Below are 53,844 nucleotides of genomic sequence, written 5' to 3'. Positions count from 1 at the left end.
AGGCAGGCTCGTCGGGGAAGTGCTCGGGAATGCCCTTGTGCGGCCACTCGGCGCACACCGCCTGGCGATAGCTCATCAACCCGGTTGGGCGGCCGTTCCATAAAGGGGATGAGGTGCTCAGCGCCAACAGCAGCGGAAGCCAGCCCAGTACCCGGTTCATCACCTGGATGCGGTCAATCTCCAGCGGCACTACCACATGCACGCGCATGCCGCAGACCAGGCTGCGGTGGGCGATCATCCGCTGGTCTTCGAAGAGGGGCTGGTAGTGCGGGTCATCCGACGGCACCTGCACATGCCAGTCAGCGAAGGGGTGGGAGCCCGCAGAGAGTGGCGCGAGCTGATGCTCCTTGGCGATGGCGGCCAGGCGGGTGCGCCGTTCCAGCAGACAGGCGCGGGCCTCATTGATTTCCAGCAGGGTCGGTTGGGCCATGTCCAGGCACACGACACTCTGGAACATTTCCTGGCTGAAGCCTTCCCTGAACGCGTCCCGTGCCGCCTCGAGAAATCCATCCGGCAGTTGCGTTGGCAGGTTGCGGCTGCGGGTGTCGACCAGGAAGAAGCTTTCCTCGACGCCGAACGCGGGTGCAGAAGGATCGTTGGGCATGCGGGCCGCCTCGAACTTGCCTTATGGCAAGTGACGTACCCGCTGAGGAAGGTTTCAAGGACCGCTTGTCTGTAAAGGCTCTGCAACGGGGTTGTCACTGTGTTGGAGGAAGCTTTCCGATGAATAGCCGCCCAATGACATTTACGTGGCGAGTTTCCCTGCTAGGTTTTTCAGTCCGGCCACTCGATTGGTGGGGAGGACTGAGAATGAATAATTTGATGCTTCGCCAGGTTGAGGACACCTTGAACAAAATGAGCGTCACCTTTCAGTTCGAGTGCTTGTGGGAGCCCGATGGCAGTTACTCCATCACCCTGCGCAACCAGCATCTCGCCATCCCCCGGACCAAGGTGGCCGGCATCAGCCAGCGCGATCTGCGGGACGAGTCCAGCACCCAGCGCCTGGGCCTGGAATTGATGGACCGGCTCCTGGACGACTGATGAAGCGCGCATCCCGTTCGCCGAGGCTGCAGGTCCTGCACCAGCCTTCCGGCAAGAACCCCAGGTCGATTGAGCGTGCCGCCATCTTCATGGTGATCGGCATGTTCATGTTGGGCGTCTACGGCCAGTACGCCGGCCAGGGGCCGGGCAGTGTGGTGATTCGGAGCAAACCGGCCAAGACACCGGTGTTCGAGTTCCAGCGCCTGAGCGCCAACCCAGCCGAACGAACGGCATTGTCCAGCCAGCGACCGCAGGAAAGCCGTACCGGCCAGGAACAGCAGTTGTAGGGGCGAATTCATTCGCCATGTCTGCGTTAGCTGTTGCGAGAGATTTACCATCGGGCCAAGAGCCTTGTAGGAGCTGGCTTGCCAGCGAAACGGGGCCATTCGCTGGCAAGCCAGCTCCTACGGGCAATGCAGGCATAGCCAATACATGCGCCGGCCGAAGGGCAGCCCTCGGGTTTTCGGGGACGCTGCGCATCCCTTGGCGATTATTTGCCCCTACAAAGAGAAGGCCCAGGACGGCCTCAGAACCGCTCGGCCTGCCCCAGGTAGCGCCATTGCCCGACCGGCACCTTGCCCATGGGCACGCCGCCGATGCGGATGCGCTTCATGCCGACGACCTTCAGGCCAACGGCGCTGCAATAAGCGGCGATCAGGCCCGGTTTGGGGTTCTTCAGGGCGAAGCGCAGGTGGGTTTCGTTCTGCCAGCTGGCCTTCACCGGTGGCAGGTCCTGGCCTTTGACCTTGATGCCCCGCTTCAGGCGGTCGAGGCCTTTGTCCAGCATCGTGCCGGTGACTTCGACGACGTATTCCTGCTCCAGCTTGCTCGCGTCTTCGTTGAGCTTGCGCAGGGCTCGCCAGTCTTGGGTCATCACCAGTAGCCCGCTGGCGCCCGGTTGTAGTGGCAGGGTGGTGGTCAGGCGAGCGAAGTGGCTACGCAGCAGGCGCACAGTGGTGCGGTCTTCCGGCCAGCGGCTTTCAGGGTTGAGCGCGCGTTGGGCGGCTTCGAAGGACAGGCCGGCGGGCTGATTCAGCAGGAGCGTCACTGGCTCCTGGGGATCGGGCGTGGCGCCAGGGAGTAGAGCGACTGTCTGGCCTTCAACCTTGAACTGCGGCTGTTCGACCACCTCGCCATCGACCGTCACCCAGCCACCCTCGATATAGAGCTCGGCCTCCCGGCGCGAACAGCCGGTGAGTTCGATAACGCATTTGGACAAGCGGACGGGGTCGGTCATGGGAGCAGCCAGTGGGAAGGAAAGGGCGCAATGGTAAACCCATTGGGCCGGCTCGGCACGGGCGGCGGCTTTTCCTGTGGGGGCGAATGAAATCGCCCCCACAGGAAGCGTTCGTCCTTGTCAGGGTTTCTGGCCCGGCCAACCCGCCTGGTGCAGCGACTTGGTCAGGGTTTCGACGTCCAGTCCCGGCACCCGATGGCCGTTACCTTCGGTGGTGGGCGAGGCCAGCATCGCGTTGATGATGGCTTCTTCCACGGCTTCAGCGGCGGCGAGGAACAACTCACTGATGTGGTCATTGTTGACCATGCGCAGGTTGTCGCAGGTCGGCGCACCCTTGGCCTCGTAGGCGGGTGCCGGCAGGTGCTGGTTGCCGGTGGAGAAGGCCACGAAGATGTCGCCGCTGTGATCTTCCGTACCGCCACCGGTGCGGGCCAGGCCGATGCTGGCGCGCTGGGCGAGGCGCGTGCACTGGTGCGGCAGCAATGGCGCGTCAGTGGCCAGGCAGACGACGATCGAGCCCATGCCGGGGTGTGGCAGGCGGGCCTTGAGGAAGGGTGAGTCCACCTGCTCCATGTAGCGGCCCACCGGGTAGCCATCGACGCGCAGCTCCGGGCGGACACCGTGGTTGGCCTGGACGATGGCGCCGACCGTCCAGCCGCCTTGCTCGGCGCTCAACTGGCGCGAGGCGGTGCCGATGCCACCCTTGAACTCATGGCAGATCATGCCGCTACCGCCGCCCACCGCGCCTTCGGTCACCGGGCCATCGACGGCATTGTCCAGGGCCTGGGCCACATGCTCGATACGCACGTGAAAGCCGTTGATGTCGTTGAGCAGGCCATCGAAGGTTTCCAGCACCACCGGCATGTTCCAGTACAGCCGGCCATCCTGGGGTTGCTCCTCGCGGTCCAGGGCAATCAGTGCGTCCCGCACGGTGCCCACGCTGTGGGTATTGGTGAAGGCAATCGGGCTGGTCAGCAGGCCGGCCTCGCGAATCCACTCAAGGCCGGTGGCATCGCCGTTGCCATTGAGGATGTGGACGCCGGCGAAACAGGGCTGCAGGTTGGTCGACCCCAGGCGTGGTTCGATCACTGTGACGCCGGTCTGGATATCACGCCCTTCGGCCGTGCGGCCGCGTATATCGCAATGGCCGACCCGTACGCCGGGTACGTCGGTGATGGCATTGAGGGGGCCAGGTTGCAGTTGGCCGAACTGGAGTCCGAGGTCGCGGGCACGTGGTTTCATCGTTTTACTCATGACAGTTGGTTGCAAGAAGGTTTGAAGGTCGGGTCACTGGCCACTCTTCACCTTGCTCCAGACGCGTGTGCGCACGCGCTCGGCTTTCTTGGGCAGTGGTTCCAGAGTGAACAGCCTGGCCATGGCCTCGGCTGGCGGATAAACGCTGGGGTCGTTGCGGGTGGCTTCGGCGACTATCGGCGTGGCGTTGCGATTGCCGTTGGGGTAGCGGAGAAAGTCAGAAATCGGTGCGATGACTTCCGGGCGCATCAGGTAGTCGATGAACGCCAGGCCTTGATCGGGGTGCGGCGATTGCTTGAGCAGTACCAGGGTGTCGAACCACACGGGCGCGCCTTCGGTCGGCAGGCTGTATTCGATCTTCACACCGTTCGCAGCCTGTTCGGCGTTGGTCCTGGCTTCCAGCATGCCGCCGGACCAGCCCAGGGCTACGCAGATATTGCCGTTGGCCAGGTCGCTGATGAACTTCGATGAGTTGAAGTAGGCGATATGGGGGCGCAGCTTGAGCAGCAAGGCCTCGGCTTTCTTGTAGTCGTCGGGGTTGGTGCTGTTGGGCGGCAGCCCCAGGTAGTGCAGGACGATGGGCAGTACTTCGGAAGGCGAATCGAGCATCGCCACGCCACATTGGCTCAGCTTGGCCAGGTTCTCCTCCTTGAACAGCAGGTCCCAGGAGTTCACCGGGGCCTGGTCACCCAGCACGGCGCGTACCTTGTCGACGTTGTAGCCGATGCCGTTGGTACCCCAGAGGTAAGGCACGGCGTAGCGATTGCCGGGATCGTTGACGGCCAGCTTGGCCAGCAGGTCCTGATCCATGTGCTTGAAGTTGGGGAGCCGGGACGGGTCCAGGGGCTCCAGTACGCCTGCCTGAATGAGGGTTGGCAGACTGAAGTTGCTGGCCACCACCACGTCGTAGCCGCTGCCACCGGTGAGCAATTTGCCTTCCAGCATCTCGGCACTGTCGAAGGTGTCGTACACGGGCTGTATACCGGTGTCGCGCTTGAAGTCCGCCAGGGTGGTCTGGCCGATGTAGTCGTACCAGTTGTATACGTGGACGGTGGGCGCGTCGGCTGCGGCGGTCGACAGCCACGCCGACAGGCAGGCACCGAATCCGAGGTTGAGGTACGAGCGGTGACGAAGCATGATGCGGCACTCCTGGCCCCTGGCAGGCCCTTGGTGGTCGAGGGTTCCGAGGCTAGAGGTCTGAGGCGGTGCTGGACATTCCCATCACGGGTTATGCGAAAGGGGTAGAGCGTGGAAGCCTTGTTGAGAGAACTGCCGGTGCACCAGGGGCTGGCGCGCATGTTCGGTTGTCTGGGGCAGGAAGACTTCTGGCGCAGCCTGGTGGATACGCTGCGGCTGCTGGTTCCCGTGGACAACGCGCTGGTGGCACTGATGCGTCCGGGCCGCGTGCCGCAGCTGCTGGCCGACTTCGAGTTCCGCGGCGGGTTGGACGAGCGCGAGGACCTGGCTGATTACTGCGCGGGTCGCTACTTGCTCGATCCCTTCTACCTGGCTGCGTGCAACGGCATTGCCGATGGCCTGCACCGCCTGGAATCCGTTGCACCTGACCAGTTCCTGCAAAGCGAGTACTACCTGAGCTACTTCCGCGCCGTGGTCGGTGGCGGCGAGCTGCAGTTCATCTGCAATCTGGACGATGCCGTGCTCAGCCTCTCGCTGGGACGCGAGCAAGCCTTTGCCGATCACGAGCACGGGCGCTTGCTCTGCGTGCGTGACTGGGTGCTCGCGGCCATGCGCAGGCACGTGCAGATCATGCCTCCGGAAGGGCCGGCGAACGAAGTGATGGCCAGCGACCTGGCCACCATCCTGGGTCGATTCGACGCGCGCCTGACCGAGCGCGAGACGGATACCGCGCGGTTGATTCTCCAGGGCTTTTCCAGCAAGGCCATTGCGCAGCGCATGGGTATCTCGCCGGAAACCGTGAAGGTGCACAGGCGCAACCTCTACAACAAGCTCAATGTCAGCGGCCACGCCGAGTTGTTCGCGTTACTGCTGCATCCGCGTTGAGGCCTGTGCTGGGAGGGGGCGATCACACGCTTTGACCGTAGTCGCATAGGCTTCTTGGCTCAAGAATCACCTGGCCAGGAAGCGGGAGGTGAGGAAGGCTATGTCTGCGTTAAGTGTCGAAGGTCCTGGAATCCCTTGTAGGCGCTAGCTTGCTAGCGAACGCGGACTTCTTCTGGCTGAACCTGCAGCGTCGCAATGATCTGTGGGAAGCACTTGACTCGCCTGACCGCCGGGCCAGGATCGAACGCGCAAAGCCTCTTCCTCATCAGGCAGCCTGATCTGTCCGGTGACGATGACCTGATTCCCCGACGCTTGGAAGATCCGCAATCCCTTTACTGGGAGGATATTTCGGGCGGTCTGGGCTTTACTTGGCAATCGTCCCCATCACAGGCTTGGAGGCCGACATGATTCCCGCAAAAGGACTTCTACTGGCGCTCAGCGCCACCAGCCCACTGGCCATGGCCGATTCCGGTCCATCCTTCGACTGCGCCAAGGCCCAGGGCGTCGAGCAGCAGGTTTGCAAGAGTGCCGACCTGAGCGTTCTGGACCGCCAGCTTTCGGATGTCTACAAGAAAACCCTGGCCGCGACCGACGCGGCGACCCAGAAGCGACTGCGTGCCGAACAGCGCGGCTGGCTGAAGGGGCGCGATGAGTGCTGGAAGGCAGACGATCAGAACCAGTGCCTGACCCTGAGCTACCAGACGCGTCTGGTGGAGCTGCAGATCCAGTCCGGCTCGGTGATGGCGCCCAAGGCCGTGGAGTTCATCTGCGGGGATAACAGCAAACCCTTCACCGCTGCGTTTTATAACAACCTCGAGCCGGCTGCAGCGGTCTTCACCTACGGCAGCGACCAGACCATTGCCATCAGCCAACGCGCCGCCAGCGGTGCCCACTACAGCAACGACGGCATGGATTTCTGGGAGCACCAGGGTGAAGCCAAGGTGACCTGGTATGGCACCGGGATGTCCTGCAAGGCGGTGCGCTGAGCGCCAGGTGCCCCCTGCGGGGACTCAGGCCTGCGGCGCCTTGCCGAGGCCTTCTTTTGCCAGCTTGTCCACGGCTCGTTGCAGGCGCTCCAAGTCGGTGCGTAGGTGGTTCAGGGCTTCGCGGCGGTCGTGCAGAACTTCCTTCACATAGCAGTGGCCGGTCAGTCCACGCAGCAGCAGGGCTGCGGCCAACCCGATATTCCAGATACCCATCACACCACCGCGCTGGAAGCCGTGCCGGGCCAATATCAGGCCACCGACGATGGAGCCGGCCCGCTCAAGGCCATGCACGTTCTGTTCGTACGCGGGGCCGTTGATCTGCCATTGGTTGTCCATCATGCGAATCCTCCCGTGTGGATTTGAAACTTGACCGGTCAATGGCCTGGTACGTTCAGTTGCCGCGATGGCCGGTCAGTTTCGAGACTGGTCTTTTCCGGACTTGTTGTTGGGGCTCATCAGGTACACGGTGAGGATGAAGCGCGCCGGTACCAGGGATAGCAGCCCGAGCATGCCGAAGACCGCAATCAGGGTGACACCACCGGGTGCTGAGGTGACCTCGGTGAACGCTGCCAAGCCGACGGCCAGCAGGAACATCACCACCCCGAACCATTGCAGGCCTTGGGCCCAGCGGAAGATCGGCGATTGGCGGACTTCACGCAGATGCCGGTTGGATTCATTTTCTTCAGCCATGCTCGTGTCCTCGGCAACTCGATTGACGACTGGGCGGTAGGAATCCTCGTCTGATCCAGAATGCACGGGGCGTAGCAAGGCAGGCGGATGGTGGACGAACGGTGTGCTATACCGTTCGCATGCGGCTGTACCGAGAGCCAATACCTGCCGGTCTGGCCGTTTGTGCGCTGACATCTGTCTGATGAGCATCAAGCGCTTTCCAGCACTATCTGACCCGAATAAGTTGCTTTGGGTGGGGCATTGATCCAGCTGCCCCCATTAGAGCCGATGAACTGTGTAGGTCACTTCAATCCAATGGTAAGGGAGTACCAAAATGGCCACTGTGGAGTTTGATTTCAAATCGCATCACTCATGGACGATGGGGCCCGCTTGCGGAACTGCTTTCACGCCGTCGATAAACCCCGCGCCGGCTACCACAGCCTGCATCTACATCATTCACAACACCGGCGAAAACTCGACATACGTGGGTTATGCCGATAACGCCAACGATAGGTGGAAATCGCGTGCCGAGGTATTCCATATCATGGGAATCCCGAAGAACTACGCGAAGCATATTCTCTGCGCGTATTGCCTTCCCTGTGTGTATGGCGGGCCGTCCATGTATCTGCAAGGGTTCAACAACTGCGAGCATTTGTTGATTCGTGCGGTCGTGAATGGTCTGTTGGGGGTTACTACGAATACCAACACGCAACTTGCAAGCGTGCCTTTCGCAAACCCTACCGCGACGAAAGTCAGGGTGCGCCTGCCGACCGATCCGTGGGGGAGTCTGGAAAGTGACAAGGAGATTTCCCTGACAGGTGTGTTTGGCTACTAGGTTTGCGCAACAAGTCGTCGAGCGCTGGCATTTTCCGGACAGAGCCCAGTTTTCGCTGCGGAGATTGCGACCGTGCCGCGGCAGGTCGTTATCGACTCAAGGCGAATGCACAACAAGCATAAATCTGCTTTCCTTCTCCCCAGAACCTCACAGGCGCGGGGCCTGGACCCGACTAGACGGCCCCTGAGAACACGACCATGCCCTTTATCGATGACCTGGCCTTTGTGCTCGCCTTCCTCGCCGTGATTGCCTGCGGGTTGATGGGCGGGCTGTTCTTCGCTTTCTCCAACTTTGTGATGCAGGCGCTGGCGCGCATTTCGCCGGAAGCTGGCATCGCCGCCATGCAGGCCATCAACGAGACGGTGCTCAACCGAGTCTTCCTCGCCACCTTCTTGGGTACGACTGCTGCCTGCGCGCTGCTCACGCTCTACACCTTCGTGCATTGGGAAGTGCCCGGTACCTTGTTCCTGCTCGTCGGCAGCCTGATGTACCTGCTGGGTAATTTCGGCGTCACGTTGGTGTGCAACGTCCCGCGCAACAATGCCCTGGCAAAGCTGAACGCGGGCAGCCCCGATGCCGTCGCCCCGTGGCGCGACTATGTGGAGCACTGGACGCGCTGGAACCATGTTCGAGCCGGGAGCGCCCTGGCGGCCTCGGCACTGCTGATGGTAGGGCTGTTCCTGATGCTGGCGATGGATTAGGCCTTGCCCGAAGTCGTCCCTCGCTTGTTCTGATCCACCGGTTCCACGAGCCGGTTTCGCCCAGAGCCTGTGCCTTGGCGGCAATGCCGTGAACGAAGGCCCGGTCTCGCTTGATAGGCCGACTGCTCGCGTCGTCAAACAGATCTCGCCCGTTTGCGGTGCCTCGGTATTTCTGCTGGGATGCCACCTTATTTCTGTAGTTGAGGAACACCCCATGGCCTCCTTTGAGCAACTCTTTGCCATCGGTGAACGCTTCGACGCGTTCGTCGGCCGCGGTCTGCCGGCAGAAATCGCCGCCGTGCAGACGGTGCAGCGCAAACTGGCCGAACCCGGCGCGCTCAGTGAAATCACCCGGCAGCGTCTGCACGCCGTGCAAGGCCGCTACCACCTGCTGGTGGTAGGTGAGATGTGGTGCCCGGACTGCCAGATAAACGTCACGGTCATGGATTTCCTGCAACGCCTGCAGCCGCGCGTCGATCTGGCGGTGATCTCCAAGGGGCGCGCGGAGGACGATTTGCAGGAGCGCCTTGGTCTGGAACGCATTCTGATCCCCCTCGTGGCGGTGCTGGACGAACGTTTCACGCTGGTTGGCCGTTTCATTGAACGGCCGCAGGATGTGATCGCCGGTGGCGATGCCATGAAGCCGGACTATCGGGCCGGGAAGTACCTGGAAAGTACGGTGCTGGATCTCCTCGCGATATTCGAGTCGGCTGAGGGGCGCGCGGGCAATTAGCCCAGGGCAACGCCAACCGTGCCACGCGAACAAAAGCCGCCCCGGCTTTCAGGCCGGGGCGGCTTTTATGAGGCTCGCGATGCACTGGGCGAGCGGTGCATCAATCGGCGATCACATTCAGTGCGACGTCGATGTTGCCGTGGGTGGCTTTGGAGTACGGGCAGATCTCGTGGGCTTCCTTGGCGATTGCCTCGGCGACGTCGTGCGGTACGCCCGGGAAACGGACGTTGAATCGCGCTTGGATGAAATAGGCGTTACCGGTCATGCCCAGGTCCACTTCGATCTCGACGGCCAGATCCTTTGGCAGCACCACTTTCCGCTGCTGGGCCACGAGTCCGATCGCGGCGATGTAGCAGGCCGACCACGCACCGGCGAACAGTTGCTCGGCAGTGGGGTGGGGCAGGGTTGCGTCGAACTGGAGTTCCGAGTTCGCGACGCCGCCACGGGGGGCCGAGAGTTTGATGTCGAGGCGGCCGTGGTCATTACGCGACGCGCCTTCGCGGTGGGCTACGGTGGTGTGGGTCTTGCCCGTGAAAAGGACTTTTTCGATCTTGGTGGTCATGGGGAGTTCCTCATTGCTTGGTGTGCTTGAGCGGTTGCCGGGTGGCGGTTTTGTTTGGTATCGCATGCGATTAAAGCGGATGCGATGGAGAAATGTTTGCGCACAAACAAAATGCCGTCAATAGGGGGGATGCCTGCTTCTGGACGAACGGTTGCCCTTGCGTCACTGCGTCAGTTGGGCCGGGGTGTTCGCTGACCGCCCGTTTCGGGGCACCAGGACGAAGGCACTCGGCGAAAAGCCCGCCATAATGGCGCCCCGTTCGTTAATCCACCTGAACAGGCTGTCCACCGATGTCATTCGCCGAGCTGTTTTTACTGGGCATTCCCGCCGTCCTGCTGACGGGCATTTCCAAAGGGGGATTCGGCGGCGCTCTGGGGGGCATTGCGGTGCCGCTGCTGGCCCTGATGATGCCGCCCACCCAGGCGGCGGCGATCATGCTGCCGATTCTCTGCATGGCGGATATCACCGGCCTGCGCCGCTTCTACGGCAAATGGGACCTGCGCAATCTGAAGATCATGCTCCCTGGCGCATTGCTGGGTGTGCTGGTGGGCACCCTGAGCTTCGGTCTGCTCAGCGAGCGGCTCATCGGTCTGATGATCGGCGGCATCGCCATCGCCTTCTTCCTGCTCAACGTGCTGAACGCCGCGGCGGCCCAGGCGCCCAGCACACCAAAGGTGGCCAAGGGCACATTGCTCTCGGGCATCGCGGGCTTCACCAGTTTCGTCGCCCATGCGGGTGGGCCGCCGATCATGATGTATCTGCTGCCTCAGCAGATGGACAAGGTGCGCTACGTCGCCACGGTGAATTGCTTCTTTCTGCTGACCAATGCCATCAAGCTGGTGCCCTATGCGCTGCTTGGGCAGTTCACCACCACCAGCCTGACCGCAAGTCTGGCCCTGGCGCCCATCGTCGTGGTCGGGGTGTGGCTGGGTATCTGGCTGCAGGGGCGGGTGAATCACACCTGGTTCTATCGCATCGCCTGGGCGGGGTTGCTGGTGACAGGCATCCAGCTGTTCGTACAGAACTGGTAGACGGTTGCATGGTGCAGGGGTAGCGTTCCGCTTTTTTCCAGGGAAGAACGGAGTCTTGCCTCATGAGTGATTACCTCCATCTGAACAAGGTCAATTGGGACGAGCGTGCCCCGCTGCATGCCGCGTCCCGTGACTATGCCGCCGAGACCTTTGTCAGCGATCCGGGCTACCTGTCGGATGTGGTGTGCTTCGACCTGCCGCGACTGGGCGATATCGCCGGCCAGAACGGCGTGCACCTGCAGTGCCATATCGGCACCGACACGCTGTCCCTTGCCCGCTTGGGCGCACGGATGAGCGGCCTCGATTTCTCCCCAGCCGCCCTTGAGCAGGCGCGCTTGCTGGCGCGTCGCTGCGGGAAGGAAATCAGCTTCGTCGAATCCGACGTCTACGCTGCCGACCAGGTGCTGCCGACGGGTACGTTCGATCTCGTCTACACCGGCATCGGCGCGATCAACTGGCTGCCGCGCATCGACGAGTGGGCGCGTGTGGTGTCTGCCTTGCTCAAACGGGACGGTCGGTTGTTCATGCGTGAGGGGCACCCGATGCTCTGTGCGGTAAACGAGGCGCGGGAAGACGGTCTGGTCATCGAGTACCCCTATTTCGAAAGGGCCGAGCCCATGGAATGGGACGACGACAGCACCTACGTGGAAACCGAGGCCAGACTGACCGCGACCCGGTCCTATGAATGGAACCATGGCCTGGGCGAGGTGGTTACAGCGCTGCTGCGGCATGGCCTGCAGCTCACCGCCCTGGAAGAGCACGACAGCATTCCCTGGGAAGCACTGCCCGGCCGAATGGTGCGGGACGACGCGGGCGAGTGGCGGCTGGACCGGGGCCGCTGGCGATTGCCACTGAGCTATACCCTGCAGGCGGTGAAGCGAGGGTAGGGCAGGCCTGCCGTTGAATTCGCATCCACAAGAAAATCAGGCAAAAAAAGGCCGCCACGGTGCGGTCAACTTACGGGGGGAGGTGGCGACCGTGGCGACTTCAATTGTCCTCTGCAAGGGGACAGTTTTACGGTAGTCGATGTCAGGAAAACGTGCGTCGGTATTCCGTCGGAGTCCTGCGGCAGATGTACCGCCAGTCATCAGGCTCTCCGTTGGCGCGGAACATCGCACCCCAGGCCTGCCCTGAGCCGGTTCAGCCCAGGAGTTGGCGCAGCTCCTCGGACATCGGCATCGGCTTGAAGGCGCTGACTCTGGCCCGGCCGGTGTTACCCAGGGGGACCCAGATTCGCGAGAAGACCAGGGCGGCGGGCATGCGAAGGGCCTGGCCGATCACCTCGCGATAATCGCCCTGCTGCCAGCCTGCCTTCAGCATTAGCCAGTGGCTGCGGGTATGCAGCAGCGGCAGGCGTTGGCTGAGGATGTGGGCGCGCTCCAGCCAGGGGTAGGCGCGTTGCGGATCTTGGGCGGCGAGGGCGTCGCAGGCCTGTTGGACGGCCTGTTCGATGGCGATGTGAAGTTCGGTTTTCATGGGGTGTGCCTGCAGGGGGAAGTGACAGCAGTGAACACCCTGTAGTTACTTCAGGGTCAAGGGGTATTCAGCGGGACGGCAGGACGGCGTGAACTGCGCTCCGTGGCGGCATGCAATCGTAGGATGGGTGGAGGCCACGATACCCATCAAATTGCAGCCGATATGGGGGCACGGCCTGGTTCAATCCGCAGTCGTTCGTTCCTCACGCCCGTGGCGCATGACTCACCGTCAGCCTCTCACGCTGAGGCCCGTCCAGTTCGTTCCAGCACACGACGGAGCCCGCGTGCTCCGTATCCACGTGGTGATCCGCCGGCCCGTGACCGCGCGAGAATCCCCTCGAACGCCCCCTGATACCGCCCGCCCTTCGGGCGAGGGGCGGCTAGTGCTGTTCTCCGGCGCGCTTGAGCAGCTTCTTGCAGCGCTCGGACAGGTGTACGACGCGCAGGTGTTTGCCGGCCTTGGCATAACGTTCGCGCAGGGTCCTTAGCGCGGCGATGGCTGAGTAGTCGACGAAGCTGAGATGGCGGCAGTCCAGGGTCACCTGGTGCGGGTCGCCAGCGGGGTCGAACTGGTTGAGGAAGGGGGTGGTGGACGCGAAGAACAGTGTGCCGTGCAGCCGGTAGAGCTTGCTGCCGTCGGCTTCGTCGTGGCTGTCGGCATAGAGTTCACGGGCGTGGTGCCAGGCGAAGTTCAAGGCGGCGATGACGATGCCGCACAGAACGGCGGTGGCCAGGTCGGTGAAGACGGTAATGACGGTCACCGCGCCGATTACCAGCACGTCGTTCAGCGGCACCTTGCCCGCCACTCGCAGCGAGCCCCAGGCGAAGGTCTGCTGGGCCACCACGAACATCACGCCCACCAGCGCTGCCAGCGGGATGCGCTCGATCAGCGGCGAGAGGAACAGCACGAACAGCAGGATCATCACCCCGGCGACCACCCCCGAGAGCCGGCCACGGCCGCCTGAACTGAGGTTGATCACCGTCTGGCCGATCATGGCGCAACCGCCCATGCCACCGAACGCGCCGGAGACGATGTTGGCCGCACCCAGGGCCACGCATTCGCGGTCCGGGTAGCCGCGGCTTTCGGTGATCTCGTCGGTGAGGTTCAGGGTCAGCAGGGTTTCCAGCAGGCCCACCAGAGCCATCAGCACGGCGTAAGGCGCGATGACCTTGAGGGTTTCCAGGTTCCAGGGCACTTGCGGCAGAGCCAGCGTGGGCAGGCCGCCGGCAATGTGCGCCATGTCGCCGAGGGTGCGGGTCGGCAGGCCGAGCAAGTAGACCAGAAGGCCGACGCCGAGGATCGCCACCAGCGCGGGCGGCACGGCACGGGTCAGGCGCGGCAGCAGGTAGACGATGGCCATGGTCAGTGCCACCAGCCCCAGCATCAGGTACAGCGGGATGCCGCCAAGCCAGTCTTCACCCGTCTTGAAATGCTCCAGCTGGGCCAGCGCGATGATGATCGCCAGGCCATTCACGAAGCCGAGCATCACCGGGTACGGCACCATGCGTACCAGCTTGCCGAGGCGCAATACCCCGAACGCGATCATGATCACCCCGCCTAGCAAAACAGTGGCCAGCAGGTACTGCACGCCGTGTTCCACTACCAGCGCAACGATCACCACCGCCATCGACCCTGCCGCGCCGGACACCATCCCGGGTCGACCGCCGAACAGGGCGGTCAGGGTGCAAATGATGAAGGCGCCGTACAGGCCCATCAGCGGGTTGAGGTGGGCGACCAGGGCGAAGGCGATGCATTCGGGAACGAGGGCGAACGACGTGGTGAGTCCGGCCAGGATATCGGCGCGCAGACGGGTTGGTTTCATGGTGTACCTGAGCGGTGGACCGGCGGGTGCGGTCGCGAGGGATGGCAAAAAATGGGAGGCGAATAGTACGGAAACAGGGGCCATCCGACCAGCGATCAGGTACTCGGGGCGTTCTCTCAGTGTGGTATTGAGTGGGTGATTTTCCGATATTATCGTATGCGATTTATGGCCTGCTCCTTCGGGGCAATGGCCACCGTCCCAGGGAGCAGCACATGAAACCCAGCAGCAAGGCGGCATCCGCAAAACCCGCACCACTCTCCGATTTCCTGTGCTTTGCGGTCTATTCCGCGAACCTTGCTTTCGGAAAGGCTTACAAACCCGTTCTCGAGCAGCTTGGGCTCACCTACACGCAGTTCATCACCATCGTAGCGCTGTGGGAGCAAGACAATCAGACCGTTGGCGGACTGGGTGAAAAGCTGTTTCTCGAATCGAACACGCTCACGCCCATCCTGAAGAAGCTGGAGGCGATGGGGCTCGTTCAGCGGCAGCGAGATCCTGAGGACGAACGTCAAGTGCGACTCAGTTTGACGAGTCAGGGTCGGGCACTGCGTGAGAAAGGCCTGGAAGGGAGCCTCAGCCAGGCGACCGGCCTGGAGCCGGAAGCGTTCGAGCAGATCCAGAAGGCCATCGTGGCGCTGCGCGACAATCTCATCAAAAGCGTCAAGTAAGCCTGTGCCCGCGCACGGGACTGCTCACCATCGCCGTCGGATTCTCCAAGGACGAACCGGCACGTTGCTTGACGTCCACTTCAGGTCCGAAGCGGATAGGGCTCGCCGAATGTGCGATGAATAGCGCCCGGCAGTTGCCAGAACGGCCCAGACAACCAAGCGTGCCATGGAGTCCGGGCCGGTACTCCTTTGGTGCTCAGCGTCCGCCGGCACCGCTGCGCGAGCGCTCGGAGTTTTCCACCAGTACGGCCTCGGCCAACCGGTTGAGGCGTTGCCACAGAGCGGGGGAAACCTCCATGCCGTTCTCCAGGGCCTGCTCACCGGCCAGTGCGAAATCCGCCTGGGAGACGTATCGGTCGTACCGGGCAGTGGTGGGCTCGGTCAGGCGCTGCGGGTCGCCCGGGATACCAAGCGTCAGGCTCAGTGACTGCCGTTGCGCCAGGGGCGCGTCAGCCGCGAGTTGGTATGTCTGGTAGGCCGGGTTTTCATCGCCAGCGCCGATCCGCGCCACGTGCCGCTGGACCGGCCCGTGGCCATTATCCCAGGAGGCTTGGGCCCACAGGCCCTGCCGCGCGCACGCTGCCAGCAGGCCAAGGACGAACTTGCGGTTGTGGCAGTGAAGGACGTCGACGCGCACCAGTCCCTGCTCCAGGGCCTGGACGCTGGCCAGTTCCAGTAGCGCCGGCAAGCAGTTGAGGGCGCTGCGGCCATGACACTCGACGGTGAGCGTGGCCGGTCCTTCGGCGATGAGTTCGGCCATTGGACGTTCGCGGTCGGCTACCAGATCCAGCGCGCGCTCCAGTTCGCCCAGGCCATCTTCGCCGTGCAGGTGCAGCCAGCCCACCAGGGCCGCGGCGTCTTCGTAGGTGCCCAGGGCATAGCCCATGCCCTCGAACACGCGCTTGAGCAGGGCCTTGAGCTCATTGGCGGAAATCAACATCAAGCGTTCTCCTGGGTAGGGGCGAGCGGCAGGAACCAGTCATCGTCGAAGGGCTGGCCGATGTCCTCCAGCAGCGGTGCGCCTTGGAACATGGTGTTGCGCACCCACAGGCGCGAACGCGGGTCGAACTTGCTCACCCCGAAGAACGACAACTTGCAGCGCAGCAGGTGCATGGGCAGCACGTCACGGTCCAGCAGGTTGGCGCGGATTTCGCCGTAATGGGTGCGGGCCATGGTCTGGATACGGCGGACGATGCCGCGTTGCTCCGGATGACGGAGCAGGAAATGGGCGACCTTGTGGGCGGGGTTCTGCCTCAGGTACTCGGAGAGGCTCTGGTGGCACTGCTGCACCAGGTAGCCGATGCCGAGGGGCATCTGCTTGTCCCGACCTTCGTCGAGGCTGCAACTGCCGAGTCGCGGCTCCTGCTTTTCTTCGGAGCGGTACCAGAAGGTTTCCTGGGCACCCTCCGCGCTGAAGTCGATTGCCAGGGCCCAGTCGTAACTCGTCTCGATCAGTTCTTTCAGCCGGCTGGCGGGCATTTCCGGGTTCAGTTCCAGTTGCTCGGGCAAGGCGAGACGGTCTTCCAGTTCGTCTACCCGCTCCGGGTGCAGTTCCAGGAGGATGCAGTTGATCAGCTCCTGCCCTTGCAGGCTGGCGCGCTTAAGGGCCCAGTCCTGCAGGGACTGCCAGGCTTGCAGCGGTTGCAGGTCGAGCCCGGCGCGCAGGGCGAGCAGGTCGGCCAGGACGCGCTGGTTGTGGCCGGTCTGCCATTCGTCTTCGGTAAAGGTTTGCTCGAGATGGCGGATGGCACGCTCAAGCAGTTGCGGCAGGCGGGCCAGTTGCGCGGCCGTTGGGGCACCAGCGAGGATGCGCGCCAGCGCCAGTTCGCGCATTTCGATCCAGCGGCTGATCAGTTGCGGGTGGTTGATGAGGTAGGGCGCCATGCCAAGGCCGGTTGAATTGCCGATGCCGAAGTAGCGCTTGAGGGCCGGGGCGAAGGGCACGGCGGTTTCCGGTGAGCGGCGCTGGGCAATGTGTTCGGCCTGCTGCAGGCTGAAGTTGCGCAGCATGAAACAGGTGAACATTTCAGCGGCGAAGGGGCGGGCGAAATCCGGGTGCTTGCGGCTGACTTTCTCCCAGTCGGCCATGCCCAGCTTGCCGCTGCCGTAGACGGCGGTGGTGCGGTACAGGTAGCCAACCCGGGCGATCTGCGCCACATCGGGCTGGCGCCCCTGGCTCAGGGCTTCCACCACGCTGTCGAAGTTGCGCACGCTGCGGTTGGCGCGGGACAGCACCATCACCTTGGCGTCGAGCCGGCCCGCTTCCTGCAGCGGCACGTTCTGGCGCAGATAGTCGACATAGGCCCCGTCCACCTCGCCTTCGCAGAGCGCCATGGTCAGATCCCATTCGCTGGCGATGACCCGGTCGTTGCGCTTTTCCGGCGCCAGGTATTGGGAGAACAGCACGAAGCTGAACAGGTCGCTGCGCGTACGGATGCGGTAGATGACCGTGCCGTAGCCGTCGGCATCCAGTTCGAAGCGCGGTGCGTCGATCTTCCACTGTTCGCGCATGATCCGGCGGACCAGGCTGCGCATGAAGCTCAGGCGGCTCTGGTGCAGGCTGCCGAGCCGCTCCAGGTCCATGACCAGGTGGGCAGGGCGCATGTACGGAGTCGCGGCCTCGGGCAGGCCGGATTCCATGATCGAAGGGGTGCTCATTCTGGGGCCCTCAACTGGCGTTCACCGTGCACCGTTGCCTGCTGGCTTTCGGGCGGCGGCTTGTTATTGATCTGTCGCCGATGGTGGGACAGCAGGCCCCGCGGAGCAATTCAGATCGCCCTATCGTTTGATAAGGAACCCTTATTCAAATGACCTCGTCGATCAGTCGGGTTATCGCCATTCCTCCGGGTCCAGTTCGTTGTCGCGCAGGATGAACTCGAACAGGGCCTGGGCGGCCACCGGCAGGGAGCGGTTGGCCTGGCGCACGATGCCGATGTCGCGGGTCACCAGCGGGTCGGCCAGGGGAATGAAGCGCAACTGGCCGGGCTCGGCCGGGAAGGCGAAGCGGGGCAGGGTGGTGATGCCCATGCCGGCCTCGATCATGGCCAACAGGGAAATCATGTTGGAGATATAGAACTGCGAGTCGCTCACCAGCTCTTCGGCACGGGTGCCGGCCAGCAGGCGCGAGGTGCCGTTGGCGATCAAGCGCTCGCCGCGCAGTTGCTGCCAGCCGAGCTGCGCTTTGCCGGCCAGCGGGTGGTTCTGGTGGCAGACCACGCCGATGCTGTCTTCCCAGATGGGAATGAAGCGGATGTCGCTCTCCGCTTCCCAGAGGCTGGAGATGCCGAAGTCCACCTGTTGGTTCTCCACCATGTTCAGCACCGCCTCGGAGTTGTCGTCGAACAGGCTGACGTGCAGGTCGGTGGCATCACCAATGAAGCGCGTGAGGATATCCGGCAGCAGGCGGCTGGCGATGGAGGGCACTGAGGCGATGCGCAGGTGCCCGGACTTGTACTGGGCGATCAGGCTCATGTCGCGGACCACGCGGTCGTGGTGTTCGATCAGCTCCTTGGCATAAGCCAGGAACTGCACGCCGAAGGGGGTCAGCTCGGGCTTGGTGACCCGCGCATTACGCTTCTCGAACACGGCCTGGCCCAGCTTGGCCTCCAGGTCGCGGATGGACAGCGAAATTGCCGGCTGGGTGCGGTGCGCCCGTTCAGCCGCGGCGTGGAAACCCTGCAGTTCGGCAACCCAGACGAAATGGCGTAGCTGGACGATCTTCAGGTCTGGGAGCACGGTAAGTTTTCCTTATCAATCAATATTTACAACTAATTTTAGTTTATCTGAGGCGGCACCTACCATGCGCTCAAAGCGAGAACGGAGGTGCACATGCCCAGTAAGATCTTCAACAACTACATCGGTGGCGCCTGGGTCGAGGGTGCGTCGGTTGTTGCCAACCGCAGCCCGGCCAACGTCGAAGACGTGATAGGCCACTACACCCAGGCCGATGCCCCTCAGGTGGATCAGGCGATTGCCGCCGCCACCGCCGCCCAGGCCATCTGGGCCCGCAGTGGCCTGGAAGAGCGCTACCAAGTGCTCATGGCCATCGGCAACGAACTCATTGCCCGCAAGGCGGAGCTCGGTGAGCAGCTGTCGCGGGAAGAGGGCAAGACCCTGGCCGAGGGTGTCGGTGAGGTCTATCGCTCCGGGCAGTTCTTCCACTACTACGCTGCTGAAGTCCTGCGGCAGATGGGCGAGACGGCCGATTCGGTGCGGCCCGGCGTGGAGATCGAAGTCCGTCGCGAGCCGGTCGGCGTAGTCGCCATCATCACCCCCTGGAACTTCCCGATGGCCACCGCCGCCTGGAAGATCGCCCCGGCCCTGGCCTTTGGCAACGCCGTGGTGTTCAAACCGGCCAATGCCGTGCCGGCGAGCGCCTGGGCGCTGACTGAGATCATTTCCCGGCAGGCCCTTCCAGCGGGCACCTTCAATCTGGTGATGGGCAGCGGTACCGAGGTCGGCGAGCGCCTGATCCACTCCAGCGATATCCATGCACTGAGCTTCACCGGCTCGGTTGAAACAGGACGCCGGGTCGCCGCCGCAACGGCCGCCAACTTCGTCCGTTGCCAATTGGAAATGGGCAGCAAGAACGCCCTGGTGGTGCTCGACGACGCGGACCTGGCGCTGGCGGTGGAATGCGCGGTGAATGGCGCCTTCTTCGGCACCGGACAGAAGTGCACGGCGTCGTCCCGCCTGATCGTCACCGAGGGCATTCACGACCGCTTCGTCGAGGCGCTGATCGAGCGAATCAAACAGCTCGAGGTCGGCCACCCGCTGCGCGAGGGTGTGCAGATCGGCCCGGTGATCGACGAACGCCAGCTCGCGCAGAACCTGCGCTACATCGAAGACGCCAAGGCCGAAGGCGCGCGCCTGGTCTGCGGCGGCGAGCGCATCGCCGAGGAGCACGAGGGCTTCTACATGCGCCCGGCGCTCTTCGTCGACAGCCGCAACGACATGCGTATCAACCGCGACGAGGTCTTCGGGCCCATCGCTTGCGTCATCAAGGCGAAGGACTACGAAGAGGCCCTGGCCATCCTCAACGACACGCGCTTCGGCCTGACCGCCGGGATCATGACCCAGTCGCTGAAACACGCCAGCGACTTCAAGCGCCGGGCCAATACCGGCTGCGTGATGGTCAACCTGCCCACCGCCGGCACCGACTATCACGTGCCTTTCGGTGGTCGCAAGGATTCCAGTTTCGGCCCGCGCGAGCAGGGGCAGTACGCCCGCGACTTCTACACGGTGGTCAAGACCGTCTACGTGCGTCCCTGAGGGAGAAAGCGCCATGCAAGAGCTTCTGATGATCGACGGCCTGCAGTACTCCAACTGGAGCCCTGAGCTGTTCCGGCAGATGCAGGAAGGTGGCCTGAGTGCCGTCCACGCCACCATCGCCTACCACGAAACCGCCCGCGAGACGCTGTCGCGCATCGGCGAATGGAACCGCCGCTTCGAGGCCTTTCCCGAGCTGATCCGCCCCGTGCGCCAGGCCTCGGACATCCGCCTGGCACAGCAGGAAGGACGGGTGGGGATCTTCTTCGGCTTCCAGAACTGCTCGCCCATCGAGGACGACATCGACTTGGTGGAAGTCTTCCGCCAGCTCGGCGTCTTCATCATGCAACTGACCTACAACAACCAGAGCCTGCTGGCTTCCGGCTGCTACGAGCGCGAGGACAATGGCATCAGCCGCTTCGGCCGCCAGGTGATCGAAGAGATGAACCGCGTCGGCATGCTCATCGACATGTCCCACAGCGCCGAGCGCAGCACCCTGGAAGCCATCGAGCTGTCGAGCCGGCCGGTGATCATCTCCCACGCCAACCCCACCAGCTTCCATGCGGCCAAGCGCAATAAGTCCGATGCGGTGCTGCGCGGTATCGCCGAGTCCGGCGGGCTGCTCGGTTTCAGCACCTATCCCTTCCACTTGCGCGGCGGTTCGGCCTGCCAGCTCGACGAGTTCTGCGACATGGTCGCGCGCACCGCGGACCTGATGGGCATCGACCACATCGGCATCGGTACCGACCTCTGCCAGCAGCAGCCGCTGCAAGTCCTGGAGTGGATGCGCAATGGCCGCTGGAGCAAGGCCAAGGACTACGGCGAAGGCTCGGCGGACAACGCCGACTGGCCGGCCCCGTTGCACTGGTTCCGTGATAGCCGCGACTTCCCCGTCATCGCCCAGGGCCTGCGCCAGCGCGGCTTTGCCGAGGACGAGGTGCGCAAAATCATGGGCCTGAACTGGCTGAACCTGCTGGAACGCGGCACCGCGCCGCAGAACTGATCTACCCACCCCGTGAGGACGCCATGAACAAAAACAAGAACAGAGCCTCGTCCAACTCCCGCCGTGGAGCTGGCCTGTGCCCACCCGCACACCACCATCACCCGCTGCCTTCAGGGGGCGCGCGCGACATGTGCCCCTTGCGTTGACCAAACGACCCTCGTCGTTTCGAACCCCTGGTCATTCGCCCCGCGCGTGCCGCATGCCGGCGGGGCCTAAGCTACAACCTGGAGGCATCATGAAAGTGTTCCCGACCCAGACCATAGGCAGCACGCCGATGAAGCACCCGGCACTGCAAGGCATCGACTGGCCGCTGTTCGTCATCAGCGGTGGCTTCCTGCTCAGTTTCCTGGTGGCGGCGCTGGTGGACATCGACGCCGTCTCGGCGTTGGTCAACACGCTGTTCGCCTGGTCGACGAAAGTCTTCGGACTCTACTGGCAGGTACTGATGTTGGCGACCTTCCTGGTCAGCCTTGGCATCTGCTTCAGCAAGTGCGGCCGAGTGCGCCTGGGTGGCGTCGACCGGAAGCCGGAAACCAGCACCTTCAACTGGATCGCCGTGATCATGTGCGCACTGCTGGCCGGTGGTGGCGCCTTCTGGGCAGCCGCTGAGCCGCTGATGCACTTCGCCAGCCCGCCGCCGCTGTTCCCCGGCGTGCAGCCAAACACCGAGCAGGCCGGCCATTTGGCCCTGGCCCAGTCCTTCGTGCACTGGGGCTTCCTCGCCTGGGCGGTGCTCGGCAGCCTGCTGGCGATCGTGCTGATGCACCTGCACTACGACAAGGGCCTGCCGCTGGCGCCGCGTACGCTGCTGTATCCGCTGCTGGGCGAGCGTGCACTCAAGGGACCCATCGGCAACCTCGCCGATGCCGCTTCGATCATCGCGGTCGTCGCCGGCACCATCGGCCCGATCGGCTTCCTCGGCCTGCAGATCAGCAATGCGCTGCAAGCCGTCTGGGGACTGCCCAATGACCTGTTGACCCAGTCCATCACCATCATCCTGGTGACGGCCATGTACACCACCTCCTGCCTGGTGGGTCTGAACGGCATCCGTTTCGTCAGCGAGATCAACGTCTGGCTGATGATCGGCCTGGCACTGTTCATGATCGTGGCCGGTCCGACCCTGTTCATCCTCTCGGGCTTCCCCGTGGCGTTCGGCATGCAACTGGAGAACTTCCTGCCGATGACCCTGTACCGCGCCGATCCGAAGTGGCTCGACTGGTGGACGGTGTTCTACTGGGGCTGGTTCATCGGCTACGCACCCATGATGGGCCTGTACGTGGCCAAAATTTCCCGGGGCCGCAGCATTCGCCAGATCATCATGACCCTGTCGATCATCGCGCCGCTGGTCACCATGTTCTGGTTCACCGTGGTCGGCGGCACCGGCATCGGCCTGGAGCTGCAGAACCCCGGCACCGTCACCGCCCACGGCACCCAGCCCGAGGCCATGTTGCTGGGCGTGACCCAGAGCCTGCCGCTGGCGGGGCTGGTGTCGGCGCTGTTCCTGTTCCTCAGCTTCATTTCGGTGGCCACCAACGGCGATGCAATGGCCTACACCGTGGCCATGGCGATGTCCGGCAACGACTCGCCGAAGAAGTGGCTGCGCGCCTTCTGGTGCATCGGCATGGGGCTGGCTGCCGTGGTGCTGATCACCATCGGCTCGGGTGGGGTCACGGCGTTGCAGTCCTTCATCGTCATCACCGCCGTGCCGGTGTCCCTGCTGATTCTCCCCGCACTCTGGAACGCCCCACAGATAGCCCGCCGCCTGGCGCGGGAGCAGCAGGTCTAGTCCCTTGGGAGGGCTTGTCCCTCCCTTTTTTCCCTGGAGAGTTCAATGAAACAGGCAGTCAGCACCCGTTTGTACCCGTCCAAGGCCCCGCTGGAGTGGGCCGTGATCGGTAACGGGACCTTGTACACGGCGCAGATCCCCATCGATGTCGAAGGGCAGGTGGTGGAAGGGGGCATCGAAGCGCAGGCGCGGCAGACCCTGGACAACCTCAAACACACCCTGGATTGCGCCGGGCTGGGCCTGGACGCGGTGACCCAGGTGCTCATCTACGTCACTGACCGCAGCTACCTGGCCACGGTGAACGCGGTCTACGCCGAATACTTCGCCGCCCCCTACCCGAACCGCGCTGCCGTGGTCGTGGCGGGCCTTGCTCGCGAGGAGATGCTGGTGGAACTGGTGGTTTACGCGGCGGCCTGATCGGGCCCCGTCCTGGCCCTTGCCGGCGATCCCGCAAGGGCCGGTCTATCGCTCGCCGACTCGTCCGGTAGCGACTTTACCTATGCGCGGTGCAAGCGCTTTTCCGCCACAAGCGGGCCGGCGCTTGCGCCACTTCCGGCCGCCTGGCCAGATTTGCTTTGGAGGGTGAGATGGAAGGGCTGTTGCACCCGGAAATCTGGGTGGCCTTCTTCACCCTGACCGCCCTGGAGATCGTCCTCGGCATCGACAACATCATCATGAACGCCATCCTCGTGGCCCGCATGCCACTGCACCTGCAGGCGCGCACCCGCTTCTTCGGCCTGGCGCTGGCGATGATCACCCTCATGCATATCGCACGCGGGCGCCACCACCCAATAGGTGATTGAGTGGGGGATGCCTTGCGGTTCAGGCTTTGTCACGAGGTCAGCCACGGCGATGAAGCATGGCCGATAGCAACTCGTTGCAACGGCGTGGCTGCTAATTTCACAAGCAGCGGAAAAGGCTGGCACAGCTTCAATGGACACGCGGCGAGGTACGTTGCCAGCATCCCGACGGCTTGATAGCAGAGGAGACGCAGCATGGACCGATTCACAGGCGGTTGCCTTTGCGGCAACGTCCGAATTGTGGCCGCGGGGCCTCCATACCGGGTCGGCCTTTGTCACTGCCTCGACTGTCGCAAGCATCACGGGGCCCTGTTTCACGCTTCTGCGGTGTTCCCTCAGGACGCAGTGACGATCGATGGCGAAACGCGCGACTACGCCGGTCGGCATTTCTGTCCTCGCTGCGGCTCATCCGTTTTCGCCCGCACCGCAGATGAGATCGAAGTGAACCTGGGCGCCCTGGATGCCCCTGACCAACTGAGGCCAACTTACGAAATCTGGACCGTCCGTCGCGAGTCCTGGTTGCCGCCGTTCCCAATCACGAGGCACTACGAGCGCGATCGTGATCCCACGAGTCGCTTCGAAGTGTAGGGGGCACGAACGCCGCAAGCGCGCCGTTACAAGGTGGCCGGGGCGTATGCCCTGATCGAGACATCGAAGCCGATGCACGAGGACGCTGCCTTCGATTGGGAGAGGCGTCGCGAAGGGCAATCGCAGAGACGGTTGCGGCACTGCCTGACAGCCCGGACTGTGCGAAGCTGTTTGCGCTGCTATTCGAGGTAGCCTTGGTGGATGGTGCCTGAGCGCCTGTGAGTCGAGAGATGAGAACGTCATTCGAGAGTGTGTTGAAGAGTAAGAACCTGGCACATCTGGATAAGGCCAGCCGTGCCGGGTTGACGACGGCGGTCCGCCGCGTGTCCTTCGTTCTGCGCGAGCATTTTTCGATGATGGCGTTTACCGGCGCCGTGGATGCCCTGGTTACCGCCAACCTGATGAGTTCAACGCCCGTGTTCGAGGTGCAGGTGGTCGGGGGTGAGAGCAACCTGGTGCTGAGCGACCTCGGGATTGCCATTGCCGCCGATTGCCCCCTGGCTGAGCTGGATGAAAAGCACCAGGACATCATCGTGGTGTGTGGCGGTTTCCGTGTCCGCCTCGAGAGCGACCCCTTGCTGCGAGCGAAACTGCGCCACGCTGACGCCGCGGGTTCAGTGCTTGGAGGACTCTGGAATGGCTGTTACTTCCTTGCCGAGGCGGGGTTGCTGGATGGCCATGACTGCGCATTCCACCCTGACGGTCGGGCAATGATGGCCGAACTCTTTCCCAAGGTGAGAGTGACCACCCATTCCCACGTACTCGACCGCAAGCGGATCAGTTGCGCTGGCGCGAACAGCTCGTTGGGCATGATGCTGGAGGTGGTCGGGCACAGCGCTGGTCAGGAACTGCTGAATGCTGTGGAGGAGGTGCTGGGTTGCGACAAGATGCGGGAAGTCGTCGATGTGTCCGTGGTGTCGATCGACTTCGACCCGACCCTGCCGCGAACGCTCAAGCTCGCGTTGGAGTTGATGCACAGCAATATCGAAGACCCCATAGAAATCGATGAGATTGCCCGTCATGCGGGCATCTCCAGGCGACACCTGGAGCGCCTCTTCCGGCGCTACGTCAAGGCAACCCCGCCGCGGTACTACCTGGAGTTGCGCCTCACTCACGCACGCCAGTTGTTGCAGCACACCAACAAATCCCTCATTGAAATAGCGGTCGCCAGTGGATTCGCCACGCTCCCGCATTTCCATCGCTGCTTCCGCGAAAAATTCGATATCGCCCCCGGGCAGTTTCGCAGCCGTACCCAGTTCAAAGTCGGATAAGTAAAGCGCCGGTTGCTCGCTGAGGGATGGGGCTTGTATAGCGCCCATCCCGCCAGCTCCATACTTAGCCGCGCTGCAGGGGTGGGGTTCGCGGCGGGATCAGCCGTTTGGTCCCCGTCGACTCGAACGCCGAAGCGAAACCAAGCAGCGCCGAGTCATCGTACGCACGACCGGCAAACGTCAGCCCAACGGGCATGCCGATGTCGTGCATCACGCCCATCGGCACGGTTACCGTGGGGACGCCCAGGTGGCGGATGGCAAGATTGCCGTTGGCAACCCAGATACCGTTACTCCAGGCGATATCCGCAGACTCGGGATTCACATCGGCATCCGCCGGGCCCACGTCGGCCACCGTCGGGAACAGCACAGCGTCGAGACCCAGGCGATCCATCCAGTCTTCTAGGTCGATGCGGCGAGTCTGCTCCAGTCCGCGCAGGCCATCCGGCAACGTGGGGATCTGGTCCCATGGCTTGATGCCGCGCTGGGCCATTCGCACGTATTCGTCCATGCCTGCGGCCAGGTCGCCTTCGCGGTTTGGCAGCGTGCCCGGATCGTGCGGGAAGATCTTCGGACCGTCGACGTCGGCAAGACGGTGCAGCTTGGGATCGCCGTTGGCCCGCAGGAAGTCATCGAAGCCCCAGGCCGACAGGTCCCACAGTTCGTCATGCAGGAATTCCTTGGATACCAGGCCGCGGTTGAACACGGTCGGTGCGCCCGGCCGGTCGCCCTCGCAGTTGGACACCAGCGGGAAGTCGACTTCGACCACTTCGGCACCGGCGGCTTCCAGGGCCTTGCGCGCCTCTTCCCAGAGCGCGATCACGGACGGGCGGGTGTTTATGCGTTGCCCGGTCGGGCCGCCGATGCCCGGCGCTTCGCTGGTGCCGGCGTCCGGGTCCTTGTTGATGAACATGCGCGGAACACCGAAGCGCTTGCCCGCCAGGGCTTCGGCCTGCTTGGCGAGCTCCAGGTAGGAGGCGGGACGTACCGAATCAACGCTCGGGATCGGCACCCAGGGCTGCAGGCGCCACAGGTCGCCACGCTTGTCCGGGTCCTCCGCCACTACGACGTCCAGCACCTCAAGCAGGTCGGCCATGGTTCTGGCATAGGGCACGACAACATCCATCGTCGGCGTCAACGGCCAGTTGCCGCGCACCGAGATCACCCCGCGCGAAGGCGTATAGGCGCACAGGCCATTGTTCGATGCAGGCCCGCGCCCACTCGACCAGGTTTCTTCAGCAACGCCGAATGCCGCGAAACTGGCCGCGGTTGCGGTGCCCGCACCGTTGGACGAACCCGACGCGAAGGGCGCGGTGAGGTAGTTCGCGTTGTAAGGGCTTTCCGCGCGGCCATAGACCCCGCGCTGCATACCGCCGTTCGCCATGGGCGGCATGTTGGTCTTGCCCAGGCAGATCGCTCCCGCAGCGCGAAGTCGTTCGATGGTGAACGCATCGCGATAGGCGATCAGATCCTTGAATGCCGGACTGCCGGAGGCCGCAGTCAGCCCCTTCACCAGGTAGCTGTCTTTGGCGGTGTAGGGAATGCCATCAAGCGGCCCCAGCGTTTCGCCCCGGGCCCGACGGGCGTCGGACGCCTCGGCTTCCTTTAGCGCATCGGGGTTGCGAACCACCACCGCGTTGAGGGCCGTGGGGGTGTCGGGGCCATCATAGGCATCGATCCTGGCGAGATAGGCCTGGACCAGCTCAACCGCAGTCGTCCGACCGGATTCGAGCGCGGCACGTAATTCGGCAATTGAAACCTCGGTTACCTCGATCATGCTGTCACCACCGACTGCGGGTGGGGCCTGTGGTGATTGCCATCACGCGGCATCTCGGGTTCAGGGGCATCAACCCTCTCAAAATCGGCTTTCATATCGGTCCTCGTTTCGCTGCATTACGCGACAGGGGCTGGACTCACAATCCAGGCTAGCAAAGTTCTAGTGGGCACTATTTTGCACCAACGCAGGGCGGAGTACTCGGTGTAAAGGCTCACCCAACTATGTCGCTACCGGCCGAAGGCGGATGTCAATTCCACCTCGCGGGTACGATCTAAACGCAGCAGCAGAAGCGCCAACGGACTGGCAACCACAATCCCCATGCGAGGCAAAATACTAAATTCATTTTGTTCCGCTGGCGCACCTAAACCCTGGGTGGCCCGTTAAAATGACGGACTTATAAAAAAGGAATGGACGGGTGCGTCAAACCGTGAAAATCCAACCGCTTCCGCCGCTTAACAGCCTGCTTGCCTTTGAATCCGCTGCGCGTCACCTGAGCTTTACGATCGCAGCCAAAGAGCTGAACGTCACGCAGGGCGCGATCAGCCGTCAGGTTCGTCTGCTCGAAGAGTATCTTGGCAAGGCGTTGTTCATCCGAACGACTCGCAGCATGAGCCTGACTCCAACCGGGAGTCAGTACTACGAAACGGTGCGGGAATGCATGCAGCACCTGGCCCGTTCGACCGGCGAGATTCGTCAATGGCGAGGAGATCAGCAGGTAACCGTTGCTACCAGTACCGCTATGGCATCGCTCTGGCTACTGCCCAAGGTCGCAGAATTCCAGAGCCAGCACGAAGACATCGACCTGCGCATCATTGCTCATGACCATGTGAAGGACTATTCCAGGCTCGATAGCGACCTGGCGCTCTACTACTGCGGTACACCTCCCAAAGGAATGGAGGTCACTCCGCTGTTTTCGGAAGAGATTTTCCTCGTATGCAGCCCGGGTTATCTGGCGAAGCACCCGCAACTGCGATTCATTGATGGGCTTTCGTCCTGCACCTGGCTATGGCTCGAAGACTCGCAGCGGGACTGGATTGGATGGCCGGAATGGTTCAAGCGTCTGGGGTATGAGCTTTTGACGCCGAAACACCGAGTCAATATCAACAGCTACAGCATGCTTATCCAGTCGGCGATTAGTGGACAAGGTGTCGCTCTGGCGTGGGGCAACCTGGTGGACGAACCGCTAAGCACGGGCGTTCTGGTCAGGCCGAATGACATCATCCTTCAGACAGACGCTAAATTCTGCTTGCTTGAATCTCCGAGCGAACGCGGCCCACGTCAGAGTGTGCGGTTATTTCGGGATTGGCTGATGGCTTTGCCATCAGTGCGGCGCGAGTGAAGCGCAGAACGACCGAAGCCGGCAGCTTGTGGCCGTCGGCTTCGATGCTTTCAGGTGGCTCTACCCAGCCAGTGTCAGCCGGCCTTTTGCGCAGTCAAACTGAGATCAAGGGCCCCGCCCGGCACTGGTCCGCCAATATGCGAGACACCCTCCCGGGAAAAATCCTGCGTGGGATTGCGACTGCCAGGGGGTAACTCAGGCAGGACGCCAGCCATCTCCTGACGCAGGCTGCGTAGCAGGGTGTAGCTGAGTAGCAGGATGAATGCAGCAATTGGCAGCCCCGCGGCGATGCTGGCCATCTGAATGGCCTTGAGCCCGCCGGCCAATAGCAAGCCGGTAGCGATGGCGCCTTCCATGACGCACCAAAGCAGTCGGATGCTTTGAGGTGGATTGGCGCTGCCCAGCGAATTCAGTGTGCATAGCACCTGGGTGCCGGAGTCGGCAGAGGTGATGAAGTAGGTTGCCAGCAGGATGCACACCAGAATGCTGAGGGACTTGCCAATCATGCCGCCGTCGATTTTCTCCAGCAGGGTGAACATGGCCGCCGTGGTTTCTTCTTTGGTGGCCAGAAGTACGGTTCCACCCTCGAACTTTGCCTGCTCCCCTTGTAGCTCACCACTCGCCACGCGTTCTTCATGAAGTTGGCGATCGGCCTGTTCGCTCTTCAAGGCAGCGCCACCGAAGACCGACATCCAGACGATGGTGACCAGGGTGGGAACCACCAAGGCGCCAGCGATCAGCTCGCGAATGGTGCGGCCCTTGGAGATTCGAGCGATGAAAAGACCCACGAATGGACCCCAGGTCATCCACCACGGCCAGTAGAAGGCGGTCCACCAGTTCTGCCAGCCGCTATCTTTCTGGGTATCACTCCAGAAGCTCAGGCCCACGATGTTCTGGGCATAGTCACCGGTGCTCTCGAGCATCAGGTTGAGGATGTAGCGGGTGGGACCCAGAAAAAGGACCAGCGCAACAAGAACCACGGAAAGCAGCATGTTCCATTCAGACAGGCGCTTCATCCCCCGGGAGACACCCGCCATGACCGACAGGGTGGTCACGATGCTGATCAGCACGATCAGGGTTATCTGCACACCCAGGCTGATAGGCAGGTCGAACACTTGGCTGAGTCCTGTGTTCATTTGCACCACACCCAGGCCGAGGGACTGCGAAACGCCGAACGCGGTGATGACCACGGCGAGTATGTCCACTACATGGCCGATTGGTCCGTAGATGCGGTCACCGATCAGCGGGTAGAGGATGGACCGCATGGTCAGCGGCAGCCCCTTTCGATAGGCGAAGTAGGCGAGCCCAAGGCCGACAACCGTGAATATTGCCCACGGGTGCAGGCCCCAATGGAAGAGGGTTATACGCATCGACGTGGTGGCGGCTTCATCGGTCAATCCCGTCGCGAACGGATTGCCGGCGTAATGCCACATGGGTTCGGCGACAGACCAGAAGATCAGGCCGATTCCCATCCCGCCACTGAACAGCATGGCAATCCAGGACCCGAAGCTGAATTCGGGCGCATCTTCATCGCGTCCCAGCTTGATCTGGCCGTAGCGACTGAACATCAGGTAGATCAGCAGCCCAAGCACGCCACTGACCAACGCCAGGTAGAACCATTTGAAGTTCTGCAGGATGAAGTCGGAGGTGGACTGGAAGACAGCGCTCGCACTTTCGGCAAAGAGGGCACAAAAAAGCACGAAGGTAATGACGGCGACCAATGAAGTGACCGTCACTGTGGGATTTAGGCCCTTCAACAGGCCTGATTCTGCACGCATTGTTATCCCCTCTTGTTCTTGTTCAAGGGTTTGAGGATTTGACTGACTTGGGCTGGCGCATCCATCGCCAATGGGTCAGGCGTACCCATTGATCACCATGGGCCGTTCGGCCACTGGTGTGCCGACAAAATGGGTCAAGGTAGAACTTGCGACAACTCATTTCTCATCATCAATTCATTACCAAAGCGCATTAATGTGTTGGCACTAAAGTTCAATTAGCGTGGATTTCGAGCTGCTCTCTGGTTCTCGGGAAATAGAAAATAATTAATGATAAAAACTAATAAATATTGCTGAATAAAATCGTTTGTCGGCGTTTCTCTCTCTGTCGAAACTCGGCGCCAAGCACCAGGCCGAGCTAGCCGTGCATACCGTCCTTGCGAACAGAACAAGAGAGAGAAGAACAATGACTGCATCCCAGATCATCCCCACTCATGCCCTGGAAGCTGTCCTGGCTCCCATCCATGAAGCCCATGGACTGACGAACGAGTTTTATACCGACCACCGTTACTTCGAACTGGAGCGCGACCTGGTGCTCGGGCGCAACTGGGCCTGCATTGGCTTTGCAAGCGATCTGCCGAAGAACAGCTATGTCAAACCGGTGGACTTCATGGGCCTGCCGCTGCTGCTGATGCGCAACCGCGAAGGCCTGGTTCAGGTATTTCACAACGTCTGCAGCCATCGCGGCGTGAAGTTGGTACAGGAGGCCGGCGAGGTCCAGGGCGTGATTCGTTGCCCCTATCACTCCTGGACCTATGACCTGAACGGTGGCTTGAAGGGAACGCCGCATGTGGGCGGCATCAATCAGCATAAGGACGACCGTTTTGCCTGCGAGAAACATGGCTTGAAGGCTCTGCGCAGTACGGTCTGGATGGATATGGTCTTCGTCAATCTGTCTGGCGATGCTCAGGCCCTGGAAGAGCAACTCAAGCCGCTGACCGAGCGCTGGACGCAGTTCCTCGGTGCTGATGGCATGGGGCTGATGCGACGCGAAGCCAACAGCGGCGCCATGAGCATCGAGGTCAACTGCAACTGGAAGCTGGCGGTAGAGAACTACTGCGAGGCGTATCACCTGCCGTGGGTACACCCGAGTCTGAACAGCTATTCCCGTCTCGAAGATCACTACAACATCATGTTCGATCAGTTCGCCGGCCAGGGTAGCCACGCCTACAACCTCTCCGATGTTGCTGGCACGCACCTGCCGATCTTCCCGTCCTGGCCCAAGGACCGCCTGCGCACCGCCGAGTACGTCGCCTTCTTTCCCAACGTCCTGCTGGGCATACAGGCCGACCATGCCTTCGCGATGATGCTGGAGCCGATTGCACCGGGTAAGACCGTCGAGCACCTGCGTCTCTTCTATGTGGGCGATGAGGCACTGGATGGCCATTTCGAAGCGGCGCGCAATGCTGTCATGCAGTCCTGGCGTGTGGTGTTCGCCGAAGACATCGCATCGGTAGAGGGCATGCAGAAAGGTCGAAACTCCCCCGGCTACAACGGTGGCGCGTTCTCGCCGGAGATGGATCTGCCGACCCACTACTTCCACAAGTGGGCTGCGCGCCAGCTGCTTGATTGCGCACAGAACGCTTGAGGTGGCCGCCATGCATTCGATCGCCTCACATTGGCTGAACTTCATCGACGGTCAGTGGACCGACAATGAGCAGCGCATCGCCGTGAACAATCCCGGGACGACCGGATTGGTGGCCACTGTCGCCCAAGCGAGTATTGGCGACGCGGAGCGCGCTATCCAGGCAGCGCGTCGCTGTGCGGACAGCGGCGAGCTGACCCGCGCGCGGCCTGCCCAACGAGTTGCCTGGATGCTGGAAATCGCCGCACAGATCCGCGCAGTGGCCGAGGAGGGCGCCTGGGTGCTTTGCCAGGAGAACGGCAAGAGCCTACGTGATGCCCGCGACGAGTTCGTCGAGGCGGCGCGTTATTTCGAGTACTACGCCGGTATGGCAGACAAGATCGAGGGGACGTCGATTCCCCTCGGCAATGGTTACATGGACTTCACTGTCTACGATCCGATGGGTGTGTCGCTGCAGATCGTGCCGTGGAACTTCCCGGTTTCCATTTGTGCCAGGTCGCTGGCGCCGGCCTTGGCTGCAGGCAACGCGGTAGTGATCAAGTCGCCGGAGCTTTCCCCATTGGGGCTCTGCGTCCTGCTACACGCCATCGATCGTGCCGGACTTCCGCGTGGCGCGGTCAACCTCATCTGCGGCCGCGGCCGGGAAGTAGGGGCCTACATGGCCGGGCACGGCGATGTCGACCAGATCGTCTTCACCGGTTCTGTCCCCACGGGCCAGAGCATTCTGCGTGTGGCGGCAGAGCACGCCATACCTAGCGTCATGGAGCTGGGTGGCAAGTCCGCTGCGCTGGTGTTCCCCGATGCTGATCGCGAGCAACTGCTCGCCAGCGTCAAGAGCGGCATCTTTTTCAACGCAGGCCAGGTCTGCTCGGCCATGTCGCGGCTGCTCGTACACCGCTCCGTGTACGACGAGGTAGTCACCGAGGTGGCCGCCATGGCCGAAGGCTTGAGCGTCGGCCTCGGTCAGGACAATCCAGATCTGACGCCGGTGATTTCCGCCGGCCAGCTCGAAGGCATCGAGGCCATGTGCCGACGTGCCGTGGAACAGGGCGCAGTGCTCGCAACCGGCGGCGCGGCAATCAGCGGAATGCGCGGGCACTACATGGCGCCTACGGTGTTCCGCGACGTTACCCCGGATATGGAAATTGCCCGTGACGAAGTGTTCGGGCCGGTACTCGCGGTAATTCCCTTCGATACCGAGGAGGAGGCCATCGCCATCGCCAATGGCACCGAGTTCGGATTGGTCGCCGGTGTCTTCACCCAGGATCTCAACCGGGCCTTGCGTTGTGCGCGTCGCCTGCGTGCCGGACAGGTATTCATCAACGAATGGTATGCCGGCGGGATCGAGACGCCATTCGGCGGAGTGGGACTTTCCGGCTTCGGCCGGGAGAAAGGCCAGGAGGCCCTCTACAGCTACGTACGGACCAAGAACCTGGCCTTGCGCATCAAGGGCGAATGAAGGGGGATATGCGGCGATGAAAAAATGGCTCTGCATTATCTGTGGCCTGATCTATGACGAGGCTCAGGGCTGGCCGGACGACGGCATCGCCCCCGGTACCCGCTGGGAGGACGTCCCCGAGGACTGGCTCTGCCCCGACTGCAAGGTGGGCAAGTCCGACTTCGAAATGATCGAAATCAGCGAGCCCGTGGCCGCGGTGGCGACCCCATCGGCCGTGATTAAGCCCCTTGCCGCAGTTGTACCGGCCCAGCCGGTGGTCATCATTGGCAGCGGGCATGCCGGTTACGGCCTGGCCCAGGAGCTGCGCAAGGCCAACCCGCAACTGGACATTCGTGTGCTCACCCAGGAAACCGGGCACATCTACTCCAAGCCGGCGCTGTCCATCGCTTTGGCGCAAGGGCGCAGCGCCGAGGCGCTTGCGACGGAAAGCCCCTTGGCGCTGGAGCGGCGACTGGGTATCCGTATCTACAGCCACTGCCGGGTCGAGCGAATCGATACCCAGGCGCGCCGTTTGCACACCAGCCTTGGCGAAATGGAGTATGGAAAGCTCGTGCTGGCCAGCGGGGCCTCGCCGGTGCGGTTGCCTATAGAGGGCTGTGCCGACGCGCTGCTAAGCGTGAACAACCTCCAGGACTACCAGAGGTTCCGTGCAAGGCTGGCAGGCGTGCGTCGCGTTGCGATCCTCGGCGATGGGCTCATCGGCTGCGAGTTCGCCAATGACCTGGCGAGCAGCGGTTACCAGGTGCGCGTGATTGGCCTGGGGGCCTGGCCGATGGAGCGCTTGTTACCGGAATCCGCCGGGCTGCAGTTGCAGGAAGCGTTGTCCGCACTGGGTGTGCAATGGAATTTGCGCACGACTTTGCAGCGCATCGAGCAGGATTCCGATGGCTATCAGCTATCCCTGGCCGACGGCCAACGCTTCGAGGCGGACCTCGTGCTGTCCGCCGTCGGCTTGCGGCCCAATCTGGAACTGGCGCTTGAGGCAGGCCTGGCGTGCGGGCGTGGCATCAAGGTCGACGAACATCTGCAAACCTCGCAGCCGGGCATCTATGCGCTGGGTGACTGCATTGAGATCAACGGGCAACTGTTGCCCTATCTCGCACCGATCAACGAAGGCATACGCGCCCTGGCCAAGACCCTGCTGGGACAGCCGAGCCTCGTCAGCTATCCCCTGGCGCCAGTGACGGTGAAGACGCCGGCGGCACCGCTTTGCCTGCTGCCGCCACCTGTCGATTGCGAGGGGCAGTGGCGCTGCGAAGCAACGGCGGACGGACTGAGTGCAGCCTTCCATGACGCGGCCGGTGCCATGCGTGGCTTCGTCCTTCTCGGACGGCAGGCGCAGTCGAAACGCAATACCTGGCTGCAGAGCTGCCAGGACATCCAACAAAACGTGGCCTGAGGGCCTGACCATGAACAGTATTGTCAACCTGCCCAATGATGACCGCAGCTGTGGGTGGTATGCCGCGCTGCCCGAACCTCTTCCCTGCACGCACTTGGTTGGTGAGCAGAAGGCCGACTATGTAGTGATCGGCGCGGGCTTCGCAGGGCTCTCGGCGGCGCGACGCCTGGCTGAGCACCTGCCGCAAGCCCGCATCCTGCTCGTCGACGCGCAACGTATCGGGTACGGCGCGTCAGGCCGCAACTCCGGTTTCGTCATCGATTTGCCGCACAAGTTCGCCCTGGAACATCCGGACCCGCAGCATAAGCAGCGTCTACTGGGACTCAATCGGGCGGCGATCGATCAGCTGGAATCGCTGATTGGTCAACATCGCATCGAATGCCAGTGGTCCCATGCCGGCAAGTATCAGGGCGCTGTAGGCGAGCGTGGATTGGCGTACCTCGATCATTTCGAGAAGTTGATGGCGGACCTCGGCGAACCCTATCGACGGGTTGAGCGAGAGGAGCTATCGGCTGTACTCGGCACCGGCTATTACAGCCGCGCCATCTTCACACCGGGCTGCTACCTGATGCAGCCGGCGGCACTGGTGCGCGGGCTGGGCGCTTCCTTGCCAGAGAACGTCGAGATTCTCGAAGAGTCGCCCATCCAGCGATTGGAGCAGGATGCGCAGGGACGTTGGGTATTGCATGGCAGCCAGGGGATCATCCGCACCCCACGGCTACTGCTGGGCACCAGCATTTTCACCCAAGAGTTCGGTTACTTGCGTAATCGCCTGCTTCCCGTGATGACCTTTGCCAGTTGGACTCGTCCGCTGGAGAGCGCCGAGCTGGAAGCCATCGGCGCGTCTCTCGACTGGGGCCTGACACCAGCCGACCATGCAGGTACCACGGTGCGAATGACCCAGGATGGTCGCCTCATCATTCGCAATACCTACAAGCACGTGCCGCGATATGGCCGCAGTGTCGATGAGAAGACGCGCTTTCAAATTCGCGACGACCATCGAAAAGCGTTTCTCGCCCGCTACCCGCAACTTGCCCATGTTCCCTTCACCCATACCTGGGGCGGAACCTATGCGATATCGCGCAACTTCACCAACTTCTTCGGCCAATTGAGCGAGGGCGTTTACGCAACAGCTTGCGATAACGGCGTTGGCGCAGCCTGGGGCACCATCTCTGGGGCGCTGTTGGCGGACAGGGTGGTAGGTGCCGATTCCAGTCAGCTGCGCGATATCCAGGCAGTGACGGGCATGCCTTCGCTCAATCCGCCGGAGCCGTTCCTCGGCCTGGGGGTCAAGACACGCATTCGCTGGGCGGCCTGGAACAGCAGGAGCGAGATATGACGACAGCTCCACGTGGTAAAGGGCCGGTGCTTCTTGTCGATCACCGGGACCTGACCTTCACCCATCGCGGCGGGCCTCCCGGAGGTGCCGGTGTGGCCCGGGCAATCAGCAACGAGGTATCTCCAAATCTTGGGATCGGCTTTGCCCGCTGGGAGGGCGCGGAGGTTGCCTGGACGTTGCTGTATGACGAAGTGATCTTCGTCATCGAAGGCTGTTTCGAGCTCAAGGCCAACGGTGAACTCTATCGGGTGGAGCCCGGCCAGCTCCTCTGGATTCCGGAAGGGACCGAGCTCATCTATGGCGGCCATGCGCTGTTCGGCTATGTCGTGCATCCCGGTGACTGGAAGCAGCGCCACGGGCTTGCCTGATTTCCCACCACAACTCATCCAGGGCTCAACGTGTTCGCACTCACCAAGGCGTTCGGAACGATCTACGCTGCAACGCTGCTGATGCAGCTGGGCTCAAGCTTGCTGATGACCTACCTGGCCTTGCGCCTGAACGCAGCGGGTGCGGCTGAACTCTGGGGTGGCGCCCTGATGGCCGCCAACGCGCTGGGCATGGTGATTGGAGGCCGAATCGGTTACTGGCTGATTAGCCTCGTTTCCCATGCCCGTGCCTTTGTGGTGAGCGCTGGTGTGATCGTCACGGCAGTGCTCAGCCACCAATTGAGTGATTGGCTGCCGCTTTGGCTCGCGCTGAGGTTCATCGTGGGGGCGGCGATGATGTGTCAGCTGATGGTCATCGAGAGCTGGTTGAACGATTGCGCACCGGTCGACCGCCGTGGCGGTGCCTTGTCGATCTACATGGTGGCCAGTTACGTCGGCATGATGCTCGGACAACTCCTGCTCAGCCTCGGCAACGGGCTCGATGCGGCGGTTTTGACCGGTGTGGCCATCGCTTTTGCTATTGGCGTGGTGCCCATGGCCATGCACCGGGGAATGCAGCCCAGCGCCATCAGTCAGGTGCGGGTGCAACCCATGCTTTATCTCCGCCGCTTGCCCCAGGCGTTGGGCACCATTCTCGCGTCGGGACTGCTGAACGGCTGCCTTTACGGTTTGACGCCGATCTTCGCCGCGCACCTGGGATTCACGCCTGCGCAGGTCGGTCAGTTCATGGCCGCGAGCATTGCAGCGGGACTGTTAGCCCAGCTTCCCCTTGGAAAACTGTCGGATCGTTATTCCCGTGTCACCTTGATCCGACTGACAGCCGCATTGCTCTCCATCGCCTATCTGCCATTGGCCTTTCTGGATGCCCCCGGGTTGGGCTGGGTGATGTTTGCCGGTGCCGTCGTAGGCTTCCTGCAGTTCAGTCTGTATCCGCTTGGTGTGGCCCTTGCCAATGACAAGCTGGAAACAGAACTGCGTGTTTCCGTAGCAGGAGTGCTGTTGATGACGTTCGGCATCGGCGCGACCATCGGCCCTCTGGTTGCTGGAGCGCTCATGGACCATATCGGCCCTCAAGCACTCTATTTTTTCTGCATCGGTGTTACCGCACTCGTGGTTTGCCTGGTCAGAGAGAGGCAGAGGCTCTCTGCTCCGCATGTTCAGCTACGCGACTCAGGGGCTGCACCCTAGGTGGCGTCTATCGGCTGCCTTGAACCGCGGGTTTGGGAAAGCGTACAAACCCGTTCTCGAGCTGCCTGTGCCCACCTAAACGCCGTTCATCATCATCGTTGCTTTGGGCCACTGGGAGAAACGCTGTTTCTCGAAGCTAAAACCTCACGCCAATCCTCACGAAGCCGGGGCAATGGGGCGTGTTCAACGCAAGCGAGCGTAAGGCACGGCTCAGTTTAACCAGACAGGGCAGAGAACTGCGAGAGAAGGGCCTGCCAGGGAAGGCGACCGGTATGGGGTCGGATGAGTTCGAGTGAATCTATGAGGTGATAGTGGCGCTGCGCAACAATCTCATCAAAAGCGCCCAGTACGCAGTATGATCGGGCGCCAGGGGGCCTCGTTCAGCCAAGCAGCCTGCTGTAGCAGTCTGTCACTGCGCCGTAGCATTCGCACGCAGCCGCCTCGAGCCCGGAGCGATCGAGGATGGTGATTTCACCGCGGGTATAGTGAATGAGGTGTTTCTGCTGCAACGCCCCCGCTGCCACGGTGATGCCGCTGCGGCGTACCCCGAGCATGTCGGCAAGAAGCTCATGGGTGAGATGGAAATGATCGGCCTGCGCGCGGTCCTGGGTCATCAGCAACCAGCGAGCCAGTCGTGGCTGGATCTGATGGAAATGCGTACAGGCGGCCGTTTGCGCCAACTGTGCCATCAAGACGAAGAGGTAGCGGTTCATACGACGCTGCAGAGCGGGGCACTCGCCCAGCTCGCGTGAAAGGTGCGGGGCAGAAATTCGCCAGGCGCTACCGGCGCCTTGCACCACCGCTCGATTCGGCGCCTTGCGAACGCCCAGCATAAGCGTTACGCCCAGCATGCCCTCGCTACCGATCAGCCCCATCTCCAGGGGGCGATGGGCGTCCAGTTTCGCTACCAGGGAGATGAAACCGGTAAGTGGGAAGTAGGCGTGACTGTAGGGCTGGTCTACCTCGCAAAGCGTGCGGCCGAAGTCCAGGTTTACCGATTCGCAACGATTCAGGATCCGGTCACGTTCCCGCCCCGGGATGCCGCTGAGCAGTCGGTTGGTCACCATGACCGCCTCCTTTTGCCTTGCAGCTCACGGACGTCGTGGGGTTGAGCGAGAAGTCTGCTGACGGTGCACATGCTGCACTCTTGCGCCGCGTGCTGGCGGTGGTCTGTTCGGTAGGGCACGCAAGCCGGATTGATTGCAGTGAGGTCGCTGTCAGGTCGCGTGCCTGGCGGGTATGGTCAGCGGCTAGCCTTGAGTGCGTTGCCGTACAGACCGCTCCTTGACTTCGGCCGCAACCTGCAAGGAAGCAGGTCTGCGCCGGGCCGAGGAAGGAGATTGAGCATGTTCGAAGCGATCGTGATCGTCTTGTTGGTTGTGTGGGCGCTGGGAGTGCTCACGTCTTTCTATATCGGGGGGCTCATCCACATTCTCCTGTTCCTGGCGATCGCACTCGTCATGTTCCGGCCCAAGCTGGCGCGGCGCGATTGACCGGCTCTGTCTGCGTCAAATGTTGCTGGAACGTCCCGAGATAAGCTGATTGCTGTGTTCGGCCTCAGAAAAAAGCCCGCACGTGCGGGCTGTGGAAACGTGGCCTCGGCAGCTATGAGTCAGCCATAGGGTCCACCACGGCCGCGCTGATAAAACCGGCGTAGGCCTCTAAGGTTGCCAGGTGAGGGCAGGGCAGCGCTGAGGTACTTCTCGCGCCGTCTTGATCGATCCACATCACCAGGTTCAGTTGTCTGTGCGGACAGGGGGTGTGCCGCCCCGGGCCGATGCCCCGGTTGGCGTTCATCAGCATTCTGGCGAGCTGAACACGGGGGCGTCGCGTGCGTCGAAGCTCAGGATTTTATTCACTGCACGTTCGGCGGCGGTGAGCGCTTCGGAGAGTCGGGAAAAGTTGGCTCGGTCATAGACCAGATGAAAGCTCGCTTGGGTATCCGGGCTGTGCGGTTTAACGGCAACGAATGCCAGGGCGTGGTCACCGTTCATGCGTGCTTCGCTCCATGCAACGTGCGCGGGGAAGTTTCGTTTCATGCTGACCTCGGCCTGGTGGTGAGGTGGGTAGACATCCACTATCTACCTTCTGGCCATCAATTACTTGCCTTTGTCGGTAAACCGGACCAAGGGTTAGGGCTTGTCGGTTGCCCCATGAAACAACAGTGGGCGACTTCGGAAGAACAGAGTGAGGCCAGGCGTCCGGGCTGCGGGCACAAAGCAGGAAAGCCGTTCACCGGATACCCTGCGTCCGGCGGCCAACTCCGTGGTTATCCAGTTGTTCTATTCTTAAAAGGGTTGGGCATTCTCAGGTGCTCGGTTCAAGGGTTACCCCTATGTCGCACACGCCTTCGCCGTTGCAGAACCACCTGCTCGCCGCATTGCCTGAAGACGTTCAGCAACGCCTGATTCCTCAGCTCGAACTGGTACCGTTGCCGCTCGGTAAGGTCGTGTACGAGTCGGGGGACACCCTGCGGCATGTGTTTTTTCCCACGGACTCGATCGTTTCCCTGCTCTATGTGATGGAGAACGGCTCGTCGGCGGAAATCTCGGTCGTCGGTAATGAAGGGGTGATTGGCTTGGCGGTGTTCATGGGGGGGGAAAGCACCCCGAGCCGAGCCATCGTGCAAAGTGCCGGCCACGCTTACCGGCTGCACGGGCATCAGTTGAAAGCCGAGGTCAATCGCCACGGAGGGCTGTTGTTTCTGATGCTGCGCTACACCCAGGCCTTGATTACCCAGATGGCACAAACGGCGGTCTGCAACCGGCACCATTCGATCGACCAGCAGTTGTGCCGCTGGTTGCTGTTGTCGTTGGATCGCCTGCCAAGCAACCACCTGACGATGACCCAGGAATTGATCGCGAACATGCTTGGCGTGCGCCGCGAAGGTGTCACGGACGCCGCCGGCAAGCTGCAGAAGCTGGGCGTGATCGAGTACAGCCGCGGGCACATCACCGTGCTCGACCGTCCCAGACTCGAGGCGTTGAGTTGCGAGTGCTATGCGGTGGTGAAGAAAGAGACCGACCGCCTACTGCCCTACGTACTGCCCGCCAAGCACGCCTAAGCCGCTCCCCCTGCATCCAGCTGCTGCCATGGCTTTATTCGCCCTGGGCGATTGGTCGCGCGCCGAGCTGCGAGGCGCAGCTGAAGGGCGGCTCGCAGATCAAAAGATCCGGCAAGAATTCTGCTGCTTGGGATTGTCGGCCTTGACCAGCCGAGTGACGTTTTGCAGGCTGATCAGGCCCTCGCTGTGGGCGTGGAAGTCCTCGTAGCGCATCAGGCTGGCGGTCGACACCGGCACGTTGATCACGGTGGGGGTATCGTCTGGCACGCTTTCGCGTCGGGTGATCCGGATGATGTTGCCGGAGCCTCTCGCCACGACAAAATACGCGGTAATCATGGTCATCTCCTTTACCAGACTGGCCTTGCGTCGGAGCTCGCTGTCAGAGCGTGCGGCTTCTCTCGAAAAAGCTGATCACTTGCTTCTCGGCTTCTTCATGCGTCATCTGGTAGCGCTCCTGGATCAGGTTGGCCAGCTTCTGGGTATCGCCTTCGGAGCCAATCAACTCGGCCACTGTCAGTTCATCCCAGACGACCCTGGCGGTACCCACCAGCTCTCGCCATTTGCCCTTGATGATGTCTGCAAGAACCCTGCTCATTGTCTGGCCTCGATCATTGGATGGCGGGACTCGCGAATGGGCGAGCGCTCATCGCAATCATCATTTCAGGAGCGGGGTGTTCGGTCGGTGCGCCATCGCGCATAGCACTGTTGATTCGCGGTCAACCGGGCTGTCGCCGGGAGGGCCGCCGACCGCTGAGGATCAGCGCCTTGGAGTCTCGACAGGTGTGTTGTCGATGAGTTCGTCATCACCACGTGGGGTGATGGCACAGCCGAAAGACTGGGGAGGCTGATTCTCCTGCTGCAGGCGCTGTTCGCCTGGAATTCTCCCCTCGGCTTGCCGTTCCGGCATCAGCGCACATCGTTTCTTGATAATGGCGTCGACCCTGTCGAGGAAGTGGTAGAGGGCGCGTGTTCGTTGTATGCGCGCGAGGCTCTCAAGTTCCTGCGCAGCGGCATCGACAGTATCAGGTGCGTGGCTATCGGTTTCGGCGGTCATGTCGGCTCCTCACAGGCGGAATGGCGTGCTGCAAGCATGCTGTCAGGCTGGCTGCGCGAAGTCGGTGCGCTAGGGCACTTAGCCCTCTGTGGGCTGGCGCACCGAGGTGACTCGCCTTACCTGCAATGATCGATGCGAGCGACTGCAATCCTGCATCGCATTCACCCCTGAGGTCGTCATGCACACCTACATTGATCCCAACCTGCGTCGAAAACTCGGCAAACGTCGTCCCACAGGTCCGCTCCCCTTGAAAACGCCTGGCGAGCTGCTGTTGCGTAGCGCTGAGGAAGCGAACGAGGCGGCACGCTTGCCGCAGAGCGAGGAACCGCCACCCCATCAGGGGCCCAAGGCTTGAGCCTTGTCCTCTACCGTGTATGAGTGCGGTAGCGCACCGACCTAGGTTGCGCGCGCTGCAATGCTCATCTGACCGGCCCGCAGTAGTCCGGGCTTTATCGAGAGCACCATGAGCATCTCAAGCTGTAGCGACAAAACGATCAGGATCCAGACACCTCCGGACCCCGCAAAATCCCCCGAACATACACGCCGTTTGCCGACCTACTCTCGGGCGGAACGCTACTCGTTCCCCGACCCGGATCCGGGCCTGGAAGAGGTCGCCGAGGCGATGCCTGATATCGCGCCCGTACACAAGAAGACGCCTTCGGCAAAAGCAGTTTTGCTGTGAGGACGCACATGCACACCGGGTCCGCCCGGCTCTGAGCAAACAGGCTGCAAGTCATTCGCTGGACTGGGGCGGTACGATCGCCCGGCTGTCGCGTGGTCAGTCTGAAAACAGCTCGAACATCAACTGTCTGAGCCAGCGGTTGGCGGAGTCCCGGTGGTACTTCGCATGCCAGAACAGGTTGATGTCGATCTCCGGTAGTTGTACCGGGTGGGGCAGGGCGACCAGGCCGAAGGGTTCGACGCAGGATTCGGCGAAGCGCTCGGGCACGGTGGCGAGCAGGTCGGTTCGCTGGAGGATGTGGCCGACGGCGACGAAGTGAGGGACTTCGAGGCGGATGTCCCGCTCGATCCCGATGCGGGCCATGTGGGCATCCACTTCGCCATGCCCGGTCGTGGCCGCGACCACGCGCACATGGCCGTAGGCACAGAAGCGTTCCAGGGTCAGCGGCTGGCGATTGACCGGATGGTCCTTGCGGCACATGCACACGTAACGATGGTGGAACAGTCGACGCGTGAAGAAGCCTGCTTGCAGGTGGGGTAGCAGCCCTACGGCGAGATCGACAGTGCCGTTCTGCAGCGCCTCGATCAGGGTCACCGAGGTGTTGCGCACGGTGCTGATACGGCATTTCGGTGCCAGGCGGGCGAGGGCGTCCATCAGGCGCGGGGTGAAATAGATTTCTCCGATGTCGGTCATGGCAATGGTGAAAGTACGCTCGCAGGTCAGCGGGTCAAAGCTGTCCTGCCGGCTCAGCGCCTCGCGCAGGGTATGAATGGCCAGTGACACCGGCTCGGCCAGTTGCGCCGCATAGGGGGTGGGCTCCATGCCCTGGTAGGTGCGGACGAAGAGATCGTCCTGCAAGGTGGTACGCAGGCGCTTGAGTGCGTTGCTGACGGCTGGCTGGGTCAGCCCCAGGTTGTCAGCGGCTGTCGAAACGCGTCGGTCGATCAGCAACTGGTTGAAAACCACCAGCAGGTTCAGGTCGAGGTCACGCAGGTCCATGGGGCGTCTCGCGGTGCGGGAGGGTCGAGAGGAATATTCACAGTCGTAATAGTCTGTATGCGGGTCGGTGCATTTATCAATATTCCCGGGTTCGCCATGATGGTTCCACTCCAACAACAACACCATCACGGGTACGAACATGAGCAAGAAGCCTGCCTTGCGCGTCGGCATCATCGGCGGCGGTATCTCCGGCGTCGCCCTGGCACTGGATCTGTGCCGCCACTCCCATCTCGACGTTCAACTGTTCGAGTCCGCTCCGGCCTTCGGTGAAGTGGGCGCGGGCGTTTCCTTCGGCGCCAACGCCGTCCGGGCCATCGCCGGCCTGGGATTGGCCGAGCCTTACGGGCAGGTCGCCGACCGCACCCCGGAGCCCTGGCAGGACGTGTGGTTCGAGTGGCGTCGCAGCACCGACGCAGGCTACATCGGCGCCAGCGTGGCCCAGGGTGTCGGGCAGTCTTCGGTACACCGTGCGGACTTCCTTGATGTGCTCGCGAGTCGGCTGCCTGAGGGTGTGGCCCGGTTCAACAAGCGCGCCGTCCGTGTGGAGCAGCAGGGCCAGGAGGCCCGCGTGCTGTTCACCGATGGCAGCGAGTACCAGGGCGACCTGCTGATCGCCGCCGACGGCATCAAGTCTGCCATCCGCAGCCATGTGCTGGATGGCATTGGCACCGCGCCGGCCGCGCCGCGTTTCAGCGGCACCTGCGCCTACCGTGGCCTGATCGACAGCCTGCGCCTGCGTGAGGCCTATCGCGCCGCCGGTGTCGACGAACATCTGATAGACGTACCGCAGATGTACCTTGGCCTCGACGGCCACATCCTGACCTTCCCGGTGAAGCAGGGCCGCATCATCAACGTGGTGGCCTTCGTTTCCGACCGCAGCAATCCCACGCCAACCTGGCCCCAGGATGCCCCCTGGGTACGCGAGGCCAGCCAGCGCGAGATGCTCGAAGCCTTTTCCGGCTGGGGCGATGCCGCGCGCATCCTGCTGGAATGCATCCCGGCGCCAACGCACTGGGCGTTGCACGACCTGGCCGAGCTGCCCGGCTATGTGCACCGCCGCGTGGCGCTGATTGGCGATGCGGCTCACGCCATGCTGCCGCACCAAGGCGCCGGCGCCGGGCAGGGCCTGGAAGACGCCTACTTCCTGGCTCGCTTGCTGGGCGACCCGCAAGTGAGCCAGGGCAACCTCGGCGAGTTGCTGGCGGCCTACGACGCCTTGCGCCGTCCTCGCGCCTGCCGCGTACAACGCACTTCCTGGGAAGCGGGCGAGCTGTACGAGCTACGCGACCCGACTATCGGGGACAACGAGCAATCCCTGGGCGCTACCCTCGCCAGCCGCTTCGACTGGTTGTGGAACCATGACCTGGACGGCGACGTGGCCGAAGCCCGCGCACGCCTGGGGTGGGAGACGCTGAGCAACTGCGCCTGATTCCGCCGCGTTCCACCGGGGTCGGCCTCGATGCTGGCCCCGGCTCTATAACAATGACAAGAAGAGCCATGCCATGCGTACTATCGACGTTTCCGCCCTGCTCGACGGGGCCCGCTTCAATGCCTTCCATGCACGCGTGCTGTTCTGGTGCGCGCTGATCATCATCTTCGACGGCTATGACCTGGTCATCTACGGCGTGGTGCTGCCCGCACTGATGCAGACCTGGAACCTGACCGCGCTCCAGGCCGGGATGCTCGGTAGCTGTGCGCTGGTGGGAATGATGTTTGGCGCGCTGTTCTTCGGCCCGCTGTCCGACCGCATCGGACGGCGCAAAACGATCATGACGTGCGTGGTCCTGTTCAGCGGTTTCACCGTGATCAACGGCTTTGCGCGCACGCCGGAAGAGTTCGCGATCTGTCGCTTCATTGCCGGGCTCGGCATCGGTGGCGTCATGCCCAACGTCGTGGCGCTGATGAACGAATACGCCCCCAGGAAAATTCGCAGCACCCTGGTTGCCATCATGTTCAGCGGCTACTCGGTGGGCGGCATGCTGTCCGCAGGGCTGGGCATGCTGCTGATGCCCAGCTGGGGCTGGCCGTCGGTTTTCTTCGTTGCCGTGGTTCCGCTCGTGGTGCTGCCGCTGCTGGTGCGCCAGCTGCCGGAATCGCTCAACTTCCTGGTGCGCCAGGGGCAGTTCGATCGTGCCCAGGCCCTGCTGGCGCAGGCCGTGCCCGAGTACCGTCCGAACGTCGGTGACCAGCTCATCCTGGCCAAGGGACAGGCCGGTAAGGTGGCCATCTCCCAGCTCTTCCACGACGGACGTTCGCTGAACACGCTAATGCTCTGGGCGGCCTTCTTCTGCTGCCTGTTGATGGTATACGCCCTGAGTTCCTGGCTACCCAAGTTGATGAACTCGGCCGGTTACGGGCTCAACTCCAGCCTGGCGTTCCTGCTGGTGCTGAACTTCGGCGCCATTTTCGGGGCCATTGGTGGCGGTTGGCTGGGTGACCGCATCGGCTTGGGTCGTGTGCTGTTCGCTTTCTTCACCCTCGGCGCGCTGTCGCTCAGCCTGCTTGCGCTGAAATCGCCGCTGCCGGTGCTGTACCTGCTGATCGGCGTGGCCGGCGCCTGCACCATCGGTACGCAGATTCTCGCCAACGCCTGCGCCGTGCAATTCTACCCGGCGCACATCCGCTCCACCGGCCTCGGCTGGGCCATGGGGATTGGCCGCATTGGCGCCATCATCGGCCCGCTGCTGGGTGGCGCGCTACACGCGGCGCAGTTGCCGATCCAGGCGAGCTTCCTGGCTTTTGCACTGCCCGGCCTGATCGGTGCAGCGGCCATCCTGGTGTTCCTCTGGCACCGACCGGACCCGACCGGCTGCGTGGCTGAGAAGCCGCTTGAGTCCACCTCTGCCTGATCAAGCCCGAACTACAGCGTCTGCCCCTGAGCCGGGCCGGACTCTGCCTGCATGAATCATGACTTCCCCTGGCCTGTGCCTGCCCAAGGCGCAGTGACAGGGGCTGCCAGCACCCAACAAGAACAAGAGCACACCTCATGACCTTCAATAAGAAGCAACCGTATCCGTTGCTGGCCGTTGCCACCGTCATCGCGCTGCCACTGGGCGCCCAGGCAGAGGAGGGCGGCCTTATCGCCGACTCCACGGCCACCCTTACCGCGCGCAACTACTATTTCAGCCGCGACTTTTCCGACATCGTCGGCCCGAGCCGGCAGTCCAGGGCGGAGGAGTGGGCCCAGGGCTTCATCCTCAACCTGAAGTCTGGCTATACGTCCGGGCCGGTGGGCTTCGGCGTTGACGCCATCGGCGTGCTCGGCCTGAAACTGGACAGTAGCCCTGACCGCGCGGGCACGGGACTCTTGCCCGGCGTCTATGGCGAAACCGCGCCGGACGACTACAGCCGTCTGGGCCTGACGGCCAAGGTGCGGGTCTCGAAAACGGAACTGAAGTTGGGTGAGCTGCAACCCAATGTTCCGGTGCTGGCCCTGACCGACAACCGCCTGCTGCCCAACACCTACCAGGGCGTGGCCATCAGCACCGCGGAGATCACCGGGCTGACGCTGCAGGCCGGCCAGCTGCGTTCCACCAGCATCCGTAGCGAGGCAGGCGACGAAGCAATCGGCGCCATCGTGGGTTTCGCCCCTCGGCGAGATGCCCGGGCCCGTCTGATGACCTCCGATCGCTTCAACTATGCCGGCGGCGACTACGCCTTCAATCAGAACCGGACCACCCTGAGTGCCTGGTACGGCCAACTGGAAGACCTCTACAACCAGCGTTTCCTCGGCCTGAAACACAGCGAGCCCCTGGGCCGGTGGACACTGGGCGCGAACCTTGGCTACTTCGACTCCACGGAGGATGGCCAGGAGCGGATCGGCGAGATCGATAACCGCGCGTTCTACTCGCTGCTGTCTGCCCGACGCGGCGGCCATACCTTCTACCTGGGCTACCAGGCAATGTTCGGCGACCAGGGCTTCCCACGGACATTCGTCACTGTCTCTCCGCTGGGTAACGAGGTGCCCACCTACGAGTTCGCCTCGCCCGAGGAACGCTCCTGGCAGGTGCGCTACGACTACGACTTCGCTGCCCTCGGGGTTCCTGGTCTGATTGCCGGCGTGCGCTACATCCGCGGTGACAATGTCGAAACCGGCAGCTTCGAGGGCAAGGATTCGGAACGCGACCTGGACATCGGCTACACCGTACAGAGCGGCCCCCTGAAGAACGTCTCGGTACGTGTGCGCAATGTTACGGCGCGCTCCAACTACCGCACCGACATTGACGAGAACCGGCTGATCCTCAGCTACACCCTTGCGGTGTTCTGAGCGCCGCGTGGTCATCTGCTTCGGGAAGACGCGATCGAAAGGGAGGTCGCTCGTATCTCTGCCGGGCTTGACCCCGCACCACTGTGCAACCACTCGACTGATCGTCGACCTGATGCGCCCTGGATGGCGCTGTTGGTCCGGGTGAATGGTCGGGATGGGGTATCCGCATGGCGCCTGCTCGGCACGAGTGACCGCGTCTGGTCGGAGCGGCCGCCCGGTCGGCTGTTGCTGTGCACCAATGATGTAACGGGACTCTACGGCTACAACTCGGGGGCCTTGATTGTCACGCTCCACGACATCACCTGAGCGTGACAGGCCACTGCGACACGGTCGCGCCTCAGGTGCGGCCGTGTCGCATCCAGGTCAATGGGTGCTCTGCACGGCCTTGATGATCACCTTGGCCACCTCATCCGGGCGTGACTGCTGCGGAACGTGGCTGGAGTCGAGTTCGGTGACGCTGGCGCCAATCTTCCTGGCGAAGTCACGCTGCAGGTCCGGCTGGATCATATGGTCCTGACCGGCCACAACGTACCAGTTCTGCTTGCCTTTCCAGGCGGCGATGCTGGTCTTCTCTTCGAACGCTGCCGCGCGGATCGGCCCCTGGGTGGCGGCCATCACGGCGGCCTGCTCGCGCGATACGTCCTGGGCGAAGTCGGTGGCCATGCCTTGCGGCGTCAGATAGAGGAAACCGTTCTTGTCGGGCGCGATCTGGCTCACCCCGCGCGGCGACGGGTAGCCGTTGTAGAGCTCCTTGGTGTTCTGCCCGGCGTTGGGCGCGAAGGCCGCGACATAGACCAGGCTACGCACTTTTTTGTCGGCACCGGCCTGGCTGATCACCGTGCCGCCCCAGGAGTGCCCAACCAGCACCACGTCGCCTTCCTGGTTGTTCAGCACGCGTTGGGTGGCGGCCACATCGTCGGCCAGCGAGGTCAACGGGTTCTGCACCACGGTTACCCTGATGCCTTCGGCTTGCAGCAGTGGCACTACCTTGGCCCAGTCGGAGCCGTCGGCAAAAGCGCCGTGGACGATCACGACCGAGGGGGTCGCCGTGGCGGCCTGACTGCCGAGGGTGAAGAGGGAAGTCGTCATGGCGAGTGCCAGGGCGAGGGTCTTGGGTTTGGACATGGTGGGATCTCCTGTGCTTGGGAGTGCCTAGTGTCGGGATTGCCCGAGTGTGCCGGTATCGGTCGTTTATCCGAGGCAGGTCGGCGAGAATGCGAGCGAATCCGTGGAGAGCAACCTGATGGACACCGACTGCGTTGTACTGGGCGACGCCATCCTGGCCCTGGCGATGGTGGGGGATCTGAGCATGGGCCAGCCCATCGACCAATCCCGACGTACCGCACGCCTCGCCGGCCTCCTGGCGCAGTCCTGTGGTGGCGACGATGGATGGGCCGACGTTGCGCGTCAGGTGGCGCTGCTGCGCTGGTCAGGCTGCACGGCTAACGCCGAGGGCTTCATGCACCTGCTGGGGGATGATGTCGGCGGTCGCCGTGCGATGCTCAGCCAGACGTTGGGGCCGTCCGGGCTTCGCGCCATGCGCAAGTCCGCGCCCCTGGCCGAAGTGCATTGCGAGGTGTCCGGTGATATCGCCCGCACGCTGGGCTTGAACGCCGATGTCGAGCTGGGGTTGCGCCACGTGTTCGAGCAGTTCGATGGCCTGGGCAATCCGCTTGGTCTGCGCCATCCCGACGTGCCGGAGGTGGTGTATCTGGTGGTGCTGGCGGGCGACCTGGAAATTCTCTCCCGGGTTCATGGCCTGGACTCGGCGCTGGAGTGGATCGCTTCCCAGGGCGACCGCCGCTACCCGGCATCCTTGGCCGCCGAACTGGTGCGCAATGCAGCCGACTGGCTGGAGGCCCTGCATCTGCCCGAAGATTTCCCGCCAAGTGCAATGGGCGGCGACGCACAGGTCCCGCTGACGTTGGTGGGTGACGTGATCGACCTCAAGCTGCCCTGGCTTACCGGCTATTCACGCCAGGCAGCTGATCTGGTGCGCGAAGCCGCCAGGCTGTGGGGGCTGCCGTCGGGTAGCGTCGAGCAGTTGGGACGCGCCGCGCTCATCCACGGCATCGGCCGCGCGGCGGTGCCTAACCGAATCTGGAACACGCCGGGGCCGCTGCTTGCTGGCGACCAGGAACAGGTGCGGCTGGTGCCGTACTGGACCTTGCGCGCGTGCGGTCATATCGGTGGACTGACCGTCCCCGGTCAACTGGCCGCTCATGCCTATGAACGGCTGGATGGCAGTGGCTACTTCCGCGCCTTCAGTGGTGACGCCTTGCAGTCTGACCACCGCCTGCTGGCTGCGGCGCTGGCCTGGCAGGCCTTGCGGGCCGAACGTCCATGGCGGCCGGCATTCAGCGACGGCGAGGCCGCACGGTTGCTGGAGACTGAAGCGGGGCAGGGGCGTTTCGATCCGAGGGCATGCCAGGCGGTGATTGCCGCCGCCCGTGGAGAGCGCTCGGCGGCCTTGTGCAAGACTGCCAGCGGCACCTTGTCGGAGCGGGAGACAGAGATACTCCGGCGCATCAGCACGGGTGCGAGTAACAAGGAAGTGGCGCGCGATCTCGGCATCAGCCCGAGCACGGTGCGAACCCATGTCGAGAACGTATTCCGCAAGCTGAATTGCTCGACTCGCGCCGCGGCGACGCTGAAGGCGCTGACGCTTGGGTTGATCTGAGCAGTCCGCCCGCGAGTCGCCTGTTCCAGAGTGGCCCCGACACCTCCCATCGTCAACGCACAAGGGGCTTACATGACTATTCCCAACGACATCATCACGGTGGCCTGCATCGGCTGGACCGCCAGTCCAACCTTGCTGCCCGCCGTGCTGGTAGGCCTGGGCCTGTTCCTTGCCGATGCCCTGGTGGACTGGGTCGTCATTTGCAGGATGAAGTCGGAATGTCTGTAGGAGCGAGCTTGCTCGCGAACAGTCAGTAGCCCGGATGAAATCCGGGGAAAGTCCGATTGCCGCTCCCGGATTTCATCCGGGCTACGATCTGGCTAGCTGCATCCGCGATGCCACCTTATAGCGGTCATAGGCAAGTCCACGCAGTCAGTAGCCCGGATGAAATCCGGGGAAAGTCCGATCGCCGCTCCCGGATTTCATCCGGGCTACGATCTGGCTAGCTGCATCCGCGATGCCACCTTATAGGGGTCATAGGCAAGTCCACGCAGTCAGTAGCCCGGATGAAATCCGGGGAAAGTCCGATTGCCGCTCCCGGATTTCATCCGGGCTACGATCTGGCTAGCTGCATCCGCGATGCCACCTTATAGGGGGCATAGGCAAGTCCACGCAGCAGCCCCGTAGGGTGGCCGCCGTCAGTTCAACCGGTACTTCGCCAGCTCATCCTTCGTCAGCACCCGCATGCGCGTTGGCTCGATGCTGTTCATCTCGTCCAGCAGGCTCAGGGGGACGTTCATTTCCCTGAGGTACGCGGTGGGGCTGTAGCGGCTGCCGACGGGGGCAACCTGCGCGGAGTCGCCGTGGGGGAAGTAGGGGCGATGCAGGCCGACGTAGCCACGCACGGTCTTGTTGCGGCCGGCGGCCAGGAGGTAGACGCAGCTGCCCTGGCACACGCCGTCGGTAGGGACCATCACATCGAAGCCGGTTTCCCGCAGCAGGCGGCCCATGCGGATGGCTTCGGTCACGCTGCCGCCGATGTTGTCCAGCAACACCAGCTTGCGGTCGAACTTGCCGGCGTTGGCACGCAATCCTTTCATCAGTGCTTCGTAGTCACCGGGGGCAATGTCTTCGGAAATCTGCACGGCGAGAATCCGGCCCGCCTTGGTGTGCTGGACGGGCTGGACTTCCACCTTGGCAAAGGTGGCAGCCGAACAGAGGGCGGCAAGACAGAAGACAGCGGCCTGGAGGGTGGTACGGCTCATGGAACAGGCACTTCCTGTGGGGCGGTTGGCGACGGCTGGAGAAGATACCTGCAAAGGTGCATGGGCTCCATATGGGCAGACAAGGTGGTTTCGTCGGCTGGCGACTGGAAGCGGGGAAGGGGAAATTGCGGGAATACTTGCAAGCTATTATCATTCGCGCCTTTCGATTTCCGACCCTTCCTATCCCCAGATGCCTCAGCGCAATCATGGCTTCTTCGAACACTATGAAGAACTCATCGGCACGTGGACGCGCCGGTTGAGAAATCGCCATCGCGCCGAGGATCTGGCCCACGACGCCTTTGTGCGCGTCCTGGAAACCGACCAGGGCAACGTCCAGCAACCCCGCGCCTACCTGCACCAGACCACGCGCAACATCGCGGTGGATCAGTTCCGCCGTGAGGAGCGCCGCGCCCAGCTTGAACTGGACATGGCCGGGCAGGACGAGGAGGGGAGGAACGACCCCGAGGCCTATATGCACGCCGTGCAGCTTGCGGATTCCATCGAGAAGGTGCTAGCCGAGTTGCCCGTGAACTGCCGGCAGGTTTTCATCTGGCAGAAGCTGGAAGGGCTGAGCCAGGCGGAAATTGCCGAGCGCCTGGGGTTATCCAAGAATATGGTGGAGCGATATATGATCCGCACCCTTCGCCATTTGCGTGAGCGCCTGGACTTGAGCGCTTCATGAGCCGGACCTACCAGACAGGGCACCAAGACCCGATCCATGGACAACGACCGCAGCCTGATTCCCGCCACCTGGACGGCGCAACGATGACGCACGCCTGCAATGTACGAGACGAGGCTGCCCACTGGTTCAGCCGCAATCGCGACCCCGAGCAGAGCGCCGAGGAGCGCTGCCGCTTCGAAGCCTGGCTGCAGGCGGATGCGTTGCACCGTGAGGAGTACCGGTTGCTCGAGCAGATGTGGAGCGCTGCCGACCTGATCCCCGAGCAACGCCTGCGCGCGCTCTGCGCGGCGGAGGTTCGAGCCTTGCCGGTAGCGTCGCGCCGGCGTTTCCTGCAGGGCGCGCTGGCGGCTGCAGCCAGTGTGGTGCTGGCGGGTGGGGCGACCTACCTGTTCGATCCCTTTTCTCTGCGCGGTGACACCTTTGTCACCCAGCTTGGCGAGCGCCGCCAGGTCACGCTGGCGGATGGTTCGACGCTCGACCTCAATGGCCGGACCCGCGTCACCGTCCTCGACGGTGACGACCGCCGCCTGGTGCGGCTGGATGCCGGCGAGGCGATGTTCAGCGTGACCCCGGACAAGGCGCGGCCCTTTGTGGTGGAAGCCGGGCCTGGCCGCGTGACGGTCACCGGTACCCGCTTCAACGTCCGTCATGACGCTCAGGAGATGCGCGTGGCAGTCGCGTCGGGGCAGGTGCTGGTGGCAGGCGGGCAGGGTGCGGCAAGTCGGCCGTTGCTGGCCGGAGATGGCGTTCGGGTAAGGGCAGACGGCAGCGTCGGACCGGTGCAGCGCATCGACGTTCATGCCATCACTGCCTGGCGCGAGGGCAAGCTGATTTTCAACGATGTGCCCTTGGCCGAGGTCGCGGCAGAGGTGTCCCGCTACCGGGAGAAACCGCTGCGCGTTGCCCCGGAAGTGGAGAGCCTGCGCGTCTCCAGCGTGTTCCGCTCAGACGATACCAATGCCTTGCTGACGGCCTTGCCGCGCATCCTGCCGGTCAAGGTCAGAACCCTTGCTGACGGCTCAAACGAAATTATTCCGTTTTAGATTCAGGTTTTTTTCGTCTCGTTCGTCTTCTCGTCCGACTCTTCACGCCCAGCGCATGGCTGGGCGCTTTCTTTGGCTATGTCCGCTTGACGTGCTGCAAGCAGCTGCATTGCCCGTAGGAGCTGGCTTGCCAGCGAATCGCCTCGTTTCGCTGGGAAGCCAGCTCCGACA

55 protein-coding genes and 2 pseudogenes (1 of these 57 only partly in view) are annotated in these 53,844 nt (G+C 62.7%); 35 read left to right on the top strand and 22 right to left on the bottom strand.

Annotation, left to right across the window (positions count from 1 at the left end; genetic code table 11):
- A protein-coding gene (locus AAHM40_RS16165; protein WP_342245547.1) for a carboxylate-amine ligase crosses the window boundary here: on the bottom strand, positions 1–604 show its 5' portion. 536 nt of this gene lie to the left of the window's left edge; the window shows 604 of its 1,140 coding nt (coding positions 1–604); its start codon is at positions 602–604; its stop codon lies beyond the left edge, outside the window.
- A 206-nt stretch (positions 605–810) separates the two neighbouring features.
- On the opposite strand from AAHM40_RS16165, the gene AAHM40_RS16160 reads away from it, so the two are divergent.
- Together AAHM40_RS16160 and AAHM40_RS16155 are read left to right on the top strand one after the other, a co-directional pair.
- Positions 811–1,041, top strand: a complete 231-nt coding sequence (locus AAHM40_RS16160) for a hypothetical protein (protein ID WP_342245546.1) — start codon at positions 811–813, stop codon at positions 1,039–1,041.
- Complete coding sequence (locus AAHM40_RS16155) at positions 1,041–1,328, top strand: hypothetical protein (protein WP_342245545.1); 288 nt, start codon at positions 1,041–1,043, stop codon at positions 1,326–1,328. The genes AAHM40_RS16160 and AAHM40_RS16155 overlap by 1 nt, the downstream gene beginning before the upstream one ends.
- A 239-nt stretch (positions 1,329–1,567) precedes the next feature.
- On the opposite strand, the gene AAHM40_RS16150 is transcribed toward AAHM40_RS16155, so the two are convergent.
- From AAHM40_RS16150 to AAHM40_RS16140, 3 genes are all read right to left on the bottom strand, one after another.
- Positions 1,568–2,278, bottom strand: coding sequence for an rRNA pseudouridine synthase (locus tag AAHM40_RS16150; RefSeq protein ID WP_342245544.1), 711 nt, complete (start codon positions 2,276–2,278; stop codon positions 1,568–1,570).
- A 120-nt stretch (positions 2,279–2,398) separates the two neighbouring features.
- Positions 2,399–3,520, bottom strand: coding sequence for a DmpA family aminopeptidase (locus tag AAHM40_RS16145; protein ID WP_342245543.1), 1,122 nt, complete (start codon positions 3,518–3,520; stop codon positions 2,399–2,401).
- A gap of 45 nt (positions 3,521–3,565) precedes the next feature.
- Positions 3,566–4,669, bottom strand: coding sequence for a polyamine ABC transporter substrate-binding protein (locus AAHM40_RS16140; RefSeq protein WP_342245542.1), 1,104 nt, complete (start codon positions 4,667–4,669; stop codon positions 3,566–3,568).
- A 111-nt stretch (positions 4,670–4,780) separates the two neighbouring features.
- On the opposite strand from AAHM40_RS16140, the gene AAHM40_RS16135 reads away from it, so the two are divergent.
- Positions 4,781–5,554, top strand: coding sequence for a helix-turn-helix transcriptional regulator (locus AAHM40_RS16135; RefSeq protein ID WP_342245541.1), 774 nt, complete (start codon positions 4,781–4,783; stop codon positions 5,552–5,554).
- 404 nt (positions 5,555–5,958) lie between these two features.
- Positions 5,959–6,540, top strand: coding sequence for an MliC family protein (locus AAHM40_RS16130; RefSeq protein ID WP_342245540.1), 582 nt, complete (start codon positions 5,959–5,961; stop codon positions 6,538–6,540).
- Positions 6,541–6,564: 24 nt separating this feature from the next.
- On the opposite strand, the gene AAHM40_RS16125 is transcribed toward AAHM40_RS16130, so the two are convergent.
- Complete coding sequence (locus AAHM40_RS16125) at positions 6,565–6,879, bottom strand: YgaP-like transmembrane domain (protein ID WP_342245539.1); 315 nt, start codon at positions 6,877–6,879, stop codon at positions 6,565–6,567.
- Between the two features lie 72 nt (positions 6,880–6,951).
- Complete coding sequence (locus AAHM40_RS16120) at positions 6,952–7,230, bottom strand: hypothetical protein (RefSeq protein WP_342245538.1); 279 nt, start codon at positions 7,228–7,230, stop codon at positions 6,952–6,954.
- Between the two features lie 313 nt (positions 7,231–7,543).
- Here AAHM40_RS16120 and AAHM40_RS16115 point away from each other — a divergent pair, with 313 nt between their 5' ends.
- The 3 genes from AAHM40_RS16115 to AAHM40_RS16105 all read left to right on the top strand — a co-directional run bounded on the left by AAHM40_RS16115 (position 7,544) and on the right by AAHM40_RS16105 (position 9,478).
- Complete coding sequence (locus AAHM40_RS16115; RefSeq protein ID WP_342245537.1) at positions 7,544–8,044, top strand: hypothetical protein; 501 nt, start codon at positions 7,544–7,546, stop codon at positions 8,042–8,044.
- A gap of 197 nt (positions 8,045–8,241) precedes the next feature.
- Positions 8,242–8,745, top strand: a complete 504-nt coding sequence (locus tag AAHM40_RS16110) for an anthrone oxygenase family protein (protein ID WP_342245536.1) — start codon at positions 8,242–8,244, stop codon at positions 8,743–8,745.
- Positions 8,746–8,959: 214 nt separating this feature from the next.
- A complete protein-coding gene (locus AAHM40_RS16105; protein ID WP_342245535.1) occupies positions 8,960–9,478 on the top strand; it encodes a thioredoxin family protein in 519 nt (172 codons plus the stop codon).
- Positions 9,479–9,578: 100 nt separating this feature from the next.
- Here the strand turns inward: AAHM40_RS16105 and AAHM40_RS16100 are convergent, their stop codons facing one another.
- Entirely contained in the window at positions 9,579–10,040 is a 462-nt protein-coding gene (locus AAHM40_RS16100) for an Ohr family peroxiredoxin (RefSeq protein WP_342245534.1), read from the bottom strand.
- Between the two features lie 290 nt (positions 10,041–10,330).
- On the opposite strand from AAHM40_RS16100, the gene AAHM40_RS16095 reads away from it, so the two are divergent.
- Positions 10,331–11,071: a sulfite exporter TauE/SafE family protein gene (locus AAHM40_RS16095; RefSeq protein WP_342245533.1), complete on the top strand. Its 741-nt coding sequence runs from the start codon at positions 10,331–10,333 to the stop codon at positions 11,069–11,071.
- A 62-nt stretch (positions 11,072–11,133) separates the two neighbouring features.
- Positions 11,134–11,958 (top strand): class I SAM-dependent methyltransferase, encoded by an 825-nt coding sequence (locus AAHM40_RS16090; protein WP_342245532.1) that lies wholly within the window; start codon positions 11,134–11,136, stop codon positions 11,956–11,958.
- Between the two features lie 253 nt (positions 11,959–12,211).
- Here the strand turns inward: AAHM40_RS16090 and AAHM40_RS16085 are convergent, their stop codons facing one another.
- Both AAHM40_RS16085 and AAHM40_RS16080 read right to left on the bottom strand, forming a co-directional pair.
- Positions 12,212–12,547 (bottom strand): DUF3703 domain-containing protein, encoded by a 336-nt coding sequence (locus tag AAHM40_RS16085; protein WP_342245531.1) that lies wholly within the window; start codon positions 12,545–12,547, stop codon positions 12,212–12,214.
- Positions 12,548–12,926: 379 nt separating this feature from the next.
- Entirely contained in the window at positions 12,927–14,369 is a 1,443-nt protein-coding gene (locus tag AAHM40_RS16080; protein ID WP_342245530.1) for a SulP family inorganic anion transporter, read from the bottom strand.
- Positions 14,370–14,581: 212 nt separating this feature from the next.
- On the opposite strand from AAHM40_RS16080, the gene AAHM40_RS16075 reads away from it, so the two are divergent.
- Positions 14,582–15,037 (top strand): MarR family winged helix-turn-helix transcriptional regulator, encoded by a 456-nt coding sequence (locus tag AAHM40_RS16075; RefSeq protein ID WP_280285584.1) that lies wholly within the window; start codon positions 14,582–14,584, stop codon positions 15,035–15,037.
- A gap of 196 nt (positions 15,038–15,233) precedes the next feature.
- Here AAHM40_RS16075 and AAHM40_RS16070 read toward each other — a convergent pair whose 3' ends face one another.
- From AAHM40_RS16070 to AAHM40_RS16060, 3 genes are all read right to left on the bottom strand, one after another.
- The gene (locus tag AAHM40_RS16070; protein WP_342245529.1) at positions 15,234–15,977 is read right to left on the bottom strand and encodes a DUF3726 domain-containing protein; all 744 of its coding nucleotides are present in this window, start codon (positions 15,975–15,977) and stop codon (positions 15,234–15,236) included.
- Positions 15,977–17,695 (bottom strand): hypothetical protein, encoded by a 1,719-nt coding sequence (locus AAHM40_RS16065; protein ID WP_446731579.1) that lies wholly within the window; start codon positions 17,693–17,695, stop codon positions 15,977–15,979. Before AAHM40_RS16065 ends, AAHM40_RS16070 begins: the two co-directional genes overlap by 1 nt.
- Before the next feature lie 171 nt (positions 17,696–17,866).
- Positions 17,867–18,772: a LysR family transcriptional regulator gene (locus AAHM40_RS16060; RefSeq protein WP_342245528.1), complete on the bottom strand. Its 906-nt coding sequence runs from the start codon at positions 18,770–18,772 to the stop codon at positions 17,867–17,869.
- A gap of 93 nt (positions 18,773–18,865) precedes the next feature.
- Between AAHM40_RS16060 and AAHM40_RS16055 the strand changes: the two genes are divergently transcribed.
- The 7 genes and pseudogenes from AAHM40_RS16055 to AAHM40_RS16025 all read left to right on the top strand — a co-directional run bounded on the left by AAHM40_RS16055 (position 18,866) and on the right by AAHM40_RS16025 (position 25,753).
- The gene (locus AAHM40_RS16055) at positions 18,866–20,308 is read left to right on the top strand and encodes an aldehyde dehydrogenase family protein (protein ID WP_342245527.1); all 1,443 of its coding nucleotides are present in this window, start codon (positions 18,866–18,868) and stop codon (positions 20,306–20,308) included.
- A gap of 13 nt (positions 20,309–20,321) precedes the next feature.
- The gene (locus AAHM40_RS16050; protein WP_137821468.1) at positions 20,322–21,308 is read left to right on the top strand and encodes a dipeptidase; all 987 of its coding nucleotides are present in this window, start codon (positions 20,322–20,324) and stop codon (positions 21,306–21,308) included.
- Positions 21,309–21,543: 235 nt separating this feature from the next.
- Positions 21,544–23,094, top strand: a complete 1,551-nt coding sequence (locus AAHM40_RS16045) for a BCCT family transporter (RefSeq protein WP_446731578.1) — start codon at positions 21,544–21,546, stop codon at positions 23,092–23,094.
- Positions 23,095–23,139: 45 nt separating this feature from the next.
- Complete coding sequence (locus tag AAHM40_RS16040; protein WP_342245526.1) at positions 23,140–23,511, top strand: RidA family protein; 372 nt, start codon at positions 23,140–23,142, stop codon at positions 23,509–23,511.
- A gap of 170 nt (positions 23,512–23,681) precedes the next feature.
- Positions 23,682–23,852: pseudogene (locus tag AAHM40_RS16035) on the top strand (TerC family protein); the annotation flags it as partial.
- A 237-nt stretch (positions 23,853–24,089) separates the two neighbouring features.
- Complete coding sequence (locus AAHM40_RS16030) at positions 24,090–24,482, top strand: GFA family protein (protein ID WP_342245525.1); 393 nt, start codon at positions 24,090–24,092, stop codon at positions 24,480–24,482.
- A gap of 230 nt (positions 24,483–24,712) precedes the next feature.
- Entirely contained in the window at positions 24,713–25,753 is a 1,041-nt protein-coding gene (locus AAHM40_RS16025; protein WP_342245524.1) for a GlxA family transcriptional regulator, read from the top strand.
- 64 nt (positions 25,754–25,817) lie between these two features.
- On the opposite strand, the gene AAHM40_RS16020 is transcribed toward AAHM40_RS16025, so the two are convergent.
- Positions 25,818–27,527, bottom strand: coding sequence for an amidase (locus AAHM40_RS16020; RefSeq protein WP_342245523.1), 1,710 nt, complete (start codon positions 27,525–27,527; stop codon positions 25,818–25,820).
- A gap of 427 nt (positions 27,528–27,954) precedes the next feature.
- Here AAHM40_RS16020 and AAHM40_RS16015 point away from each other — a divergent pair, with 427 nt between their 5' ends.
- Entirely contained in the window at positions 27,955–28,866 is a 912-nt protein-coding gene (locus AAHM40_RS16015; RefSeq protein ID WP_342245580.1) for a LysR substrate-binding domain-containing protein, read from the top strand.
- A 74-nt stretch (positions 28,867–28,940) separates the two neighbouring features.
- Here the strand turns inward: AAHM40_RS16015 and AAHM40_RS16010 are convergent, their stop codons facing one another.
- Entirely contained in the window at positions 28,941–30,644 is a 1,704-nt protein-coding gene (locus AAHM40_RS16010) for a BCCT family transporter (protein WP_342245522.1), read from the bottom strand.
- A 403-nt stretch (positions 30,645–31,047) separates the two neighbouring features.
- On the opposite strand from AAHM40_RS16010, the gene AAHM40_RS16005 reads away from it, so the two are divergent.
- From AAHM40_RS16005 to AAHM40_RS15975, 7 genes and pseudogenes are all read left to right on the top strand, one after another.
- Positions 31,048–32,229 carry an aromatic ring-hydroxylating oxygenase subunit alpha gene (locus AAHM40_RS16005; protein WP_342245521.1) on the top strand — a complete coding sequence of 394 codons (1,182 nt, stop codon included), beginning with the start codon at positions 31,048–31,050 and terminating at the stop codon, positions 32,227–32,229.
- 10 nt (positions 32,230–32,239) lie between these two features.
- Positions 32,240–33,685, top strand: coding sequence for an aldehyde dehydrogenase family protein (locus AAHM40_RS16000; RefSeq protein ID WP_342245520.1), 1,446 nt, complete (start codon positions 32,240–32,242; stop codon positions 33,683–33,685).
- Positions 33,686–33,701: 16 nt separating this feature from the next.
- Positions 33,702–33,863: pseudogene (locus tag AAHM40_RS15995) on the top strand (rubredoxin); the annotation flags it as partial.
- The gene (locus AAHM40_RS15990; protein ID WP_342245579.1) at positions 33,852–35,084 is read left to right on the top strand and encodes an FAD-dependent oxidoreductase; all 1,233 of its coding nucleotides are present in this window, start codon (positions 33,852–33,854) and stop codon (positions 35,082–35,084) included. The pseudogene AAHM40_RS15995 and the gene AAHM40_RS15990, both read left to right, overlap by 12 nt.
- 10 nt (positions 35,085–35,094) lie before the next feature.
- The gene (locus tag AAHM40_RS15985; RefSeq protein WP_342245519.1) at positions 35,095–36,423 is read left to right on the top strand and encodes an NAD(P)/FAD-dependent oxidoreductase; all 1,329 of its coding nucleotides are present in this window, start codon (positions 35,095–35,097) and stop codon (positions 36,421–36,423) included.
- The gene (locus AAHM40_RS15980) at positions 36,420–36,791 is read left to right on the top strand and encodes an ethanolamine utilization protein EutQ (protein ID WP_342245518.1); all 372 of its coding nucleotides are present in this window, start codon (positions 36,420–36,422) and stop codon (positions 36,789–36,791) included. The genes AAHM40_RS15985 and AAHM40_RS15980 overlap by 4 nt, the downstream gene beginning before the upstream one ends.
- Positions 36,792–36,821: 30 nt before the next feature.
- Positions 36,822–37,997, top strand: coding sequence for an MFS transporter (locus tag AAHM40_RS15975; RefSeq protein ID WP_342245517.1), 1,176 nt, complete (start codon positions 36,822–36,824; stop codon positions 37,995–37,997).
- 380 nt (positions 37,998–38,377) lie between these two features.
- On the opposite strand, the gene AAHM40_RS15970 is transcribed toward AAHM40_RS15975, so the two are convergent.
- Positions 38,378–39,064 (bottom strand): Crp/Fnr family transcriptional regulator, encoded by a 687-nt coding sequence (locus AAHM40_RS15970; RefSeq protein ID WP_342245516.1) that lies wholly within the window; start codon positions 39,062–39,064, stop codon positions 38,378–38,380.
- Positions 39,065–39,343: 279 nt separating this feature from the next.
- On the opposite strand from AAHM40_RS15970, the gene AAHM40_RS15965 reads away from it, so the two are divergent.
- On the top strand, positions 39,344–39,490 hold the full coding sequence (locus AAHM40_RS15965; protein ID WP_342245515.1) for a lmo0937 family membrane protein: 147 nt from the start codon (positions 39,344–39,346) through the stop codon (positions 39,488–39,490).
- A gap of 303 nt (positions 39,491–39,793) precedes the next feature.
- Here the strand turns inward: AAHM40_RS15965 and AAHM40_RS15960 are convergent, their stop codons facing one another.
- Positions 39,794–40,036: a hypothetical protein gene (locus AAHM40_RS15960; RefSeq protein ID WP_342245514.1), complete on the bottom strand. Its 243-nt coding sequence runs from the start codon at positions 40,034–40,036 to the stop codon at positions 39,794–39,796.
- A gap of 296 nt (positions 40,037–40,332) precedes the next feature.
- Between AAHM40_RS15960 and AAHM40_RS15955 the strand changes: the two genes are divergently transcribed.
- Positions 40,333–41,061, top strand: coding sequence for a Crp/Fnr family transcriptional regulator (locus tag AAHM40_RS15955; RefSeq protein WP_342245513.1), 729 nt, complete (start codon positions 40,333–40,335; stop codon positions 41,059–41,061).
- A 99-nt stretch (positions 41,062–41,160) separates the two neighbouring features.
- Here AAHM40_RS15955 and AAHM40_RS15950 read toward each other — a convergent pair whose 3' ends face one another.
- The 3 genes from AAHM40_RS15950 to AAHM40_RS15940 form a co-directional block, all read right to left on the bottom strand.
- Positions 41,161–41,397, bottom strand: coding sequence for a hypothetical protein (locus tag AAHM40_RS15950; protein ID WP_342245512.1), 237 nt, complete (start codon positions 41,395–41,397; stop codon positions 41,161–41,163).
- A gap of 43 nt (positions 41,398–41,440) precedes the next feature.
- Positions 41,441–41,656 carry a CsbD family protein gene (locus AAHM40_RS15945; RefSeq protein ID WP_028629316.1) on the bottom strand — a complete coding sequence of 72 codons (216 nt, stop codon included), beginning with the start codon at positions 41,654–41,656 and terminating at the stop codon, positions 41,441–41,443.
- 162 nt (positions 41,657–41,818) lie between these two features.
- Positions 41,819–42,115, bottom strand: a complete 297-nt coding sequence (locus tag AAHM40_RS15940) for a hypothetical protein (protein ID WP_342245511.1) — start codon at positions 42,113–42,115, stop codon at positions 41,819–41,821.
- A gap of 463 nt (positions 42,116–42,578) precedes the next feature.
- Here AAHM40_RS15940 and AAHM40_RS15935 point away from each other — a divergent pair, with 463 nt between their 5' ends.
- A complete protein-coding gene (locus tag AAHM40_RS15935; protein ID WP_342245510.1) occupies positions 42,579–42,797 on the top strand; it encodes a hypothetical protein in 219 nt (72 codons plus the stop codon).
- Between the two features lie 96 nt (positions 42,798–42,893).
- Here the strand turns inward: AAHM40_RS15935 and AAHM40_RS15930 are convergent, their stop codons facing one another.
- Positions 42,894–43,796 (bottom strand): LysR family transcriptional regulator, encoded by a 903-nt coding sequence (locus AAHM40_RS15930; protein WP_342245509.1) that lies wholly within the window; start codon positions 43,794–43,796, stop codon positions 42,894–42,896.
- A 139-nt stretch (positions 43,797–43,935) separates the two neighbouring features.
- On the opposite strand from AAHM40_RS15930, the gene salA reads away from it, so the two are divergent.
- From salA to AAHM40_RS15915, 3 genes are all read left to right on the top strand, one after another.
- Complete coding sequence (salA, locus tag AAHM40_RS15925) at positions 43,936–45,225, top strand: salicylate 1-monooxygenase (protein WP_342245508.1); 1,290 nt, start codon at positions 43,936–43,938, stop codon at positions 45,223–45,225.
- A gap of 73 nt (positions 45,226–45,298) precedes the next feature.
- The gene (locus AAHM40_RS15920) at positions 45,299–46,645 is read left to right on the top strand and encodes an MFS transporter (RefSeq protein WP_342245507.1); all 1,347 of its coding nucleotides are present in this window, start codon (positions 45,299–45,301) and stop codon (positions 46,643–46,645) included.
- Positions 46,646–46,782: 137 nt separating this feature from the next.
- Complete coding sequence (locus AAHM40_RS15915; protein WP_342245506.1) at positions 46,783–48,063, top strand: OprD family porin; 1,281 nt, start codon at positions 46,783–46,785, stop codon at positions 48,061–48,063.
- Positions 48,064–48,426: 363 nt separating this feature from the next.
- On the opposite strand, the gene AAHM40_RS15910 is transcribed toward AAHM40_RS15915, so the two are convergent.
- Positions 48,427–49,188, bottom strand: a complete 762-nt coding sequence (locus tag AAHM40_RS15910; RefSeq protein WP_342245505.1) for an alpha/beta hydrolase — start codon at positions 49,186–49,188, stop codon at positions 48,427–48,429.
- A 118-nt stretch (positions 49,189–49,306) separates the two neighbouring features.
- Here AAHM40_RS15910 and AAHM40_RS15905 point away from each other — a divergent pair, with 118 nt between their 5' ends.
- Complete coding sequence (locus AAHM40_RS15905; protein WP_446731577.1) at positions 49,307–50,743, top strand: HD domain-containing phosphohydrolase; 1,437 nt, start codon at positions 49,307–49,309, stop codon at positions 50,741–50,743.
- Between the two features lie 72 nt (positions 50,744–50,815).
- On the top strand, positions 50,816–50,971 hold the full coding sequence (locus AAHM40_RS15900) for a hypothetical protein (protein ID WP_342245504.1): 156 nt from the start codon (positions 50,816–50,818) through the stop codon (positions 50,969–50,971).
- Between the two features lie 410 nt (positions 50,972–51,381).
- On the opposite strand, the gene AAHM40_RS15895 is transcribed toward AAHM40_RS15900, so the two are convergent.
- Entirely contained in the window at positions 51,382–51,948 is a 567-nt protein-coding gene (locus tag AAHM40_RS15895) for a COG3904 family protein (protein WP_137821449.1), read from the bottom strand.
- Positions 51,949–52,138: 190 nt separating this feature from the next.
- Here AAHM40_RS15895 and AAHM40_RS15890 point away from each other — a divergent pair, with 190 nt between their 5' ends.
- Together AAHM40_RS15890 and AAHM40_RS15885 are read left to right on the top strand one after the other, a co-directional pair.
- Positions 52,139–52,630, top strand: a complete 492-nt coding sequence (locus AAHM40_RS15890; protein WP_137821520.1) for a sigma-70 family RNA polymerase sigma factor — start codon at positions 52,139–52,141, stop codon at positions 52,628–52,630.
- Between the two features lie 83 nt (positions 52,631–52,713).
- Entirely contained in the window at positions 52,714–53,673 is a 960-nt protein-coding gene (locus AAHM40_RS15885) for a FecR family protein (RefSeq protein WP_342245503.1), read from the top strand.
- Positions 53,674–53,844: the final 171 nt, after the last annotated feature.

Source organism: Pseudomonas sp. OTU5201 (genome assembly GCF_038440135.1).
In the GTDB taxonomy this organism is placed as follows: Bacteria; Pseudomonadota; Gammaproteobacteria; order Pseudomonadales; family Pseudomonadaceae; genus Metapseudomonas; species Metapseudomonas resinovorans.
This window is presented reverse-complemented; position numbering and strand designations above follow the sequence as displayed.

Bases quoted from the DNA above. Each gene is read 5' to 3' on its own strand.
- AAHM40_RS15910 (WP_342245505.1), bottom strand. From the start codon at position 49,188: ATGTCCAAACCCAAGACCCTCGCCCTGGCACTCGCCATGACGACTTCC.
- AAHM40_RS16055 (WP_342245527.1), top strand. From the start codon at position 18,866: ATGCCCAGTAAGATCTTCAACAACTACATCGGTGGCGCCTGGGTCGAG.
- AAHM40_RS15885 (WP_342245503.1), top strand. From the start codon at position 52,714: ATGACGCACGCCTGCAATGTACGAGACGAGGCTGCCCACTGGTTCAGC.
- AAHM40_RS16020 (WP_342245523.1), bottom strand. From the start codon at position 27,527: ATGATCGAGGTAACCGAGGTTTCAATTGCCGAATTACGTGCCGCGCTC.
- AAHM40_RS15985 (WP_342245519.1), top strand. From the start codon at position 35,095: ATGAACAGTATTGTCAACCTGCCCAATGATGACCGCAGCTGTGGGTGG.
- AAHM40_RS16115 (WP_342245537.1), top strand. From the start codon at position 7,544: ATGGCCACTGTGGAGTTTGATTTCAAATCGCATCACTCATGGACGATG.
- AAHM40_RS16085 (WP_342245531.1), bottom strand. From the start codon at position 12,547: ATGAAAACCGAACTTCACATCGCCATCGAACAGGCCGTCCAACAGGCC.
- AAHM40_RS16070 (WP_342245529.1), bottom strand. From the start codon at position 15,977: ATGTTGATTTCCGCCAATGAGCTCAAGGCCCTGCTCAAGCGCGTGTTC.
- AAHM40_RS16095 (WP_342245533.1), top strand. From the start codon at position 10,331: ATGTCATTCGCCGAGCTGTTTTTACTGGGCATTCCCGCCGTCCTGCTG.
- AAHM40_RS16005 (WP_342245521.1), top strand. From the start codon at position 31,048: ATGACTGCATCCCAGATCATCCCCACTCATGCCCTGGAAGCTGTCCTG.
- AAHM40_RS15915 (WP_342245506.1), top strand. From the start codon at position 46,783: ATGACCTTCAATAAGAAGCAACCGTATCCGTTGCTGGCCGTTGCCACC.
- AAHM40_RS15930 (WP_342245509.1), bottom strand. From the start codon at position 43,796: ATGGACCTGCGTGACCTCGACCTGAACCTGCTGGTGGTTTTCAACCAG.
- AAHM40_RS16155 (WP_342245545.1), top strand. From the start codon at position 1,041: ATGAAGCGCGCATCCCGTTCGCCGAGGCTGCAGGTCCTGCACCAGCCT.
- AAHM40_RS16000 (WP_342245520.1), top strand. From the start codon at position 32,240: ATGCATTCGATCGCCTCACATTGGCTGAACTTCATCGACGGTCAGTGG.
- AAHM40_RS16140 (WP_342245542.1), bottom strand. From the start codon at position 4,669: ATGCTTCGTCACCGCTCGTACCTCAACCTCGGATTCGGTGCCTGCCTG.
- AAHM40_RS16025 (WP_342245524.1), top strand. From the start codon at position 24,713: ATGAGAACGTCATTCGAGAGTGTGTTGAAGAGTAAGAACCTGGCACAT.
- AAHM40_RS16010 (WP_342245522.1), bottom strand. From the start codon at position 30,644: ATGCGTGCAGAATCAGGCCTGTTGAAGGGCCTAAATCCCACAGTGACG.
- AAHM40_RS15960 (WP_342245514.1), bottom strand. From the start codon at position 40,036: ATGAAACGAAACTTCCCCGCGCACGTTGCATGGAGCGAAGCACGCATG.
- AAHM40_RS16145 (WP_342245543.1), bottom strand. From the start codon at position 3,520: ATGAAACCACGTGCCCGCGACCTCGGACTCCAGTTCGGCCAACTGCAA.
- AAHM40_RS16110 (WP_342245536.1), top strand. From the start codon at position 8,242: ATGCCCTTTATCGATGACCTGGCCTTTGTGCTCGCCTTCCTCGCCGTG.
- AAHM40_RS16100 (WP_342245534.1), bottom strand. From the start codon at position 10,040: ATGACCACCAAGATCGAAAAAGTCCTTTTCACGGGCAAGACCCACACC.
- AAHM40_RS15965 (WP_342245515.1), top strand. From the start codon at position 39,344: ATGTTCGAAGCGATCGTGATCGTCTTGTTGGTTGTGTGGGCGCTGGGA.
- AAHM40_RS16080 (WP_342245530.1), bottom strand. From the start codon at position 14,369: ATGAAACCAACCCGTCTGCGCGCCGATATCCTGGCCGGACTCACCACG.
- AAHM40_RS16050 (WP_137821468.1), top strand. From the start codon at position 20,322: ATGCAAGAGCTTCTGATGATCGACGGCCTGCAGTACTCCAACTGGAGC.
- AAHM40_RS15990 (WP_342245579.1), top strand. From the start codon at position 33,852: ATGATCGAAATCAGCGAGCCCGTGGCCGCGGTGGCGACCCCATCGGCC.
- AAHM40_RS16160 (WP_342245546.1), top strand. From the start codon at position 811: ATGAATAATTTGATGCTTCGCCAGGTTGAGGACACCTTGAACAAAATG.
- AAHM40_RS15980 (WP_342245518.1), top strand. From the start codon at position 36,420: ATGACGACAGCTCCACGTGGTAAAGGGCCGGTGCTTCTTGTCGATCAC.
- AAHM40_RS16125 (WP_342245539.1), bottom strand. From the start codon at position 6,879: ATGATGGACAACCAATGGCAGATCAACGGCCCCGCGTACGAACAGAAC.
- AAHM40_RS16030 (WP_342245525.1), top strand. From the start codon at position 24,090: ATGGACCGATTCACAGGCGGTTGCCTTTGCGGCAACGTCCGAATTGTG.
- AAHM40_RS15935 (WP_342245510.1), top strand. From the start codon at position 42,579: ATGAGCATCTCAAGCTGTAGCGACAAAACGATCAGGATCCAGACACCT.
- AAHM40_RS16150 (WP_342245544.1), bottom strand. From the start codon at position 2,278: ATGACCGACCCCGTCCGCTTGTCCAAATGCGTTATCGAACTCACCGGC.
- AAHM40_RS16075 (WP_280285584.1), top strand. From the start codon at position 14,582: ATGAAACCCAGCAGCAAGGCGGCATCCGCAAAACCCGCACCACTCTCC.
- AAHM40_RS15945 (WP_028629316.1), bottom strand. From the start codon at position 41,656: ATGAGCAGGGTTCTTGCAGACATCATCAAGGGCAAATGGCGAGAGCTG.
- AAHM40_RS16090 (WP_342245532.1), top strand. From the start codon at position 11,134: ATGAGTGATTACCTCCATCTGAACAAGGTCAATTGGGACGAGCGTGCC.
- AAHM40_RS15895 (WP_137821449.1), bottom strand. From the start codon at position 51,948: ATGAGCCGTACCACCCTCCAGGCCGCTGTCTTCTGTCTTGCCGCCCTC.
- AAHM40_RS15970 (WP_342245516.1), bottom strand. From the start codon at position 39,064: ATGGTGACCAACCGACTGCTCAGCGGCATCCCGGGGCGGGAACGTGAC.
- AAHM40_RS16130 (WP_342245540.1), top strand. From the start codon at position 5,959: ATGATTCCCGCAAAAGGACTTCTACTGGCGCTCAGCGCCACCAGCCCA.
- AAHM40_RS16065 (WP_446731579.1), bottom strand. From the start codon at position 17,695: ATGAGCACCCCTTCGATCATGGAATCCGGCCTGCCCGAGGCCGCGACT.
- AAHM40_RS15920 (WP_342245507.1), top strand. From the start codon at position 45,299: ATGCGTACTATCGACGTTTCCGCCCTGCTCGACGGGGCCCGCTTCAAT.
- AAHM40_RS15900 (WP_342245504.1), top strand. From the start codon at position 50,816: ATGACTATTCCCAACGACATCATCACGGTGGCCTGCATCGGCTGGACC.
- AAHM40_RS15950 (WP_342245512.1), bottom strand. From the start codon at position 41,397: ATGATTACCGCGTATTTTGTCGTGGCGAGAGGCTCCGGCAACATCATC.
- AAHM40_RS16105 (WP_342245535.1), top strand. From the start codon at position 8,960: ATGGCCTCCTTTGAGCAACTCTTTGCCATCGGTGAACGCTTCGACGCG.
- AAHM40_RS15940 (WP_342245511.1), bottom strand. From the start codon at position 42,115: ATGACCGCCGAAACCGATAGCCACGCACCTGATACTGTCGATGCCGCT.
- salA (WP_342245508.1), top strand. From the start codon at position 43,936: ATGAGCAAGAAGCCTGCCTTGCGCGTCGGCATCATCGGCGGCGGTATC.
- AAHM40_RS15890 (WP_137821520.1), top strand. From the start codon at position 52,139: ATGCCTCAGCGCAATCATGGCTTCTTCGAACACTATGAAGAACTCATC.
- AAHM40_RS16045 (WP_446731578.1), top strand. From the start codon at position 21,544: ATGAAAGTGTTCCCGACCCAGACCATAGGCAGCACGCCGATGAAGCAC.
- AAHM40_RS16040 (WP_342245526.1), top strand. From the start codon at position 23,140: ATGAAACAGGCAGTCAGCACCCGTTTGTACCCGTCCAAGGCCCCGCTG.
- AAHM40_RS16120 (WP_342245538.1), bottom strand. From the start codon at position 7,230: ATGGCTGAAGAAAATGAATCCAACCGGCATCTGCGTGAAGTCCGCCAA.
- AAHM40_RS15955 (WP_342245513.1), top strand. From the start codon at position 40,333: ATGTCGCACACGCCTTCGCCGTTGCAGAACCACCTGCTCGCCGCATTG.
- AAHM40_RS15905 (WP_446731577.1), top strand. From the start codon at position 49,307: ATGGACACCGACTGCGTTGTACTGGGCGACGCCATCCTGGCCCTGGCG.